This is a genomic window from Ligilactobacillus equi DSM 15833 = JCM 10991 (assembly GCF_001435735.1).
GTDB lineage: Bacteria > Bacillota > Bacilli > Lactobacillales > Lactobacillaceae > Ligilactobacillus > Ligilactobacillus equi.
Genome location: NZ_AZFH01000001.1, coordinates 57,672 through 115,342 on the forward strand (window position 1 = coordinate 57,672; position 57,671 = coordinate 115,342).

Below are 57,671 nucleotides of genomic sequence, written 5' to 3' on the forward strand. Positions count from 1 at the left end.
CAACTAATTGTTTGCATATTATCCTTCCTTTGGATTTAACCAAGCCGTTAAATCCTTAATAATTTTATTTTCATCTTCTGGGTGTAAGACCAGGTCATACCAGTTAACCTGCATCTTGTTTCTAAACCAAGTCAATTGTCGCTTGGCATAACGGCGAGAATTTTGTTTGATGTCCGCCTTGGCTTCTTCTAAGCTGATGTGACCTTCAAAATAAGGATACAGTTCCTTGTAGCCAATTCCCTTACCAGCAGGCAAGGCTAAGCCCCCCGCTTCGTAAAGTCTCCGAGCTTCTTCCAGGAGACCTGCTGCAAACATCTGATCCACTCTTTGATTGATGCGCTCATAAAGTAAGGCGCGATCAGTATTAAGTCCGATAATAAATGCCTCAAAGTGAGGATTGGGTTGGTCTGCTTGGTCTGAAAAGCGTTGCCCGGTCTTTTCATAGACTTCCAACGCCCGAATAATCCGACTGCGGTTGCGCACCGGTATCTTAGCGGCAGCTTGTGGATCGATTTCATCGAGTTTGTCCCAAAGAGCTTGACTGCCCTTTTCTTCAGCGAAAGCCTGCCATTTTTCACGATAAGCCAGGTCCGTTTGGTCGAATTTATCACCACCGAGTTGGTAACCATCTAGTAACGCCTGGAGATAAAAACCCGTCCCCCCAACTAAGAGAGGCAAGTCGCCGGCTTGACTAATTTGAGCCGTTAGTTCTTCTGTCGCTTGGATAAAATCGGCCACCGACCAACGTTGGTCAATCTCCTGACAGTCGATAAGATAGTGTTGGACCTGAGCTTGTTCGGCGGGAGTAGCCTTAGCTGTGCCAATATCTAAACCGCGGTAAACCTGCATGGAGTCGCCGGAAATAATTTGGCCAGAGAAATGCCTGGCCAATTTCAAAGATAAGGCCGTCTTCCCCACGGCGGTTGGGCCCACGATTAAAACAATTTTTTGTTTCAATTTTTCTTTCCTTTCTCAGTGGATATAATCGTTACTTATTGTAGCATTTTTCTAGCTTTTTGGGCAGAAATCTTTGGGAAAAATTAACGGTTTTCTCTAGCTATTCAAGGTGGAATCGTTTTATAATAAAAGTAATAACTCGAAGGAGGAAAAAAGTATGAAAAACTTTACTCGTGGTGCTCTTTTCGGTGTAGCAGCTACACTCGGGACTTTAGCTGGTTGCCTTTACGCATTCAAAAAGTCAGTGGTTGAACCAATTGAAGAAAGAGAAGAAATCTTAGACCAACACCGGCGGCGTGCCTTACGCAAGAGCCGCTCCGCTCACCAAGGTTAAAAAACTAGACAAAGCCAGACTCATTTGTGAAGTCTGGCTTTGTTTAATTACCAATGATAACCAAAAAAGCCAAGATAGGCTCATCCTGACTTTCAGTTTAGTATTTAGCTTTTTTGGTCTTGCCATCCCACTTGGCATAGCCACCTTTTAAAATGTAGATTTCATTGAAACCTTTTTTATAAAGACGCTTAGCAATTCGAACGCAAAGGGAGCGGTTTTGATCGTAAATATAAACCGGCTTATCCTTGCGTAAGGCATTTTCATAAAGGGCAAATTGGCTATACGGCATGCTGCGCGCCCCTAAAATATGACCAGCTTCAAAATCGGCACTTTCACGGATGTCGACAACTTGACCTTTGCGTAAACCCGCCTTGAACTCTTCGTTTTCTACCACTTTTGAAACTTTACGACCGACCAACCAATTGTAAATTTGGACTCCGATAATCCAAGCTAAAATTAACCATAAGACAATCGTTAGGGCCGTTATTGTTGAAATTGCTGCAAACACAATTCCACCTCCCTTTGCTTAATAAACTTTTTTACTTAAATTGTAAGGCTAATGAAGCGGCTCCAATAACCCCAGCATCATTTCCTAATTCAGCCAACTTCAAAGTTGTTGAAGTCCGTACCGTCGGGAAGGCAAATTCTTGGAAATACTTATCTACACGGTCTAATAAGAAACGACCTGCCGCAGATACCCCACCCCCGATAACAATGTATTGAGGGTTTAAGGTTGAACCTAAGTTAGCCGCAGCTAAACCTAAGTAGTAACATACACGGTCAACAACCATATCCGCTAACTTGTCTCCATCCTTAGCCAAATCGAAGACTAATTTTGAAGTTACTTCTTCACCGTTGTCGACAGCTTCTTTAAGGTGGGATTTACCAGCGAATTCTTCCGCCATCGCACGCGCTACCCGGACCACCCCGGTTGCGGAAGCATAAGTTTCTAAACAACCTTTGTTTCCACAAGTACATTCGAAACCACCTGGGTGAACATTAATGTGGCCGATTTCACCACCGGCACCCATCCCGTGGACTAATTTTCCGTCAGTGACAACCCCGCCACCAACACCAGTCCCTAAGGTTACAAAGACTACTTCTTTGGCATTGTCACCAGCACCCTTCCAGCTTTCACCTAAAGCAGCTGAGTTGGCATCGTTGTCAACCGCAAATTTAATGCCTGTGCCAGCTTCAATTTCGGCTTTAACATTTTGGAGGGTCTTCCAGTTCAAGTTGTAGGCCCCAACGACCGTCCCTTTTTCCACGTCAACCGTCCCGGGAGTCCCCATCCCGATTCCGATAAATTGGTCCTTGTCCATCTTGTAGAGGTCAAGGTGATGGTTAATGGAAGCTACGATATCAGGCACGATGTGGCTACCTTCATCTAAGATATTTGTTTCAACACTCCACTTTTGTTGAATGTCACCATTTTCTGTCAAAATGGCAAATTTAATAGTTGTCCCACCAAGGTCAACCCCAATTAACTTCTTATCCATCAGCTATTTACTCCTTATTATCTTTTACTTGCGTTTCTCACGCTGTTCTTCTTTGCGGTGTTCACGCGCCAAAATCATCTTGGCCGTCACAAAAGTTTGATCATCAATCACCTGAGAATCATGTAAGTGGTCGAGTTCTAAGGCAATCAATTCAATATCCCACATTCTTTTGCCAACATAAACAAAAATTCCAAAACTTTTCAGCAATTGCTGTACATCATACAAGTCCTTCATGAACACGTCACCTCTCAATTATACTGGATTTTCTCAATAATTTAAACCTTTGATGTACAAAAGTAGATAAATTATTATTAGTACAAGTCCGGCAAGTATACGCTGATTTTTAGGGGGACAATTACTTATCAAGTCAGGATATGATAAAACATAAGCCGTCAGGTATCCGGCCAATAAACCACCTAGATGGGCTTGCCAGTCGATATTGGCTCCGATGAAGATAAAGTTCAAGAGTATCAAAAGTCCAAACTGGCGGGTCAAAGACCATAGTGGTCCATTATCACGATGAAACTGACCATACATGAGAAAGGCCCCAAATAAGGCAAAAACCGCCCCGCTAGCCCCCACTGACACGGTCAACGGACTAAAAGACAAACTCGCAATGTTGCCGGCAATTCCGCCGATAAAATAAAGGGCTAACATTTTGATGTGTCCAAAGAAACGTTCGATATAGCCCCCCATAAAATAAAGGGTCAACATATTCATCAAGAGGTGTTCCAAATTTCCATGCAGGAAAACGGCAGTCACCAACCGCCACCATTGACCCTGGTAGATGGAAGGACCATACTTAGCTCCGGCGGTAATCAAAGCCAAAGTCGAAAGGTGAAAGTTAGAGAAAATCAAAACGGCTAAATAAACTAAAAGATTGAGAACAATCAAACTTTGGGTCACCCAAATTGTTTTACTAGGTCGCATTCTAATCACCTACTGTTAAAATTTTGTGAATCTGTATATCAGTGGTTTCTACCGGCCAGATAATTTGGTTTGTCAAACGTAAATCTTCAGCTAAAGCAATAGTATGACCGGGATAATCTTGGAGGTAGCGATCATAAAAGCCTCCTCCAAAACTAACTCGATCACCTTGTTTAGTAAATAAAAGCCCTGGTACAATAATTAAATCTAACTGATCTTTAGGAATAATCTGCCCGTCCTTAGGTTCGAGTACGCCAAATTTAGTGCGGATAATTTCCGTCGTCTTTTCTAAATAAATAAATTCCATCTGAAAATCAGGATAGGTTTTCGGCACACCGACCTTTTTGCCCTGGCTTTGCGCTGCTAAAATTAGCGGTTTAGTATCGATTTCGACTTTTTCACTTAAAACTAAACCGACACTTTGGGCCGCTTGCCATTCCGGCGTCTGTAGTAACTGTTGATATAAATCCAATTCCTGGGCAGTTTTAGCCCAAGAGTTAGCAGCTTGGCCTAGTTTTTGAAGTTGGACTTGCCGAATTTGCTTTTTTTCCATATAACCACCTCATTGTTATCAATAAAAAAAGCAGGACCAAAGCCTGCTGTTAATTATTTTGTTTCACGGTGTAAAGTAACCTTACGATCGCGTGGGCAGTACTTCTTAAGTTCTAAACGATCTGGGTTGTTACGTTTGTTCTTATTTGTAAGGTATGTTTGTTCGTGACATTCTGTACATTCTAAAGTAATGTTGTTACGCATCTGTTCTGACCTCCCTTATACTTACTAATTCGCACGAAGTAAAAACTTCGGCTCTAACATAAATACTATATCATTTTTTAATCTTTATTACCAGTATTTTTTTGTCTTTTTTACTTGGCGTAGTAACCATAACCGTAGGCACCATCACTACCATGCACATCATTTAAGATAGCACCAATAATGTGGCCTTGAACATGCTTGATAGATTCAACTGCTTTGCGCACTGCATCTTTTTCAGACCTTTCAGCGCGTGTCACCAAGATGGTTCCATCCACACAAGTGGAGAGAATTTGAGCATCCGTCACAGATAAGACTGGTGGGGCATCAAAAATAACCAAGTCTAGTTGATCAGCCAAAACCGCCACCAAGTGTTGCATCTTATTAGAACCAATCAATTCTGATGGATTAGGTGGAATAGGACCCGAAGGCATTACGAAAAGGTTATCCACAGATGTTTCATAGATAATATTATTAATATTAAAGTTTTGTTCCGTCAAGTAATTGGTTAAACCTTGGGGACTAGAAATCCCAAAGGTTGAGGCAATCGTCGGCCGACGTAAGTCTGCATCCACCAAGAGCACACGTAAACCTTGCTTAGCAAAGGAAGCCGCCACATTAGCCGAAACAGTAGACTTCCCTTCAGACATCAATGATGAGGTAATCATCAAGGTCTTGAAGGATTTATCTACGCTAGAGAATTGGATGTTAGTCCGAATGGTGTTAAATTGTTCCGTAATGACAGAGTTCGGTTCCGCCACGGTGATCAATTTAACCCCCTTTTCCATACTGGTATTATCGATTTTATCTTTATTTTTCTTAAAAAACGCCATCATAAACTCCTTTATACCCGACGATTAGAACTCGTGTATTCACTACCCTTAATTGAGGATACATTGAATAAGTTCCGTTCGCTATCCATATGGTAAACTGTCCCTAAATTAACTAATTCTAAATCATCTGTTAAGAAGTCAGAATCTTTAACCGTGGTATTAGTTAATTCCTTAATTACAGCAATGGCCATCCCGATTAAGGCCCCTATAACTAAACCTACCGCTGCAAAAAGCTTCTTATTAGGGAAAGTTGCGTTGGTATTAGCTTTAGCCTTGGTAACAATGGTTACATTGTCAACTTTCATCATCTTCTTAATTTTTTCCGTAAAGACATCTCCAATAGTGTTAGCAATATCAGCTGCCGTATAAGCATTCGTATCTTCTACTGTAACTGAAACCACTTGAGAGTTGGTCGTATTGGATACAGTCACTGAACTTTGTAAACTCCCAAGGTTCCCCTTGTAGTTATCGGTCTTGCGGACTTGTTTTAAAACGGGTGTTAAAATCACCGACTTTTTCAAAACATCTTGGTATGTATTGATAGCTTGCAAGTCAGCTTGTTGGGCCGTATATTGGGTCGCAGTGTTGTCGGCCTTTTGGTTAACTAACAAATCAATCGTAGCGCTATACTTAGGGGTAATAAAGAAAGTCACCACCACGATAGCGACTAAGAGTCCTGCCACCGCCCAGGCGATGATTTTGGCTAAATCATCTTTGAGGGCTTTAATAATTTGCGACAAGTCAATAACTGTTTCTTGACTAGTATTGTCTTTCATTAAAATTCTCTCCTAATTATTAATTTCACGTAGTAACTAACTATTCAATTTTAGCATAAATCTTCGCAAGTATCAAAAAAAGATAGACAATCTTGTCTATCTTTTTTAATCAAGATTCTTCGTATCTTGAACATCTTTCCAGTAAGCTTCATAAATTTGCTTAACCGTGGTGGTATTGATTCCGGAAGATTCAGCACTAATCCCCGGATAAGCAACTACTACGACGACTTGCGGATTCTCTGACGGTGCATAGGAAACTGCACTCAAAGTTGTTGTTTCATTTTGACCATAAAAAGTTTGAGCTGTCCCGGTTTTGGCCGAAACTTCCGGTTTAATATCTGCTAAAGCCCCACCTGTCCGATAAGTCAAACTAGAGTGCACAACTTGGTAGAGCCCACTTTTAACGACATCCCATTCATCCTTGCTAGCTGTATAAGAACCTAAGACATTGGGCCCGTGTTGGTAAACTGTGCGACCTAACTTCCCACTCTTGCTAGATTCACGGATGGCTTGAAGAATATGTGGTTGGATACGATAACCACCATTAGCAATCATGGCAACATATTGGGCTAATTGAATCGTAGTATAGGCATCATAGTTCCCAAAGGACATATCCAAAGCCTTCCCGATATTAGCTTTTCCGCCCGGTCCTTCGTAGCCCGAAGTTTCACCGGGAATATCTATTCCAGTCTTAATCCCCAAGCCAAACTGCTTAAAGTTTTGACGTAATTTTTGGAAAATCTTGGGACTCATTGTCAAAGCCGTTCCTGGTTGATAGTCAAAACCGGCTTCTAACATGGCTAACTTCATCATGTAAACGTTCGAGGATACCGCCAAGGCTTGGGAGGCAGTCAAAGGCATCGTAGCGGAACCAGACTTGTTAAACCAAGATGATTTCGCAGGGGTCCCCGCGATCTTAATCGGTGAATCAACTAAGGAACTATTATTAGGTGTGATAACTCCAGAGGTCAAGCCCCCCATCACCATAGCTCCCTTGACAACTGATCCCATAACAAATGATTTATTAATCGTCCCTAAAGCATCCTCAGTCACGGTCCCTTTTTTAATATTGTGGGTTGCGCCAGCTAAGGCCAAAATATTCCCGTTATAAGGATTCATAACTACGGCATAGCCCCCGTTCATATAAGGGTTGCCTCCCAAGTTATTTTTTACCTGCGTTTCAACAATATCTTGGACTTCCTTTTGGAACTTAGAGTTGATGGTCAAGACGATATCATCCCCCTTTTTTCCCCCGTATTGGGTAGTCTTTTTTAAGAGTTCCCCATTACGAGTTTCAGCCATGATAGTCTTTTTGGTTCCTTTTAAAACATTTTCGTACTTGGATTCAATGTAGGTTGAACCTACACTATCATTACGGGCATAACCTTGGGCTAGAAGCTGATTTAAGGAATTATCTGGTAAACCAGACTTTTCACTTGTCACCGTCCCAATCACAGATTGAACTGCCTTACCATTAGGATAGTTACGTTTCCAGCTAGTTCCAACGCTAATACCAGCCATTTCTGATTGGTGCTCACCAACCAAAGCCATTTCTTTGGAAGTCACACCAGACGTCTTCAAATAGACAGAAGATAAGGAGTAAGCGCCATTCATCTTTCCATACAAAAGGGCTACTTCTCTTTGCTTAGGACTGAGGTCATCAACTAGGTTGGCCTCACGAATATATTTACTTTGAGCCCGATATAAGTCACTAGCCTTCAAACTATCTGCCCTCGGAATATGCTTATTAACTTGTTTTTCGTGTTTCACTAAATAATAATCGACCTTGTAAGATTCAGACAAATCATCGGTATCCACAGTGATATACTTGGTTAAATCTGTGGCAATCGCATACAACTGCTCGGACGTCACGTGGGTGGGCTTAGTATAAACAATGGCGCGAGAGGACTTATTGCTAACTAAGACCCGCCCGGTGGCATCATAAATTTGCCCCCGTTGCACATTTTGTGTCTCTGTTTCTGTTGTCGCACTTGTTACCTCATTTTCAAACATGGCTCCATGGAGGATTTGGAGGTAGGCCAATTGCCCAATTAAGGCGGCAAATAACAAGAAGACAATTAAAAACAAAAAGTTAAGCCGGAAGGGAATGTGGGAACGGTTCGGATTTTGGCGTCTTCCGTCTTTGGGTTTGTTCGTAAAAAATTTCACGTTCTTTCTCCAATCTTTCTCAAAACATGTTTTGAGTCTTCTTACTCTCTACTATCCTACCACAAACCGCACCAGGTGTTATAGCTTTTGCCCTTAAAAAAACTCTAAAATTCTTAATTCGCTCTTACGAAATTCTTAGGACGCAAATAGTAAAGAATGTGCTATCCTTAAAGTAATAAATTTTTATGTTATGATTTTTTGAGGTGTTTTTATGTCGAAATTGCGTACATATTTTAGCCGGAATTACCCGCTCCTTTTGAGCTTTTGGGGGCCTTTGGTGCTTATGCTAGGCTATTTTGTTTACCGTCAAATGTATCCTTTTGGAAAAGAAAGTCTCTTAACTGTTGATTTAGGTCAACAATATGTCGACTTCTTCCAATATTATCGTCAAACCATCCTCCATGACCCCAGTGGTCTTTTCTACTCTTTTTCCAAAGCTATCGGAGGTGAGATGCTGGGCGAGTGGGCTTATTATATGTTGTCACCTTTCAACTTAGTCCTACTCTTTTTCCCAGACAAAAGCATTATGGCCGGAGTCATGGTCTTGACCTTACTCAAATACGCCACGGCTGGTTATACCTTTGGTCGCCTTTTAGTGCAAAGACAAATCCAAAGTGGTATCCTGGTACCGGTCTTTGCGACCTCTTATGCCTTGATGGGCTGGGGGATTGCCAACCAATTAAATCTCTTGTGGCTCGATGCGCTAGTCTTTTTACCTTTAATTATACTAGGCTTATTAAACTTACTAGACCGCGATCATGGGGTAGCCTATGCCTGGTGGTTAGCCTTAATGTTGGTTGCCAACTATTACATGGGCTACATGATTGCCATTTTCTTGGTGCTCTTCTTTATTTACTATGAAGTCGCGCATTTCCAAAATTTGAAAAATAGTTTCCGACAATTTTGGCTTTTTGCCAGTCGTTCCTTACTTGCAGGTGCCAGTGCGGCCTTGGTCTTGTTACCAACCTTCTTTTCACTCCAAGCCAGCAAGGGACAATACTCCCAGAGTGTTATCCACGCTAAAATTGAGTATAACCCCCTGAAAATTTTATCTAAGTTAACGCTAGGATCCTTTAACTTCAAACAGATGCCTTCTGGTTACCCCAATATTTTCGTCGGATCTTTGGTCCTCTTTTTATTTGTGACCTACTTTTTTAGCAAGCGTTTCAGTTATCGGGAAAGAATCTGTGCCTTTTTAATTTCTGTCTTCTTGGTGGTTTCTATGTTCTTTGAACCCTTAGACCTTTTTTGGCACGGAATGCAATTTCCAGTCTGGTACCCTTACCGCTTCAGCTATCTCTTATCCTTTTGGATGATTTACCTGGCGGCCAAGACTTTTGTTAAGCCAAACTTTGCGCCACATTACATGTTAATTTGGCTCGCCTTCTTTCTGGAAGCCGGTATTGTTCTTTACACCTGGGATCAACTCAAGAAGTTCTCCTATGCTACGACAACAACTTTGATTTTTTCGGCGCTCCTAGCTGTGATTGTTCTCTTAATTTTTTCAATTCAGCCAGAAAATCGGCGCGCTAGCCAGCAGCGTAATGCCTGCTTATATATCGTGGTGATCACGGAAATGATGCTTAACGCCGTCTTTTCTTTGAACAACCTCAGTTACCTCAGTGTTGCCGAATACAGCGTACCTAGCGCGGCCCTCCAAGCAGATAGTCGAAAACTCAAAGAACTTGATACCGGCCTATATCGCACGGGGCAAACCTATGCTCGAACGAAAAATGACGGACTGGCTCAAGGCTTCAACGGGGGAGCTTACTTCTCCTCGGCCTTAGAAAAAGCCATCCCCGACTTCTTCGGTCAAATCGGAAACCCTGACGGGGATAATTATGTAACTTACGCTAATGGCACCTTAATTAGCGATGGTTTGCTGGATATGAAATACTACTTCCACCAAAAAAATGATCGTAATCAAAGTAACGATAGTCATGTTGACCTCGACCCTTTGACTGAAAGTTACAATCTCAAAGATTATAAACCAGTCGCTGATTTAAATCAAACAGCCATCTATCAAAACCCTTATGCTACCTCGCTTGGTTACGGGGCTAATAAAGCCTTGAAGCAACTCAAACCTTTCTATAACGCCCCTATCACTTACCAAACGAGCTGGCTTAATGCTGTGACTGGAGCGTGGCCTACAACAGCCTACTTCCAAGCTCAGAACTTCTCGGAAGTTATCTTCCAAAACACTAACACTGCTACTACCCTAACCGGAGCGAAAATTTCACGACTGGACAAAAGCAAAAATGCCCAAATTATCTTCAAATTCATCCCTAAGAGTGACGATCCTTACTACTTAACCCTAGGTAACGGACTTAGTAGTGATTACGTTGACTTTTATCTAGGTAACCGCAAGCTCAACCATTACGAAACCTTCCGCCATGTAGTGGTTCTTAACGTGGGAAACCTTCAAAAAAATCAAGAAGTTACCATTACTGCTCGCCTCAAGAAGAATAATCTCTACTTGAACAACTTTGTCCTCTATTCTTTGGACAAACAAACCGTTACCGCCAAGCTTAAGCAAGTTCAAAAACAAGCTTGGCATATTAAGAAATACAACCAACGTTACCTCACCGGTTCAGTCAAAATTTTAGACAATGACCAAATTTTCACAACTACCATCCCTTACTCTAAAGGTTGGCAAGCCTATGTTGATGGTAAACAGGTTAACACTTACAAGGTTCAAGATACCTTTTTAGCCTTCGACATCGGCAAGGGGAAGCATACCGTTACTCTTAAATACTGGCCACCTTACCTCAACTTAGGCCTGGCCCTTAGCCTTTGTGCTTGGATGATACTTCTACTTTTAGCCCGACCTGTCCATAAATTCTAATTTAAAAAGCTATGTTGCCAATCTAGACAACATAGCTTTTTCTTTTACGACTCGAAGGAGTCTAATTTTAGTAGTGCATTAAACTTAGAACGTCGTAGCCTTCAAGCTTGTCACGACCGTTTAAGGCATCTAATTCGATTAAAAAGGCACAACCCACGACGATTCCCCCGAGGCTTTCTACTAAATCAATAGTGGCTTTAATAGTCCCACCTGTAGCCAAAAGGTCGTCGGTGATGAGCACTTTTTGACCCGGTTTCACGGCATCTTTGTGCATATGAAGTTCGGAAGTCCCGTACTCTAAAGCATATTCTGCCTTAACAGTTTCCCGTGGTAACTTACCCTTCTTACGAGCTGGCGCAAAACCAACACCTAAATCATACGCAACCGGACAACCCACGATAAAACCGCGCGCTTCAGGTCCCACAATCATTTCAACACCTTTGTCCCGTGCGAATTGAACGATTTGGTCAGTGGCTTGCTTGTAAGCTTGGCCATCAGCCATTAATGGGGATAAGTCCCGAAAAACAACACCTTTTTCGGGGTAATCAGGAATACTTGCGACATAATTGTGTAAATCTACTGCCATAGATTGAAATTTCTCCTTTATTTCGCCATCTGTGCCAAGACCCAATTTTCTAGGTCTTGACTAGTACTTGCTAGCAATTGTTGGTGGACTTTGATCCGTGCTAATTGCTGTTGATATACATTGGTCTGAATTAAATCTTTTTTGGTTTCACTAGGTTCAATCCAAAAAGAATTTCTGTCCTGTCTTATTTTAACAAATCCGGCGTCAAAAAACACGTTTAAGATGAAATTTAATCTTGAACGTGACATCTTCAACGCTCGGGCGTGTTGATTTAGACTTTGACGATAAATTTCGCCATGCCGGAGCAGGTACTTATACATCATACCAAATTCTGCGTGCTGTGGTAACTGATAATTGGCTAAATTATCCTTACTATAAAAAATTAGGTTAATTTGTTGACACTTTAACTGACCCAAAACCTCACTTAAGGTAGCTAAATCGGGCGGACAATCCACGAAAGTCACTCCTTTAGCCTCTGTTAGTTGAGCAATTTCACTGGGGCCCACCATAAAACTTTGGTTATTCGTTACGACCTGGCGAGAACGTTCCAGCAATTTAGTATCAAAAATCAAAAAATTACCTCCTGCTTGCAAAATTTCAAGTAAATCTTGCCCGGAAGCCATTCGGCCGTCTACGACGCGCACCCCAGTTTCTGATATGCTAGTATCTTCCTTGAGACTAATGGCCGTTTCTGTCGCAATTTGCCAATCAGTTGCTAACATTTGTAAACTGCGTCGCCCTTGCCATTCGTTGATTTCCAATTGACCGACAAATTCTAGTTGATCAACCTGACTGGTCATGGCTTCAATTTGGTCAGCCACCTTGAAGAACATGACATCCATTTGAGCAGGTTTAAGCGGATTTGCACTCGCCAATTGTAGCTTAAGGTGTTTTCCCTCACTTAACTGACGAGTACTTTGAACCTGATAATCTGTTAAGCCGAAATAGGGTTGTTCGTTACCTACTCCAAATGGTGCTAAAGCTTTGAGGCTATCCACCAATTCAAAATTCACACTAGCCAAGGGTAAAATTCCGGCTAGAGTTAATTCAGGCTTCCTAGCCTGCTCGAGGTTAACAGCTTGGGCCGCTTGATCTAAGATTTCTTGAAGTTTGGGCAAATTTTCTTCCTTAATTGTCAGGCCACAAGCCATGTGGTGCCCCCCAAATTTTTCCATGATGTCCCGATGTCCATCCAAAGCCTCAAAGAGGTTAAAGGCTGTCACCGACCGCCCCGAACCTTTGGCAATATCATCTTTAAGACTAAGAACTAGACTTGGTTTCCCCGTCTTTTCCACCAGGCGACTAGCCACAATGCCGACCACGCCTTCATTCCAGTCAGGACCAGCCACCAGGTTCACCAAATGACTATCTTCCAAATTTTGCAAAGCTTCAGCTTCAATTTGTTCCACGACTTCTTGCCGTTTAGTATTCAAGGCTTGCAGCTTCTTAGCTAGTTCTTGGGCTCTTTGATCATCTAAAGTCGTCAGAAATTCGACTCCTTCTTGAGCATTACCCATCCGCCCGAGAGCATTTAAGCGCGGACCCAAACCAAAGCCAATATCGCTTTCCGTCAGGTCCCCGAGGTGTTTACCCATTTCCGATACTAGATAAGCCAGTCCCGGTCTTTGCCCTAAGTTTAAAGCTTGAAGCCCAAAAGTTACCAAAAGTCGGTTTTCATCCTTAAGTTCCACCAAATCCGCGACAGTTCCTAAGGCCGCCAAGTCCAAGAAATCTTCCGGAATTTCATCTAAGAGGGCAGAAGCTAATTTGAAAGCCACCCCGGCCCCAGACAGGCCACCAAACGGATATTCACTTTCCGGATAACGAGGGTGTACCACAGCGTAAGCCTCAGGCAATTGGGCGGGTAATTCGTGGTGATCAGTCACAATCACATCAACGTTGCGACTTTTGGCATAGGCTACGGCTTGACTTCCCGTAATCCCGTTATCCACAGTGATAATTAGCTGGTTACCTTCATCAATCAGTCGCTCGTAAACTGCAAGGTTAGGTCCGTAACCATCTTGAAAACGGTCTGGAATGTAGTAAGAGACATCCATCCCCAACATTTCCTTGAGCACTTCATAAACAATGGCCGTACTGGTCAAACCATCAACATCGTAATCCCCATAGACAACAACCTTTTCGCCCTTTTCCGCAGCTATTTGAATCCGTTTTACAGCTTGATCCATGTCATGTAATAAGAATGGATCGTAAAAACCGTCCGGTGACGGCTTTAAAAAGGCCTGCGCACTAGCTACATCCTCGTAACCCCGCGCAACCAATAGTTGGGCAATAATAGGATCAAGCCCTAACTCACGGCTTAGTTCATTGGCTTGGTCTTGGTTAGCTGACATTATCTTCCACGTATATTTTGCTTCCACCCAAAGCATCCCCTCTCGTTATTTTTTATTAAAAACTCCCCCAGTTAAATGATCACCTATATGTGGGAAAACCTGGTAGAGATGATGTGCGACATTCATACTCTTAGGGAGGTTGATTTCACGCTTATTTGTCCCAATAGCTTTGACAATTTTGTGGGCCACCACTTGCGGGTCAAGTACATAACTCCCCAAACTTTTCAAGTAGTTACCAGAGCGATCAGCTCGGTCGAAAAAATGTGTCTTGATTGGTCCTGGATTTACGGTTAAAACGGAAATTCCTAAGGGTTTAAGTTCCAAGCGCAAAGCATTGGAATAACCTAAAACCGCAAACTTACTAGCGGAATAAACACTGGCCTTAGGAGTGGCAATTTTCCCAGCCATGGAGGCAATGTTGACAATTGCCCCACGCTGACGACTTGCCATCTGTAAGGCTGTGTATTTGGTCATATACATAAGACCTAAGACATTGACCCGAAACATTTCTTCTGCAATGCTCATGTCAAAATCTAAGGCAGTTTCCATCATTCCAAAGCCGGCATTATTAACCAAAACGTCAATTGGACCGACTTTAGCCTCCACCTTGGTCACCACGGATTCAATTTGTTCAGGATTACTTACATCTAATTGGTAAGCAAAAGCCAACTTTCCAGATAAGGCCTGGCAATTGGCAACTACATTTTCTAACTGTTCCATCCGGCGGGCACAGGCCACCACAATAGCGCCTCTTTGAGCTAATTCATAGGCAATTTGTTCGCCCAAGCCCCCTGAAGCTCCAGTGACCAACGCCACACGGTTGGTCAAATCTTTTAACTGTCGATATGTCATTGTCTTTCCTTTCTATTTGGGAAACGGCACCTGGTAAACATCAAAGTCACGTACCACCTTGGTATTAGCGAAGATCGCTTGAGCATCTTTTTCTAACCGATGCACCAAAGGCCCCACATACCGAGCAGAAATGTGCGTCAGTAACAACTGTTTGACGCCAGCCTTTTGGGCAACGGTTGCGGCTTGAACGGAAGTTGAGTGGTAGTAGTTACGCGCTAACTTACCCTCACCTTTTCCAAAAGTACTTTCATGCACCAAAATATCGGCATCTTGAGCCAAAGTTTCGATATTGGGTACTTGACGAGTATCACCTAAGATGGTAATAATTCGACCTTTCTTGTTTGCACCTAAGTAGTCCTTACCATCCAAAACACGGCCGTCTGGTAGAGTCACAGTCTTTCCTGCCTTCAATTGCCCGTAAAGCGGGCCGGCAGGAACTTGGTCGGCACGCAACTTATCAACTAAAAGTTCGCCAGGATAATCTTTTTCCACCACACGGTAACCGACACTTTGAATCCGATGTTCTAAATTCTTAAATTCCACGGTGAAACGGTCCGTATCTAAAATGACCCCTTCATCTTCTAATTCAACATAATTAATGGGGTAAGATAACTTACTTTGGGAAATGCGTAAACTCGTTTGCACAAACTCTTTGACCCCTTTAGGCCCATAAATCGTTAGTGGCCCCATTTGATCGCCACCTTGAAAGGAACGACTGCTTAAAAAGCCAGGCAAACCAAACAAGTGATCTCCATGTAAGTGCGTGATGAAAATTCGATCAACCTTTCGTGGCCGAATTGTTGTTTTTAAAATTTGGTGTTGGGTGCCCTCACCGACATCGAAGAGCCAAATTTCATTACTTTCATCTAGAAGTTTCAAAGCAATTGAAGTCACATTCCGAAATTTAGCGGGTGAGCCAGCCCCAGTTCCTAAAAATTCTAATTCCATTAGATATTCTCCTACACTTTCTAAAGGATTTCTCTACGCAAAACGCATCACATTATATTTTACCATTTTTCCCACGTAATATGCCAATTAAATTCTTTAACGAAATTTTATGGTTCTATAAATTTAATTTTTTAAATATAATTTAAAGGGGTTATTTTATGCATTTTTCTGGGTAAATTTCCCCTTTTTATCAATTCAAATATTTAAATGTATTAAAAAACAATCTAAGAATTTTGGCTTAATTCTTAGATTGATTAAACTTGACTAAAAATTGTCATTTAGGGGTTGACCACAGGATTCTACAATTAACCCATTACATTAAACTTCCATTCCCGATAGCTTGGCCTGCATGGCTTTAACAACCACGGAAGGCACTAATTCAGAAATATCACCCCCAAAACGGGCAATCTCCTTGAGCATCGAGGAAGATAAGGCCGTATACTTTTCATCTGCAAATAACAAGAGTGTTTCGATTTCAGGCGCTAATTTCTTATTTAAGTTAGCAATCGTTTGTTCGTACTCAAAATCCTGGTGATTGCGAACTCCACGTATAATCACTTGAGCCTCGACTTCGCGGGCCAAGTTTACGGTTAAGTCTGCCGGTAAAATTTGAATAGACACATTATCTAACCCTTGACAGGCTTCTTGTAACAAGACAAGTTTTTCTGTCGGACTAAACCACGCTTTTTTACTGGTATTATTGCCCACAACAACTAAAAGTTGATCATAAAGCTGACTTGCCCGTTTGATTAAATCTAAGTGGCCATTAGTTAAAGGATCAAAGCTTCCTGGAAAAATAGCTTTCACTAAACTTCACCACCTAAATACCGATAATAAGTTAAGTAGGTAATTCCATAATTAACCTGTTTGAAACATTCAAAACCGGTTAATTCACCTGGTAAATGAGCGTCTTCATCGGTTTCACAAACAATTATTGCATCCTCATTTAACAAGTTTAAGGTCACCAATTTTTCAATGGTGACTAGAATTTGCTGCTTCTTGTAAGGTGGATCTAAGAAGACCAAATCATAACTTTTTCCAGCCAAAGCCAAACGTTCCATGACCTTAAAAGCATCACCTTTAAACACCTGAAAGCAATCTTCTTCCTTGGTAACGGCGATATTTTCCTTAATCGTTTTAACAGCTTGGTATTGACGGTCAATCAGAGTTGCGTGGTCAATTCCGCGGGAAACAGCTTCGATTGACAAGCCACCAGAGCCGGCAAATAAGTCTAACGACTTCCCACCCGCAAAATAAGGTCCCATAATATTAAACATTGATTCTTTGACCTTATCGGTTGTGGGACGGGTTTGCATCCCCGGTACCGCCTTGAGGCGGCGTCCACCATATTTTCCAGCGATTACTCTCATGATTCTTTCTTCTCACCTTTATTTACAAATTTTTCTTGATCTTCTGCGGTTAATTTGAAGGTCCCAATCATTTTTTCAAAATCCGTCACCAACTCTGGACGTGGTGACAAAATGATATCCTTAACATAACGTAGCTTACGTAGTTGCGCTACGGTTTTCTCGACGTCTTCTTCATTTACATAAAGTAAGACATATTTCATCTTACGAGAAACATATTGAATAGCACCGAAACGACGCATCTGCTTACTTTGCTTGAGATGCTGTAAGTAAACAAAGATTCCCCGTCTTTTTTGGGCTACAAATTCTTCCAAAAGTTCCACATCCTAATCCTTTTGAACTTCCATTAAGAGGTCTTGGCTCGCCAACGTATCACCATTTTTAACATAAATCCGTTTTACTATCCCAGCAAATGGGGCTTTAATCGCCGTTTCCATCTTCATGGCTTCAGTAATAATTAATTCTTGGCCTAACTTGACCTTTTCACCTTCTTGAACTTGTACTTTCAAGACCGATCCACTTAAAGTAGCTGCGATTTGACTTTCATCACTCAAATCTGCCTTAGGAATCGCATTTTCAGTAACTTTTTGGCTTTGATCCTTCACCGTGGCTTGTAAGACTTGACCGTTAACAGAATAGAACATATTACGCATCCCTTTTTCGTCAGGTTCAGAAATTGAATCCAGAGTAATCAACATAGTCTTGCCTGGCCCCATTTCAAAGTGCATAGTTTCACCAACTCGCATTCCTTGATAAAAAGTGGTCGTATCTAGACGCTGGATTTGGCCAAAACGCCGCTTGTTGGTAATATAAGTCTTGAATACTTCAGGGTACAGAGCATAAGATAATACTTCTTCTTCGCTAGCTGGACGTTTCAAAAATTCTTCTAATTCTCGCTTACCTTCATCAAAATTGTAGGGTTGTGCTAGACTACCTGGCCGGACCGTAATTGGCTGTTTACCTTTTAAGACCAGTGCTTGCAGTTCGGTTGGAAAACCACCTACCGGTTGACCTAAATCACCGGCAAAGAAATCTACCACTGATTTAGGGAAATCTATTGTCTTCCCCTTCTCATAAATAGTTTCTTTATTTAGATCATTTTGTAACATAAATAAGGCTAGATCACCTACCACTTTGGAACTAGGGGTTACCTTAATAATATTACCGAGAAGCTCGTTAACTTCTTGATACTTCCTCTTTACAACTTCAAAGTTGTCAATCCCCAAGGATTTCGCTTGTTGTTGCAAATTAGAGTATTGTCCCCCCGGCATTTGAGTTTGGTAAATATCCGTTTGTGGTGCTGTCACATTATTAGAAAAATCTTTGTAAAGTGGCTTGATTTGTGACCAATATTGGTTAATCTTTTCGATATTGTCAATTGCTAGCTCTGGTTGCCTTACATTGCCTTCCATAGCATAGTAGAAGGACGCCATACTTGGTTGACTCGTGGTTCCTGCCAAGGCCGAAGAAGCAACGTCTACAATATCAGCACCAGCTTTGCTTGCTTCCACCAAAGTAGCTACCCCATTACCTGTCGTATCATGGGTGTGGACATGAACCGGCACATCCAAATCCGTCTTTAATTGTCCCACCAATTCAAAGGCTGCTTGTGGCTTCAAAAGACCAGCCATGTCTTTAATCGCTACAATTTGTGCCCCAGCATCAACTAGCTGCTTTGCTAAGTGACGGTAGTAATCCAAGGTGTACTTCGTTTCATTTGGCGATAAAAGATCACCAGTGTAACACATCGCCCCTTCAGCTATCTTACCTGTCTTCCGAGCAAACGCCAGTGGTTTTTCCATTTGATCAATCCAGTTTAAACTGTCAAAAATTCGGAAAACATCTACCCCATCAGCAGCAGCCTTCTCAATGAAGCGTTGCAAAACATTATCAGGATAGTTCATATATCCTACCCCGTTAGACCCCCGTAAAAGCATCTGTAGGAGTGTGTGTGGCATTTTTTTACGCATCGTCTTTAACCGTTTCCAAGGGTCTTCACTCAAGAAACGATAAGCCACGTCAAAGGTCGCACCTCCCCAAACTTCAGCCGAGAAAAGTTTAGGGAAAGCTTTTTCATAATTTTCAATTGCTGGCAACATATCTTTTGTTCGCATCCGTGTTGCAAAAAGACTTTGGTGAGCATCCCGCATAGTCGTGTCTGTTAGGAGCACTTTGTCTTGATTTTTAATCCAAGCTACCATGCTTTCAGCGCCTTCTTGGGCCAAGATATCCTTAGCTGTTGGTGTAGTATTTAACCTAACAAAATCCGTTTCAAAGTGGACTTCAGGAATTTCTAATTTTGGTCGTGCTTTAACACCTGGAAAGCCATTTACTGTAACATCACTGATATAATCAATGAATCTATCTTGTTCTTTTTCCTCTTCTTCCAACTCTGTAGCTTGAAAAAGCTCAGGAGTTTGGTCAATAAAGGTTGTAGTGGCTTTCCCGTTAATAAATTCAGAATTTTCTAACACTTTTTCCATAAAGGTAATGTTAGTTTTAACCCCCCGAATTTGAAATTCCTGTAGAACCCGACGCATTTTCGCCACAGTATCAGGAAAAGTCAACGCATGTACACAAGCCTTGACTAATAAGGAATCAAAGTAAGGCGTAATAACCGCTCCAGTGTAGGCATTTCCCCCATCTAACCGAACTCCAAAGCCACCTGGTGAACGGTAGGTTTCAATCGTTCCAGTATCTGGTAAAAAGTTATTCGCCGCGTCTTCAGTTGTAATCCGACATTGGATAGCTGCTCCTCGGTAACTCAAATCTACTTGGTGTGGTAAACCAATCTCAGTAAATAAATTTTTTCCTGCAGCAATTTGAATTTGGGCTTGAACAATGTCAATATCAGTAATCATTTCCGTTACCGTATGTTCAACTTGAATCCGAGGATTAACTTCTACAAAGTAAAAATCATCATCTGTAACTAAGAATTCAACCGTTCCCGCATTGTAATAACCCACACTTTTAGCTAAAGTTACAGCTGCTTGACAAATTTCTTGCCGACGTTTATCTGGTAAGACACTAGGAGCAAATTCAATCACTTTTTGGTTCCGTCTTTGCACCGAACAATCACGTTCAAAAAGGTGTAAGGTATTGCCATACCTATCAGCCAAGATTTGTACTTCAATGTGCTTAGGGTTAACCAAGTACTTTTCAATATAGAGTTCATCATCCCCAAATGATTGCATAGCTTCACTCCGAGCCCGATCATAGCTTTCCGCTAGTTCGGCCTCACTGTGAATAATTCGCATTCCTCGGCCCCCACCACCAAGAGCAGCTTTAATCATAATAGGGTAACCATGTTTTCTTCCAAAATCACGAACATCATTGACAGATTTAACCGGATCTTGACTTCCAGGAATAGTCTTTAATCCAGCTGCATGAGCTGCTTGCTTAGCAATTAATTTATCTCCAAAAATTTCGAGGTGTTTTAAATCAGGTCCAATAAAGGTAATATTATTAGCAACACATTTCTTTAAAAATTCCGCATTTTCAGATAAGAAACCATAGCCAGGGTGAATTGCATCCGCACCGGTTTGTTTCGCTACCCGAATAATTTCATCAATATCGAGATAGGCTTCTGTAGGTTTTTTCCCTTCCCCAATGAGATAAGCTTCGTCTGCTTTAAAACGGTGCATTCCGTACTCATCTTCCTTAGCATAAACCGCTACAGTTGGTAAACCTAGCTCTTGGCAGGCACGAATAATGCGGACCGCAATTTCGCCACGATTAGCAATTAAAATTTTTTTCATCGTTCACAGGGTTCTTACCAAAAAAATGATAAGTTACCCTACACCTCCTTTACAATTCAATTTATAAACTCATCTTCTTGTAGTCCTAGCAAAATAAATTCTCCTACTAAGAAGTATTTATTTCTAACGTCGTGTTGGTCCTTGACTCGGGTTAACCGGTCTTTGTGGCCGACGTTTTACTGACATTTGAGTACCTTGAGGGCGAAGCGATCTTAATATTTCTCTTTGTTCAAGCTCATCTTCACCTAATTTAGTTTGAATCGCAATCTTATTAACAATTCCAAGGCTCAACGTTAATACAAACAAACTCGACCCTCCGTAAGAAATAAAAGGTAACGTCACCCCAGTTAAAGGCAGCATTCCTAACATTCCACCGATATTAAAAACCGCTCCGGTAAAAATAAAGGTGGCTATCCCATAGCAAACTAGAGTATTATAGAGACTTCTGGTGCGTGAACCCAGAATAATAATGCGACAAATGAGTCCCGCAAGAAGTAATAAAATCAGACTTACCCCAATTACCCCCCATTCTTCACTGATAATAGACAAGATAAAATCAGTATATGGTTCGGGCAAATATCCTTGCTTTTCAATCGAATTGCCAATACCGACACCCGTCCAGCCACCATTGCTAATAGCATAATAGGAGTGAACTAACTGTCGACCTGAAGTTTGCACATAGTCAAAAGGATTAGTAAAATTTTTGATGCGCTCAGCTTGGTAAGCTGGGATAAATGGCACGAACTTTTTCACCGATGCAATATAAGTCGCAATATAAATCATTATAATCACCGGAATTACTCCCCACATAAAGCGCCAGCGAAAAATAATTTTAAGCGCAGCTATTAACATAACTAGATAAATCATCAAATTAATTGCCAATCCGCCTAAATCGGGGGCCGCTAAAATAGCAATCATTTGCATAACAAAAATCCCTAAGGTTAACCATTTCATATTTTTACTTTTACCTAGTAGAACTTCTGCAAAATAAATTACATTAATCAGTTTTAAAAATTCAGCAGGCTGAAAACTAATAGGTCCCAGGGCAACCCAACCAGCTGCCCCATTAATTCGTGGACCAATAAGATCCAACCCTAATTGTAAAGCCGTCAGACAAATAACTAAAAGAAAGTTAAGTGGAAAACGCCCACGAAAATTTTGAGGACGATACGAGGCAATAACAAAAATTACCAAAGACATTGCCATCCATCCTGCTTGTTTTCTTAAATAAGTTGTCGGTGATTCTTTCGCCAAAGCTAATTGACCCGAGCTGGCAGAATAAATCATCACCAGACCAATAAACATTAAAATGATCATCATTCCAATGAGCCAAAAATCACTATATTTAACACGTTTGAAATCCGGTTTAATTTGTTTCATAAATTTTAACACCTTACATTATCAATCTCTTTTACGTCAAATTAGACTCTTTTTTAAGTATATCATAAGCCAGTATCTTCCCACCACAAAAAAACCGCTCTCATATTGAGAACGGTTTTCTTTAAAAGTCTTAGCTATTAGCACGTTTAGCCGCCTTAGCTGCCTTTTCACGCGCGTTGGTCTCTAAGATACGCTTACGTAAACGGATGCTTTCTGGCGTAATTTCCAACAATTCGTCTTCATTTAAGAATTCCAAGGATTCTTCCAAAGTCAAGTGTGTTGGCTTCTTGATCGTGGCAGTTTGGTCCTTGTTAGAAGAACGGACGTTTGTCATGTTTTTACCCTTAGTAATATTAACGGAAATATCACGTTCTCGTGATGATTGTCCGACAATCATCCCTTCATAAACTTCTGTACCTGGATCAACGTAAATCACACCACGACCTTCAATCCCCATAATCGCGTAAGTCGTTGCTTTACCTTGGTTGATTGAAACTAAGGCACCATTACGACGACCTGGTTCCCAGTTGCGAATCACTGGCTTGTATTCTTCAAAAGTATGGTTCAAAATTCCATAACCACGTGTCATCGATAAGAATTGGTTGTCGTAACCAATCAAACCACGCGTTGGTGTTGAGAAAGTAATCCGTGTTTGACCGTTGTTACCAGTTTCCATGTTGGTCATTTCACCCTTACGTTGAGCCATGGAATCGATAATTGCCCCAGAGTATTCATCTGGTGTGTCAATAATTACACTTTCAAACGGTTCAGATAAAACCCCATCAATTTCTCGGTAGATAACCTTAGGGCGAGATACGGCTAACTCGAAGCCTTCACGCCGTAAAGTTTCAATTAAGATAGATAAGTGTAATTCCCCACGACCAGAAACCACCCAAGCATCTGGAGATTCTGTATCTTCAACACGTAAGGAAACATCTGTGTGCAATTGCATCTTCAAACGATCTTCTAACTTACGCGCTGTCACGTGATCACCTTCACGACCAACAAATGGACTAGTGTTAGTCATGAATGTCATTTGTAAAGTAGGTGGGTCAATCCGTAAAACTGGTAAAGCTTCTGGATTATCAACCGGACAAACAGTTTCCCCAACGAAGATGTCCTCCATTCCGGAAACGGCAATTAAGTCACCGGCCTTAGCTTCTTCAATTTCAACCCGTTGTAAACCAAAGAAACCAAAGAGTTTTGTAACCCGGAAGTTTTGTTGAGAACCGTCAAGTTTCATAACGGTAACTTGGTCCCCAACCTTAACCTTTCCACGGAAGACACGACCAATACCAACCCGACCAACGAATTCGTTATAATCGAGCATGGCCACTTGGAATTGCAATGGTTCGTCTGAGTTATCCACTGGAGCTGGAATTGTGTCCAAAATTGTGGTAAAGATTGGATCCATAGTATGTTCTTGGGTTGCCAAGTCAGAGTCAAGTGATGAAGTCCCATTCATTGCTGAAGCGTAAATCACTGGGAATTCTAATTGGTCTTCGTCAGCCCCTAATTCGATGAATAAGTCAAGTACTTCATCAACTACTTCATCAGGACGAGCACCCGGACGGTCAACCTTGTTAATAATTACAATTGGGGTTAAGTGTTGGTCTAAAGCCTTCTTTAACACAAAACGCGTTTGTGGCATGGTACCCTCAAAAGCATCGACAATCAATAACACTCCATCAACCATCTTCATAATCCGTTCCACTTCCCCACCGAAATCGGCGTGTCCTGGAGTATCTAAGATGTTGATTTGCTTACCTTGGTAACGAACCGCGGTGTTCTTGGAAAGGATAGTGATCCCACGTTCCTTTTCAATATCATTGGAGTCTAAGGCCCGATCGCCAATTTCCATGTGTTCATCTAAAGTATCTGATTGCTTCAACAATTCGTTAACCAAGGTTGTTTTACCGTGGTCAACGTGAGCGATAATCGCAACGTTGCGAATGTCATCACGTGTTTTCACTGTTTTTCTTCCTTTCAATATTCAGAACTTTTGGCTGCCTAACGTGCTTTCACTATTTTTTATAAAAATCCCCGCCGAATCACTTGAAAGCAAGTTCAGGCGGGCCTTGGTCTTTATGAAAGAAGCTGCAAAACTTCTTCACACACACGCTTTGGCGCCACTAATACATCATTTGATGATAACACATTTACCTCACTGCCGTCAATATTTACCACGCTTAAGCCCAAGCTTTCTGCTAAAATTTTTCCCGGTAAAAAATCCCAGGGACGTAAATGCGATAAATAACAAACACATTGACCTAAAATGACATGTAGATATTCAATGCCAGCACTACCGTAAATACGCAAACCACTACTCTGCTTAATGGCTGCTTGCACACCATGATAATTATTGATCACCATAGGCCACGATCCCCCAAATAAACCTTCACTTAACGGTAAATCTGCGGGCGCTGTAATCTTCTCACCATTACAAAAAACGCCACCTAAAGCCGGACCACCAGAAAGAAGCTTATCATTAACAATGTCATAAATGTAGGCCAATGCAGGCTGGCCTCCAGCATAAACCGCCACCATACTAGCATAGTGCTCTTTTTGTTTTACAAAATTCATAGTGCCATCAATAGGATCAATGACGAAAAATAACCCCGAATACTCTAACATTCCCTCTTGTCTGAGGCCTTCTTCCCCTAAAATTTTAGCAGCGGGAAAATGACGGTGAATTTCATTTTCATAAAACTTTTCAATCATTCGATCGATGTCAGTTACCAAATCTAAACGCGAGCTTTTAGTGGCTACATTCGGATTAGCTTGTTTAGCGAGGATTTTTTTTCGTCCTGCTTTCATCATGATAATAATTTGCGCATTAATTTTTTGAAAATCTTCTTTCATAAAAGTCGCTCTTTCTAACTTAACCGTAGAGTTTTCTTCGTATTACTTTGGGCTACCTTCGTCGCTTGATAGATACTAAAACCTGAATTTTCCAAAAATTCCCGATCTAGTTGCTTTTGATCCATGATTGCGGGGACGACTTGCCGGTAGGCTTGGTACTTAGTCATAAATTCTTCTTGATTAATGCCTTGTGTATAAGCTTTTTCTACTGCGGTATAAAAAGCGCTCACCGTAATAATTTCGGCGGTGGTCCACTCGGGACGCAAGGGATATGCAAAACTGTCTGTCATAAAAATCACTCCTTTAAATTACTTAAGTATATTTACTCACATTTTTTATGAAAATATGCTATGATTGAGAAGAAAAAACGGGAGGTAATTACTTTGATTACAATGGACAATATTATCCGCGAAGGTAACCCTACCTTGCGGGCACGGGCCGAAAAGCTAATTTTCCCACTCAGTGATGAGATTAAGCAAACCGCCCATGAAATGATGGAATTTCTTGAAAATAGCCAAGATGAAGAAATCGCGGCTAAATACCACTTACGTGCTGGCGTTGGTTTAGCCGCCCCTCAAATTGACAAATCAATCCGCATGACGGCGGTTTTGATTCCCGGAATTGAAGCCGGCGATGAACCAATTTTCAAAGACGTCTTAGTCAACCCAACCATCCTCAGTGAATCCGTCCAAATGGTGGCCTTAGGCGAAGGTGAAGGTTGCTTATCTGTCGACCGTGAAGTGCCGGGTTATGTACCCCGTCACGATCGTATTAAGGTGCGCTGGTACGACCTCGATGGCAATGAGCACATCGAACGTCTCCGCGATTACCCTGCTATTGTGTTACAACACGAAATTGACCACTTAAATGGAATTCTCTTCTACGATCACATTAACAAGGAAAATCCTTTGCAAGCACCTAAAGATATGTTAATTCTTGAATAAAGAAAAAGACTGCCGCTTTGGCGGTCTTTTTTCTTTACTCTAATCTACGCGTTTAACATCACGAATGTAGGCAGCAGTATCTTCATTTTTATTTTCGGCGACATCAAAATGTAACCTCCCGTCACGTAGCCAAATATCGGTTAAAGCAAAGCTCTTAAAAGCAGGTATGGCAACTTTTTGTGTTTTAAGTTGTGCTTCAAGAAGTTCGCTAAACTGCGTGAGATGTTTTTCAAAGTTTGGAGACACCTCACACTCAAATTCGAAGGCCAAAACCCGTAGCCCCCAGATCTTAGCAACATCTTGACTTTGAGCTAAAGAAGATAAAACGTCCCTTTCCATGTTGAGCTGAGCAATTGTCGCCACAAAAGCTTGCTCCACTGCGGGAATTGTTTCTTGTCTACTTTGAGCCTTAATGATTAATAAGGATTGCTTGCGTTTTTTTACTCGCCAGACGGTTATTAACCAAAAAACGAAGACACCCACCAAAACCAGCGCAATTACTGCTTGCATCTTTACCACCCCACATTTTCTTAATTTTATTATACTATCTTTTACAAGAGATGCCATCTTTTTAGCTAACTTCTATACTTAATAGCTAAACTGTGCTAAAATAAAAATTAACATTGTGGAGTCACTTGACTCGTGCGGACCTAGGCTTTTAGCCTAAAACCATATTTTTAAAGGAGTTTTTAACTAGACATGATTTTTAAAGTTTACTACCAACCAAGCAAACGGATTAATCCTCGCCGTGAAAATACTGAGGTTTTATATTTAGATACAGATAGCAAAGTCAACGCGCGCCTTTTAGTAGAATCTAAAACTGAATACAATGTGGAATTCATTGAAGGTTTAGACGAAGATACTTTAAATTACGAAAAGGAAAGCCCTAACTTCAAGATTACGGAGCTTTAATATGAAAAAGCTGAACGTAAAAAATAACGAAACCGCCGTTTTTGCTTTAGGTGGTTTGGGGGAAATCGGAAAAAATACTTACGCCATTCAATTCCAAGACGAAATTATCGTGGTAGATGCGGGAATTAAGTTTCCTGAAGATGACCTTTTGGGAATTGATTACGTAATTCCTGATTACCAATACCTCATCAATAATCAAAGCAAGATTAAAGCATTGGTGATTACGCACGGACATGAAGACCATATTGGTGGGATTCCCTATCTTTTAAAACAAGTTAACATGCCCATTTATGCTGGTCCCTTAGCTTTAGCTTTAATTAAAAGCAAGCTTGAGGAACACGGTTTATTGAGAACTACTGAACTTCATGAAATTAACGAAGATAGCGTCTTGAAGTTCCGTAAAACCAGTGTTTCATTTTTCCGCACGACACACTCCATCCCTGATACTTTAGGAGCGGCTATTAGGACTCCCTCTGGAACGATTGTTGCTACAGGAGACTACAAATTTGACTTAACACCTGTGACAAATCAACCACCTAATTTACAAAAAATGGCTAAGTTAGGAGCCGAAGGTGTCTTATGTTTACTATCTGACTCAACCAATGCCGAAGTACCAAACTTCACTAAGTCTGAACGTTGGGTAGGACGCTCTATTCGTCGCATTTTCGAAGAAGTTGAAGGTCGCATTATCTTTGCCACGTTTGCTTCTAATATTTCTCGAGTCCAACAAGCTACAGAAGCCGCTATCGCTAAAGGTCGCAAAATTGCCGTCTTTGGACGCTCCATGGAAGCTGCGATTGTTAATGGACGAGAATTAGGCTACCTTGATATTCCGGATGATTCCTTAGTGGATGCCCGCGAAATCAATAGTCTACCTGCGAACCAAGTCATGATTCTATGTACTGGTTCGCAAGGTGAACCAATGGCTGCTTTAAGTCGAATTGCTAACGGAACTCACCGTCAGGTTAACATTCAACCTGGTGATACGGTAGTCTTTTCTTCCTCACCAATTCCTGGGAATACTTTAAGTGTAAACAAGGTGATTAATGAATTGGAAGAAGCCGGTGCGACTGTTATCCACGGAAAAGTTAACAATATTCACGCTTCCGGTCACGGTGGTCAAGAAGAACAAAAGCTAATGCTTCGTTTAATGAAACCTAAATTTTTCATGCCTGTTCACGGAGAATACCGAATGCTAAAAATTCACACTGAATTAGCTGAAAAATGTGACGTACCAAAAGAAAATTCCTTCATTTTGGAAAATGGGGACGTTTTAGCCCTTACTAAGGACTCAGCTCGCGTAGCTGGGCACATCCAAGCCGGTGATGTCTATGTTGATGGTTCCGGAATCGGTGACATCGGTAATATCGTCTTACGCGACCGGCGTATACTTTCAGAAGAAGGCTTAGTGGTAGTCGTTGCAACCATTGATATGAAAAAACGCGAAATCTTAGCCGGACCAGATCTCCTCTCTCGTGGATTTATCTATATGCGTGAATCAGGGGAATTAATCAATCATGGACGACGTCGCTTATTTCGAACCATTAACCGAGTTTTAAAGGCCGATAGGGTTTCAGAAGCAATTTTAAAAGAAGCTATCATAAATGACTTACAGGCTTTCTTATTCGAACAAACCGAACGTCACCCCATGATTTTACCAATGTTGATTACTTTATAAATTTCAAAACCAGCCACGTTGCTGGTTTTTTCTAATTATTTCTAATAATTACTTCTTTTTTCATGTTTTTTCGCTATAATGTTAAAGGAAGTATTTACGCTAGAAAGGAGGAGTGGTATCACCTAGATACCTAACCACCCGTGAAATCATTTTTTATCATTGTTAACCCCCAGGCCAATCACGGTCTAGGTCAAAAAACTTGGGAAAAGATTGAACCCCTTTTACAAAGTGGCAATTACATGTATCAAGCGGTCTTATGTAACCATAATATTGATTTTTTAGTGCGCTCTTTCCTCAAAAAAACTGATTATCAACTTGAGCAAACGATTTGCTTGGTGATTGGGGGAAACGGCACCCTACATGATAGTCTTAACGCCCTGAAAAAACACAGTCAAAGACAATTGCCATTGGCCTTAATTCCGGCTGGTAAAAATAATTCCTTTGCTAAAAATATGGGAATTTCTCTCAACCCTTCAACTGCTTTCAAGCAAATTATAACTACCCAACAAGCTATCAACTATGATATCGGCAGTTATATAGAAACAACCCATAAAACTGAAGGTTATTTTTTAAGTAGCTACAACATCGGACTGGAAGCTTATTTTGCTAGTCTTAATGCCCAAGAAAATTTATTTTTTAACAAATTGCATCTCGGATTAATCGGTTATTTATATAATTTACTTAAGACTTATATGAACCAGGAAAGTTTCTCGGTTACTTTACGTATCAATGGTCAATACGAATTTTTCAAGAAAGCTTACCTGGTAAGTGTCCACACTCACCAACCTTGCTTTGATCCACGTACTCACCTACAGGTACCCTTGGGTCACGCTAACGATGGGCAGTTGGAGTTCTTAGTAGCTGAAAAGATGAATATCTTCAAATTTCTCTTTTTAGCACTAATGGCCCGTATGAACAAACATGTTAGATTACCTTCTCTCAAACAATTTACCAGTAAACGTGCACATCTCATCATTAACTCCCTTGAATTTGGAGAAATCGACGGACAAGAGGAATCCAATCGTTACTATGACCTAAATTTTGAAATTGATTACTACCCATTTTGGTTTTCCTCACAAAGTTAACCCACTCAATTGTAACTATGATATAATCTAAAATCTTTAAAAAATAACCTTGTTGCCGATAAAAATGCAACAAGGTTATTTTCTATTGATATGATAACTGTGAACAATACTTCTAAAGTTGAACTGATAAGTTGGCGTGTATGGAAATAACCAAAATAGTAAAAGCCTCATTTTAGTTAACAATTTTCCGGGGTTAAACCTTCCATCCCAATCATAGGGTCAATTTGTTCTGACATAGCCAACGCAGGCGTCAAACAATATTCTTCCGCTTGTAACTCAACTACAGGATCAACTCCCTCTTGAATAGGAGTAACCACTACTTTTTGAACCTGCTTTTGTCCTGTAGTCAGAGCCAATTCACCGTTAAAAATCTGCTGTAATTTAGCTATCAATCCGGTTTTTCTTTGACCAGTTGTTGTGGACACACTTCTTTGGTAAGCTGATAATTGTCCCATCATGACTAATTTATTCTTGGCACGCGTAATTCCGGTATAAAGGAGATTGCGATTTAGCATGCGACTAAACTCATCTACCATTACCAAAATTACAACCGGAAATTCACTTCCCTGCGCCTTATGAATCGATAAACAATATGCCAAAGTTAATTCAGAAAATTCATTAGGCTTGTACTCCACTTCATTTTGATCAAAGTCCACCGTAATCTGCTTAGCAGTTTGGTGATCTTCCGCCAGTTCAATTCCCACTACTTTACCAATATCGCCATTATAAACACCTTTTTCCGGTTGGTTAACCTTTTGTAAAACACGATCCCCAATCCGCAAGATAAAATTATTAATTTCCACTTCTTTTTTCAGCTGACCTTGTCCCGACGATTGACGCGGATTAATAATCTCTTGTAGCTCATGATTCAGATTATCAATTCCTGCCTCCGAACGATACATGGGCGCTAATACTTGAATATCATCTGCCTTTAGCTGACTTTGCAAAGCTCGTTCAATAACTTTCTTCAAACGTACAGGAATCAGCCCCGCACTATTAGCCAAAAAAGACCGGTCAACTTGCGTCTGAGTAAAATTCTCCGGTAACTTACCCGCTTGAATAGCTTGAGCTAACACCGGAATCGTTGATTCTTCTTTTTGACGGTAAATTTGACGTAGTTCAACTTTAGGAAAAATGTCACTGGCCAGTAAATCCGCAAAAACTTGTCCAGGACCGACTGAGGGTAATTGATCTTTGTCTCCCACAAATAAAAGTTGGGTTTTTTCACCAAGATTACTGGTCAAAGTCCGCATCAGGTGGGTGTCAATCATCGAGCTTTCATCAATAATCAAAAATGGTTCTGTCACTAAATTTTGTTCCTCTTCCTCCAAATCTTGTCGCTGGTTAGAGGTTAGACCCAACCCTAACAACCGGTGAATGGTGCTCGCCTTGTAACCGGTTGTTTCAGCCATCCGTTTAGCTGCCCGACCAGTTGGTGCTGCTAAAGCTAATTCAGCTTGAGGGTGGAGTTTTTGGTAACAATGGACAATCCCATTAATAATCGTCGTCTTTCCTGTTCCAGGACCACCAGTTAAAAGAAAGATTGGACTTGTTAAGGCTTGATAGATAGCTTGCTTTTGTTCATCACCATAAGCAAGCCCTTGTTCTGCTTCAAAATCAGCTACTAGGTCTGTAATTTCTTCTTGGCTAGGAAAATCAGTATCTTGGAGACGACGAACTTGTTCCTGTAGGTTTAGAGCTATTTCTTTTTCGCTAATATAATAAGTCTTAAGATATACTTTTTGATCTTCTGTCAAAACTACATCCCCAGCTTCTTGCATTTGTGCCAATTCCTGCGCTAACTTTGGATACATCTTTTCAGGTGGCATGGTTGTTGCTAATAATTCAGCCCCTTTATCTAGAAGTTCTTCAGCCATCAAATAAGTATCACCACTGGTATGGCACGTCTCAAACAAGGTTTGCAGTAACCCCCCACGTAAACGTACAGGGTCTGTTTCTTGAATTCCTTGAGCATAGGCAAGGTCATCGGCAGACTTAAAACCAAAACCTTTGATATCACGCACTAAGCGGTAAGGATCATCCTTTACCACACTAAGGCTTTCTGTATGATAGTGGTTATAGATTTTTTCAACCATCCGTGTAGAAACCCCTAAACCATTTAAGTACAATAAAATTTCACTAAAGCTATCGTCCAACTTATTAAGTCCCTCAGTTAACGCCTGTGCCTGAGCAGGAGAAATGTCAACTTGCGCCAAAACTTGATAGTCCTGACGAATTTTTTGAATAGCTTGCTCTCCAAGAACTGTAACGACTTTTTGCGCAGTCTTCCTCCCAATCCCTGGAAATTCATCACTACTTAAATAAGCTATGAGGCCATCCTTAGTTTTAGGGAGACTCTCTTCATAACCCTGAACCTGGAGTTGCAGGCCATAACGACCGTGTTCCACTAAAGCACCGTAAAAAACGTATTCTCTTTGGGCTTCGATTTCAGGAAAACTCCCTGTCACAGTAATTGTTGGCAGTGACCATTCAAAATTTACTTCTTTGATGTCTACAACTAATATCTTAAAAAAATTGTCCTTAGACTCAAAAATCATGCGACTAATTGTGCCGACAACTTGAGACTGCTTGGGTTCAGTTATTACCATTTTCTTTCCCCCTATAGCTGATTTTTTTGCATAACCTTTTCTAAATCTGCAAGACGACCTTCTTGCTTTTGATAATAAAGACCATCCAACTCCTTGGCCTTAGCAAAATACGCTTGTCCTGCTTGAATTTTTCCTTGCGTCACTAAAATCAAACCGAGATGAAAAGCTGCCGGTGCACTTTGGGAATTTAGGTTCCAAACTTTTTGGTAATACTCTTGAGCTTGATTTAATTGTCCTAGAGCTAATAAAGAATCTCCTAAAAGTAGTAAGGCCACTTCATTTTTAGGTGCTTGTTCACTAACCGTTAAAGCATAGGCAAAGGCTTGTTGGTAGTGCTTTTGGGCATAGAAACCTTGGGCTTGCATCAGTTGAGCATCTAATTTAAGTTTCTTATCTTGAATTTTAGCAAACTCTTGGTTAGCCTCCACATAAAATTCCGCCGCATACAAGACATTCCCAAGGCCATAAGTTAATAAATCACGGTCTTTAGCATCTGTAAAATGGCTTAACGCCCGGCGGAATAATTCTTCGGCTTGCGGAAAACTTTGCATTTCAACTAAAGCACTGCCTAAATTATAGTAATTTTGCGCGTTTTCTGGATCCGCGTCAATTTTACCAATTAGCTCATGCACTAAAGTTTCAGCTTTTTGCTGTTTTTCTTTTCTCACCATTAGACCTTATCATCCTTTCCTAACTGCCGACTTAAATAGTCTACCTTATCCCAGGCTAAACAAGTAAAACTTTGCCCGTCATGACTTTCTAAAATCGTAGTGCTAGTATTACTAAGTCCTCCTTTGTCCCGCAAATGTTCTAAAGAATAACCCAACAAGTGACGGATTTCAGCTCCTAAGGCCGCCCCATGGCTAACAATTAAGATATTAGCTTCAGGGTAACGGCGACAAATCTCTTGAATCTTGGGGGTCATGCGATTAAAAACATCTTGGAAACTTTCACCACCAACAACTTCAGCCCGATATTTACTAGGATCATGACGAAAGGCCTGGTATTCATGGGGAAATTCACGTTTAACATCACTAAACTTCATTCCTTCCATTTTTCCCAAGTTAAACTCTTTAAAAGCATCGTCAAGTTGTAACCGTGGTGGATTATTAAGATGCTTAAGGATTTCTTGAGCTGTAATCCGCGCACGCTTGATTGGACTTGCATAGACCTTAGTAAATTCAAACTGTTGCAGATATTGACTTAATTCTTTAATTTCTTGATAACTTTGGTCAAGCAAAGGAGAATCGCCCCGAGCGCCTTGATAGCGACGCTCAAGGTTCCATTCAGTTTTTCCATGCCGTACAAAAAATAGTTTTGTCACTATAAAGTCCCCTTCTAATTTTTAATTATTCTCTTTCATTATTACAAAAAAAAGGGCTAGCGACAAGCTAAAAACCATATAAAAAAGAGGCCAGATTGCTCCAACCTCGTTAAAGTATTAAACGTATTGACGTAATTCACCGTTCATGTAAGCATGGTCAATCGTACCAGAACCTAAACATTCTTGGCCATCGTAAAAGACCACTTCTTGACCAGGAGTGATAGCCCGCACTGGTTCATCAAAGACAACTTCCGCAACAGTCCGGTCATCGTTAAATTTCACCGTTACACCGCTATCAACTTGGCGGTAACGGAATTTAGCCGTACAGTGGAATTCTTGACCACGATTGGTAATATCGGTCACGAAACTCAACTTGCTAGCATCTAAGCTTGTGGCATAAAGGTGGTCATTATGGTAACCTTGCCCTACTAACAAAGTGTTAGTTTCAAGGTCCTTACCGACAACAAACCAGGGTTCGTTACTTTTAGCATCTCCCCCGATACCAAGACCTTTTCTTTGACCAATGGTGTAGTTCATCAAACCAAAGTGTTCACCTTTCTCTTCACCATCAACGGTCATCATTTTGCCAGGTTGGGCTGGTAAGAATTCGCTCAAGAACTTGGTAAAGTTTCTTTCACCAATAAAACAAATTCCAGTTGAGTCCTTTTTCTTAGCTGTAGCTAAACCGGTTTCTTCTGCAATGCGCCGTACCTCAGATTTTTCCATATTTCCAATAGGAAACATAGCTCTTTGGAGTTGTTCTTGAGACAATTGGCTCAAAAAGTAAGTTTGGTCCTTGTTGTTATCGGCTCCACGCATCAAGTGCACCGTACCATCTTCATCGCGCTTAACTTGAGCGTAGTGACCCATGGCGATGTAGTCAGCATCCAGTTCCATCGCATAATCTAAGAAGGCCTTAAACTTAACTTCTTTATTACACATTACATCAGGGTTAGGAGTGCGACCCGCGCGGTATTCATCCAAGAAGTAAGTGAACACCCGATCCCAGTATTCTTTTTCAAAGTTTACTGAGTAGTAAGGAATTCCTAACTGATTAGCCACCTTGGCTACATCTTGATAATCCTCGGTTACGGTACATACCCCGCTATCGTTTTGGTCGTCCCAATTTTTCATGAAAACGCCAACCACATCATAACCTTGTTGCTTGAGTAGATAGGCCGTCACACTAGAGTCGACCCCACCACTCATTCCGACAACAACACGCGTGTTGCTGTTATCTGTCATAAATATTCACCATCATTTCAATAAGATTCTGAAATCCACGATTTGAAGGTCGTTTATTCAGTACTTGATATTATACGTGCTTTTTATAAAGAGTGCAACCTTATTTACTTACTTTTAAGAAGCATTAGTTAACTTTCTCTAAAATCTTTCTATCTAATAATTCAGCTAAGATAAAGTTTAATTGTTTTTCACTTTCTTCACGCTCTTTAGACTTGTAGATATTAACTTCACGCATCCCATTGGCAGTCACGGTTGCCAGTTTAAAAGTTTGCATATCGGCAGCAATCACTACTTTTAACTTGTAACCTTGGTTATAAGGAGAAAAAGGATCTAAGGAACGTTCTAATTGGAACTTTCCCCCTTTACTTTGCATGAATCCCACATCTAACAAACTATATTTTTTGATATTATCACTTAGGCGATACTTATCTTGACTACCTAAGACACTTGCTTCTTTACCATATGCCATTATCTTCTTTCCTTTCTTTGCTTCAAACGCGTCGTTACCTTGACTAAGGCAGCAACCGCTTGTTCAACTTCTGCCACGGTATTTTGCGCTCCGAAGGAGAAGCGTAACGTTTCACCTACACGTGGACTATTTTTACCATACATGGCTGCTAAAACATGGGAAGGTTCGAGCGAACCAGCCGTACATGCAGAACCGGCAGCAGCAATCACCCCACCTAAATCGAGATTCGTTAAAAGTGAATCGCTTGGGCAATCCTTAAACCATAAACTGATGATTTGGGGTAACTCACCATTTTGGTAGTGACCGTTAATTTCAAAGTCCACTCCCGCTGTTTGCAAACCATCAACCAAGGTTTGTTTTAAGTTCCGGTAGTGAGCAATGTGAGCTTGTTTTTCAGTTTGGGCAATTTCAACCGCCTTGGCAAAGGCAACAATAGCCGGTACATTTTCTGTTCCTGCCCGCCGTTTTAATTCTTGGTCGCCCCCCTTGAGTAACGGTTTGAAGTTAATACCATCCCGCCGATAAAGGAAGCCTAAAAACTTAGGCCCTTGAATTTTATGTGCAGAAGTTGATAGCAAGTCAATGTGCATCGCTTGCACATCAATTTCTGACACCCCATAAGCTTGCACCGCATCGGTATGGAAGAGAGCGTTAGATTCCGCCACAATTTCCCCAATCGCTTGGATTGATTGCTGACTACCAACCTCGTTATTTCCCATCATAATTGTCACCAAAATAGTATCCGGCCGCAAAGCTTGCTTCAATTGTTCTAAAGAAATTACCCCGTTTTCATCCACAGGTAAGTAGGTTACTTCAAAGCCCTCCTCTTCCAAAGCTTCTAAGGGTTTGAGCACAGCCTCGTGCTCAATTTGACTGGTGATAATGTGCCGTCCCGCTGCCTTGCGTGCATGTGCCACTTGGGTAATGGCAGTATTATCGCTTTCCGTTCCCCCACTGGTAAAGACAATTTCAGTATCCTTTTGGGCGTTAATTGACTGAGCAATGGTGTGGCGACTTTGATCTAAAAGCCCCCGAGCCTGGCGACCGTAAAAGTTCACCGCCGAAGCATTGCCAAAATTTTCCGTCATTGCCTTGGTCATAGTTGCAATAACTTCCGGGTGCATAGGTGTCGTCCCGGCATTATCAAAATAAATGTGTTCCATTTTAAACTTCCTTACTAAGCTAAATTGCTGAAAGCCACGATTAAAGGTCGTTTATTCAGTGCCAATATTATAGCTAATTTCTTAATTTTGGGCAAGTAAAGCCAAAGTCATCTTGGCTGAACGCTTACCGGCATCAACAATAAATTCATCAAAACTTTGGCCCGCTTCCTCATCACCTACGTCTGACATCGCACGAATGATAGCAAAAGGCTTATGGTATTGGTAAGCAACTTGAGCCACTGCTGCTCCTTCCATTTCACAACTCAAAGCCTCAGGGTAGATATCCTTAATTTGGTCAATTTGATCTTGACTAGAAATAAATTGATCCCCAGTAACAATCAAACCTTCTTTAACCGTTAAACCCGTAGTTTGAGCCGCTTGGATAACCCGCGCGACTAAAACTTCATCGGCGGTAAAAATGCGTGGTTGTTGTGGTAATTGCCCCGGTTCGTAACCAAAGACCGTCGCCATGGCATCGTGATAGGCTGCCCCCGTTGAAACCACTAAGTCCCCGACGTGTAGGCCTTGGCCAATCCCACCGGCAGAACCCGAGTTAATCACACAGTCAACTCCAAACTCGACAATTAACAAGGCCGTGGTAACCCCGGCTTGAACCTTACCAATTCCCGCCCGAACTAAGACAATTTCTTGATTTTCAATTTGGCCCGTGTAAAATTCACTGCCACCAATGTCTTTGACTTGACTATTTTCAAGGTGCGCACACAGTTCTTTAATTTCTTCTTCCATGGCACAAATAATTCCGTATTTCACTTTTTCTTCCTCTATTTCTAAAAATTAATAAAGCGCATAAAGAGCCAAGTTAAGATGATGAGTAAACTCAAAATTCCAATTACAATATCAAGTTTCCGCTTTAAAATTTGGGTCTTTTCTTCTTCACTGCGCAATCTATTTTGACGCCGACTTTCGGTCCGATTAAGCGGCTCATTAATTTCCGCCTGTTCTTGGTAGCGACGCGTTCTTCTTTCTTCCATCCGCGTTACCTACTGTAAGCTTTGCCATAGCATCACAGCCATGATAGTCTTAGCATCACAGATTTCGCCCTTAGCAATCGCTACTTGGACTTCCTTAATATCTAACCATTCCAAGTTAAGAATTTCGCCCTCATCTTGAGGTAATTTCTCACTTACAGGGCTCAAGCCGCTAGCATGGTATAGCGTTAATTTTTCATTGGTAAAGCCTGGTGAAACATAAAAACTGGTTAGCTTTTCCACACTTTGAGCTTGGAGGCGGGCTTCTTCGTTTAATTCCCGTACCACGGCACTCGCTTCATTTTCACCGGGTTCCAACTTGCCCGCAATAATTTCCAAAGTTTCTTGCCGTAAAGGTGCCCGCCATTGTCGCACTAACAGCATCTTGTTGTCCTCAGAAACAATCACTACCCCTACCGCATTGGCATGGTAAGCAATTTCTCGGGTGGCTTTCTGGCCTTCAGGAGTCAGGACCGTTTCAACATCTAAATCCACGATGTGGCCATCAAAAATATGTTCCACGTCGATAACTTTTTCTTCAAATTCCATCTTATCCCTCCGTGACCTCTTTAACAAAAGCTTCATATTGGGCTTGTTCACCGGTGGCTTTCCATTTAGCCTGGCTAAAGTCACCCGCTAAGGCTGCGGCTAAATCTACTTCGACTTGGGCGACTTCAGTTGCATTACCTATCAAGGACATGTAGTAAGTCCCACTCTCCTTTTGGTGGACAATGGTGTTAACCATTCCCCCAGGATTTAACACGGTAATTCTTTCTTCTAATTGAACTTGTTCACCAAATAAGAGCACATACATCAAACTTGAAGCTGACATGGCCGTTCCACAGGCATTAGTGTAACCAACTCCCCGTTCATAAGTCCGGACAAAAATCTTTCCTGGAGCTAAAACTTCTACAAAGGAAACGTTGACTCCATCTGGAAAATAAGGGTTTTGACCATCATTGAGGTAAGAAGCCAATTCACCTAACTTATTACCTATGACTGTTTTATGGTCCACAAAGGCAATCAAGTGTGGATTAGGTACGGCCACTGCTGAAAAGCGTAGTTCTGGATCAAATTCGGGTACCACTTGATCAATTAACTTGTCCTGACCTAGGTGCATTCCTAAGTCTTCCGCCTTAAAGGAAACAGGCGAAATTTCGGCATCATAAGCGGGTACTCCAGGGTAAAATTCACCAGCTGCCTTGACGTCAAGGTCCGCATACATAGTTTGAATCTTGAATTCATCTTGTGCCTTCTTTTGAGCGAGGTAACGGGCAACGGTTCGTAAACCATTACCACACATGCTAGCTTCACTCCCATCAGCATTAATGACCCGCATGCGACCTTGAGTGCCAACGTGACCAGCGGTAATATCTAAAATTCCATCGGCCCCACCGTGTAAACCCGTTTGACGATCACAGATTTTTTGGGCCAATTGCCGTAATTTTTGGTCGCTGATTTTTTGACCAGGCAATTCTTCATCTAAGATAAAGAAGTCGTTATTCGAACCATGAACCTTTACAAATTCCATTATTTTCACCCTCAATTCTACTTATTTCAATGTTTTAATCATACCAAAAATAGCCTTAAATTGCGAATTTAACTCCTCAAAAAAATCCCACCCTCAAGGGTAGGATTTCTATAATTTTATTCTAAACCTTCAGCAACGGCTTCAGGGTAGTTTTCACGAACAATGTGAGCACAGTGGGCACAAAGCGTTGCTAAATCAGCATCTGAACCAACGTCAGTCTTAATCATCCGACAACGTGGACAAACCTCACCTTCCGCGTGTTCCACTAAAATTTTTACGTCTTCAAAGTCACTCGCTTCAGCTGGTGCTTGGTCTAATGGTAAGACATTTAAGCTAGACACAATTAAGGCTTGACGCACATCAGTATCTAAGGCTTCAAGTTCTGCCTTCACTTCGTCAGAAACGTAAAGGTTAAGAGAAGCTTCGAAAGACTTCCCGATTAACTTCGCATCGCGGGCTTCTTCTAAAGCCTTCATAGCGTTTGAACGTAATTCGAAGAACTTGGTCCAATTGGCTAAAATTTGGGCTTCTCCATCGTAGTGCTTAACTTCTGGCATTTCTGATAATTGCACGAATTCTTCGGCTTCCTTCAGGAATGGCCAAATTTCTTCAGTCGTGTGTGGTAAAACAGGGGTCATTAACTTATCTAAGTTAACCAAAACATCGTAAAGAACCGTTTGCATAGAGCGACGTTTCTTGGAATTTTCCGCTTCAATGTAAACCACGTCTTTAGCTACATCCAGGTAGAAAGCTGATAAATCAACGTTTAAGAAGTTCATCAAACGCTTGTAGATGGACATGAATTCGTAGTTTGCATAAGCATCCAAGATTTCCTTAGTAAATTGATTTAACTTAATGGTCATGTACTTGTCAACGGCTTCCATATCTTCGTAGGCTACCCGGTCAGTTTCAGGGTTGAAGTCGGTAGTATTACCTAACATGAACCGCATAGTGTTCCGGAATTTCCGGTAGCTTTCAGAAATTTGCGTAAAGCTATCCATTGAAACTCGTACGTCAGCAGAAGTATCAACAGATAAAATCCAGAGACGAATAATTTCGGCTCCCATCTTGTCAATAATTTCACTCGGTACGATGGTATTTCCTAAAGACTTGGACATCTTTCGACCTTGACCATCTAAAGTGAAACCTTGTGATAAGACTTGCTTATATGGCGCGTGATTAGTTACAGCCACGGAAGTAATCAAGGAAGAGTTGAACCAACCACGATATTGATCAGAACCTTCCAAGTACATATCAGCTGGATGTGTCAGATAATCACGTTGCGCTAAGACACCTTGGTGGGATGAACCAGAGTCAAACCACACATCCATAATGTCCATTTCCTTCGTAAAAATCCCATTTGGTGAGTGTTCATTGGTGTAACCTTCAGGCAAGAGGTCCTTAGCATCCTTTTCAAACCAAATGTTAGAACCATGTTTTTCCACCAAGTCAGCCACGTGAGCAATAACATCTTTATCTAAGATTGCTTCACCATCTTCAGCATAGAAGATTGGTAATGGCACACCCCAAACACGTTGTCTAGAGATAACCCAGTCGCCCCGGTCACGAATCATGTTGTGAAGACGCTTTTGACCCCAACCAGGGAAGAATTGTACTTCATCAATGGCATCTAAAATGTTTTGGCGAATCTTGTCCACCGAAGCAAACCATTGTGGGGTTGCTCGGAAGATAATTGGTTTCTTAGTCCGCCAGTCACATGGGTAGGAGTGCACTAAGTCTTCTTGTAAAATTAAAAGACCAGCGTCTTCAAGCTTCTTTAGAGCCACTTGGTTGGCATCTTCGTAGAAGACCCCTTCAAAATCTGCTCCAGCTTCCTTAGTTAAGTAACCCTTATTATCAACTGGTGCAAAGATTGGTAAGTCGTACTTCATCCCAACATTGTAGTCATCTTCCCCATAACCTGGCGCCGTATGAACCAAACCAGTCCCAGAGTCAGTAGTCACAAAATCACCTAACATCACCAAGAGTTTCACGTCAGGGTTGAATGGGTGTTGGGCGGTCATGTATTCCATATCGCGCCCCTTAACGGTTTGCACTACTTCAAAGTTTTCCCAACCAAATTTTTCAGCACAAGCATCCACTAATTCGGAAGCAAAGACAAACTTCTTGTCCATACCGGCTGGTTTAACTACAACATAGTCGAAATCAGCATCAACCGTAATCCCTTCAGAAGCAGGGATGGTCCATGGAGTCGTTGTCCACACTGTAAAGTAAGTATTTTCGTCAAAAAGACCCTTACCATCTACGACTTGTTCCCCGTAGAAAGCAGTTGGGGAGGAAAGGTCTTGATATTCAACTTCGGCTTCGGCTAAAGCTGATTCAGATGACCATGACCAGTAAACTGGCTTAAGCCCCTTGTAGATCAAACCCTTTTCCGCCATCTTACCGAAAGTCCGAATTTGTTGTGCTTCAAACTCAGGATTCAAGGTCAAGTATGGGTTATCCCATTCACCGGCTACCCCTAAACGTTTAAAGTCTTTTCTTTGCTTGTCGACTTGTTCTAAAGCATACTTACGACATAATTCACGGAATTCGTTAACAGACATTGACTTGCGGTCAACCCCTGATTTTTGTAATTGTTGTTCGATTGGTAAACCGTGAGTATCCCAACCAGGAACGTATGGCGAGCGGAAGCCCATCATTGATTTAGAACGGACAATGATATCTTTGGAAATCTTGTTCATGGCGTGACCCATGTGAATGTTACCATTGGCGTATGGAGGGCCATCATGTAAGACGAAAGTTGGTTTGCCTTCGTTTAATTTTTGTCTTTGTTCGTAGACTTTGTTTTCTTCCCAAAGGTTTTCGCGTTCTAATTCCTTAACCGGAAGATTACCACGCATTGGGAACTTAGTTTTACCCAAGTTAAGGGTTTCTTTGATTTTCATCAATTTTCCTTCTTTCTTTTAAATTTGGATTTCCAGCTAAAACTAAAAAAATCTCCTCCCCATACAGGGACGAGATTTTCGTGGTACCACCCAAATTCAAAGCTTTCTCAGTTACCTAACAAAGCTTCCTTTGCAATTGTTAACGCCAATTAATCGTTTGAACTTACTTCGGTTCAGTCCAGCAGTTTCACTATGATGATAAAAATCACACAGGGAATTGCCAGTCTTTCACCCTCACCAGCTCGCTTGAATTATGCGTTTCATTTCGCGTTCATAGTACCGTTTATTTTTTAGTTTTTAACGATGACGTCCTCGTCGGCAAAGCCGGTATCGACTTGGTCATCACTGCCTTCTGGAAAGACGACGACAGTTTCATTGTCTGCTGCTTCAGGGGCAAAATCATCGCCACTGTTAACCACAACATCACTTGCCATTGATTTTACCGCGTCTTCATCTAAGTTGTCAAGACTTTCATCGTTACGAATTGCTTCCCGAATTTCTTGGTAATTACTGGTATCACCTTGCTTGAGAATTTCGTCCCATTCGCTACCTTTCACCACTTCTAATTGTGATTCCATCATGACTTGTAACTTTTGACGGAAGATGCGGGCTTGCTTACGTAAGTCATCAGTTTCAACAGCTAACTTCTTAGCTTTAGTTGAAGCTTCATCAACAATTTGGCGAGCTTTTTCATTGGCTTCGTCAATAATATCTTGCCCTTGCTTTTGAGCTTCACGGTTAATGATTTCCGCTTCTCTTTGAGAGTTAGCCTTAACCTTATCAGCAGCTTCTTGTGCCACGATAATTGATTGATTCAAGGAATCCTTCAAATCATTGAAGTACTTCAATTTTTCTTGGTTTTGCTTTAAACTTTCTGTTAAACGGTCATTTTCCTTTAAAGTTAATTCATAATCCTTGATGATTTGATCTAAGAAATCATTAACTTCGTCTTGATCGTAACCACGTAATTTAACATGAAACTCTTTATTATGAATATCTAAGGGAGTAAGTGCCATTCCCTAACACCTCCATCGTATTTAAACTTTTTTACTTTTTCTTTTTTAAAATTGAAATTGCTAAGCGTTGCTTAGCTTTTTTGGTAGGTCCCATTAGTTGATCGAGACGAATCCGACCAAAGCCACGAACTGAAATAATATCGGCCTGCGCTAGAACATAGTCCGGTTTTTCTACCATCATCCAGTTAACTTGAACTTTTTTTTGCTTAATCATTTCCTTCGCCACCTGACGACTAAAATGATATGCATGCGAAATTACTGCGTCTAAACGAATTGTCGTCACGGTCATTGTTTCAGCCTGCCACTCGTCCAGAGCAGTTACCAAGGTTTCTAGAGCAACTTCCTTAAGACGTACTTTAACCTTTCCAATAGCTTGGACCTGATTACAAAAGTAACTAGCCAAATTTGCTTGAGTTACAAATTGATAACGTAAACCATCTGTGATGATATCCCCCAGAACCTGACGTTCTAATCCAATGTTAACTAAGCTACCTAAAACTTGACCGTGACTCAGTTGTGCAAATTTAGTTGGATAATCCACCTCAATTAACGCCAATTCAAAGTCGGAAACTACTGGTTGATAATATTCCGGATATAGCAAAGCTCGTTTCCGTTCCGCCTCCGGATATCCTCCTGCATAAGCTACCTTAACATCGCTAAAACGCCCTTTTAGTTGCTCCAATATGAACCGCTCCCGCGGATTAAGGAAACGTGTCAAAATAGGGCGGTATTCATCCTGTGCCCGTTTGAGTTGTTCACTTAACTCCTCAAGCAATGGTTCCTCTTCTTTTCGATAATGTTGCTTAACTGCTATTTCCATTTATCTTGCCTTTAATGCTACAGTCCAAATCCTGTCAAAAGTCCAACTGCTCCCATTTGCACAAACTGCAAAGCTATCAAGGCCACCCAGGGTGAAAAATCTAAACCAAGGATTGGTGGAATAAACCGAAAAATACTCAAATATGGTTCACACAACTTGGTTAAAATTCGTCCAAAGGTGGTTTGATATGCGCCGGGAAACCAAGATAAAAGCACATAAGCAACAATTGCAAGTTCATAAAAACGGAAAAAATATGCCACTAATAATAGTATCAACGTATTCCTCCATTTGCTCTCAACTCACGAATATGTCTTTGCGTTTCACGATTCATATCACCTTCAACCATATAGTTGCTTGGTGTACATAGGAAAATTTCATCATTCAGACGCGTTACCTTCCCATCAATCGCAAATACCGCGCCATTCAAAAAATCTAGAAGACGGTGTGCTACTGGCGCATCAACTTTTCGTACACTAACAATTGCAGCTTGACCTTTAATAACGTAGTTAGCAACGCCTTTTATGTCTTCAAAGACCCTTGGTTCAAATAATTTAATATTTTGCATTACTTTTTTATTGTTTTCTTTACTATGAATCATCATGCGACTTTCACTATGATTCACCTTAAGGTCGGGTTGATTAGTAAAAATTGGTGTAGGATCTGCAGCCTCCACTTCTTCAAATTGGTCATACCCATCATCATAGTTGTTACTTCCTGACATCCAGTTACTAACTCTATTCCATATACTAGCCATCTTATCGCATCCTTTCTAGCACCACCAGTTTAGCGGTGGTTGAAGAATGGTGGTGTATCAACGTCATCACCTTGCGTTGCTTCATCTTCTTGAGAAGAACTAGTACCAAAAACATTGAATTGTTGCTTTTCAATGTTTTGGAAATCAGCGTCTCTTTGAGGACGGTTAGAGGCTTGGTTGTTAACACGACTTAAATCCCAATCACTCAATGGGTCTTGGCTAGCTTGAGCTTGACTTGGACGCGGACGTCTTACCGGTACTTCTTTTTTAACTGGTTTTTTATGTTCCTTGTCAATTCCTGTAGCAATCACCGTTACAATCACACCATCGCCCAAGTCTTCATTAATGGAAGTCCCGAAGATAATGTTAACGTCACTAGTTGCAGCTTGTGAAACAATGGATGAAGCCGTTTGAACTTCAATTAAGGAGAAGTCTGAGCCCCCTGTGATGTTTAAGAGGACTTGTTCCGCACCATCGATAGAAACTTCCAATAATGGTGAAGAAATGGCCTTCTTAGTGGCATCTTCTACCCGATTTTCACCTTCACCGTGGCCAATCCCCATCAAGGCTGAACCTTGGTTTTCCATCACAGTCTTTACGTCAGCAAAGTCTAAGTTAACGTAACCTGGAGAAGTAATCAAGTCAGAAATTCCTTGTACCCCTTGACGTAAGACATTGTCGGCTTCTTTGAAGGCTTCCAACATTGGTGTATTCTTATCCACGATTTCTAACAAGCGGTCGTTAGCGATAATCACTAAGGTATCCACATGTTCTTTCATTTGGGCCACACCTTCAGCAGCAAAGCGCGCACGCTTAGGACCCTCAAACATAAATGGACGCGTTACGACCCCAACCGTTAACGCCCCTTGTTCTTTAGCAATTTTAGCGATCACTGGTGCCGCCCCGGTCCCAGTACCACCACCCATACCGGCAGTTACGAAAATCATGTCGGCACCAGCTAAAGCTTCGGCTAAAGCTTCTTCACTTTCTTGGGCAGCTTTTTGTCCAACTTCAGGATTTGAACCCGCTCCTAAACCGCGAGTTAATTTAGGTCCAAGTTGAATTTTTACTTCAGCGTTAGAATTTTTTAAAGCTTGTACGTCAGTGTTAGCAGCAATAAACTCGACTCCTTGTACGTTATCTGCAATCATCCGATTTACGGCGTTACCGCCAGCACCGCCGACCCCAATAACTTTAATAACTGCTTGATTTTCTTCATTTGCATCTAATGTGTATTCAAAACCTTCCATACCCATCAATTTACCTCCTTGATTTATTTAAATAATTCTGAGAACCATTTGAAGAACTTCCAATCACGGATACCCTTCTTGGCTAGATTGTCATCATCTATTGCTTGAAATTCTTCGTCAGCAGGTGAAGCTATATAGTCAACTTCTGGTTCTTCTTGGTAATGAACTAACTCCTGATTACTATCATCCACCGGCTCTGATTTGATGTTTGGTCTGTAGGAAGTGTTATGCACCACACTTCTTACCAGATGGTTAATTTCACTTTGGCGAACACCATATTCAATCAAACCAATAACCTGTGTGAAAGTTGGTGTACGTAAGCCCATTTCTTCAGGACGGTAAATTTTCACCCTGACACCAAAAATTTCTTCAGCTAATTCCTTAATTCCCCAAATATCAGCACCACCACCGGTCAGCACAATTCCCCCTGGCATTGATAAGGCATTAATTCCATCTAAAGCTTGGTAAATTTTACCAAAAATTTGCCGTAAACGAGCCTCAATAATTTGTGCTAGATATTCTTCTGTAATCATTTCAGGTTCTTGCTGACCCACAACTTGGACAGAAAAAGATTCTTCTGTTTCTGCCATCGAAGCCAAAGCATAACCATAAGTTGTTTTTAATCTTTCCGCATTAGCAGGAGAAGTATTTAAAACCACGGAAATATCACGGGTAATATAATTACCGCCTTCTTGATCAACATAAGTATACTTCAACTTATGATCATGAATCACTGCTGCGGTGGTCTGCCCACTTCCTAAGTCAATTAAAATGGACCCGAAATTACGCTCATCTTCTGATAAAGCAACTTGGGCACTAGCTATTGGTGCCACAACAATTTCATTAATCCGTACTCCCGCTTTTTCGACTGACTTCCGAATGTTATGAATAATAGTTGCTGAACCAGTGTACAAGACACCTTTCATTTCCAGGCGCATCCCCTGCATCTCGCGGGGGTCAGTTACACTGTAATCATCAATGATAAATTCATCCGGAACCACATCAATTACTGCCCTTTCAGGTGGAAGGCTTTGCGTCATAGCAGCTTGTACCACTGCGCGCACATCATCTTCCGTGATTTCACGTGACCGATTATTGTTATCGCTTAAGGTAATCATTCCACGACATTGCTCAATTTGAAGCATATTAGCTGGAATCCCAACAATTACTTCATCAATAGAAACATTAGCCTTTTCTTCGGCGTCTTTGATTGCTTCTTTCATCGCCCCAACAACTTGGTCGATATCGACAATTACCCCTCGACTCAGCCCCTTAGAGCGAACATTGCCATAACTAATCACATTAAGTTGACCTTTAACGTCTTCAGCAACAATGACCTTAATCGAAGTAGTCCCGATATCCAACCCTACGTACATATTAGTATTACTCACTAACTCGGCCTCCTACTCGAATAAAAGTTTTTTTCATAAATTTTTATTTTCAATAATTAGCATAATCCTAATACTTAGATTTTACCACATTTACTGGTTATTTTACCAATTTTTATCAATTTGCAAAGCTAAAATCTTACTTATTTTATACAATTTTAATGATAAGAATAAGAGTATGCCCCAACTTGAAAATTAATTACCCCAGCTTGATCCATCTGGCTAGCAATTTTAGCATAATATTTCATTTTTTGAGCCATGGTTTTGCGAGTCGCTACCACTTGATTACCATCACTCATGTAAAGTTTCAAACGATCTGGATCAGATTTAGTCGGACTAGCATGTACTTCAGAAACTAAATTTAAAATATTGGGCTTGAATTTTTGCACCTCTAGCACCACTTTTTGTAATGCAATTTCCTTTTTAAAACCATAATACATTGGTAAGGAGGCCGGCTGATCTGGTAAAGCCTTAGAAGCAACTATCCCCTTCTCAACTATTGGATATAATTTACTAGCTTTAACCATATAACCAACGGTCTTTTTTTCTTTCAAAACAACCTGCACTTGTCCTAACCCTATAGTTAGATTAGCTGTCTCAATGGTTGGAAAGGCCTGCTTGAGATTGCTAGCAATCTTACCTTCTCTGAACAACACTTCAAATAATGACATTTTCGGAATTAGCTGAGCCTCTTTTATTACCATTGCATCAGACTGCATAGTATTTCCCTTAACCGTTACTTTTTCCACTCGAAAAATTGGTAAAATATATAATAGGGCTAATAGCGTTAAAGAAAGAAACAAAATTAATAAACGCTTACTTCCCTCTTTTAGACGTCTCTCCTTTAGTGCCCCAAATTTAGGTAAATGGAACTCCGCTAGCTGTGGTGAAGAAATTTTGTAATGCTTTTTTCTCGTAACTTTCTGCAATGACTCTTTTTCTGCATGGGATAATCGCGCCTTTTCCCAGGGAGACAAATCATCTTCGCTACGCAACAAGTCATCATCCTTATTTTTTTTTCGCACCTCAGTTATTCTCCCCTTTTTACTTTTTAATTGACGTTAAGACTTGTAAAACTCGGTCACTAGCATCCCTTACACCAACTTGGTAAGCATTTTGCGCCATTTGCTTTCTTTGTTTTTCATCTTGTAAGAGTCGGTCAATTGTTTGCGCAAGGGTTTCACCATTCAAGTCATCTTCACGAATCATTAAAGCTGCCTGTTTATTAACTAAGCTTTGCGCATTTTTGGTTTGGTGATCCGCCGTTACATACGGACTTGGAATTAAAATTGACGGTAAACCTAAAGCCGTAATTTCAGCTAAACTTGTAGCCCCGGCACGCCCCACAATCAAGGATAATTCAGGTAAGATAGCTGGCATATCTGCAATATAAGGTACAATGAAGACATTCGCTGGTAAATCTTGAGTCCGATTATCAGCCATAATCTGATCATAGCGTTTCTGACCCGTGACAAACAGTACTTGATATTCTTTATCGGCAAAGTACTCTAACGCTTGCAAGCTTGCTTCATTAATTTTAGGCGCTCCTTGTGATCCGCCAAAAATTAAGACGGTCTTTTTATTAGCAGCTAAGCCATATTCACTGACTAACCGACCTGTCGCCTGCATTTGTGCTACTTGTTGTGCTCGGGGGTTACCAGTCATAACCACCTTAGTTGCCGGAAAAGCTTTTTTAGCATCATCAAAACAAATCCCAACTTTGTCAACAAAATGGCTCAAGAATTTATTAGTCACCCCAGCCACACTATTTTGCTCATGAATCATTGTAGGAATTTTAAGTTTGGCAGCAGCATAGACTACTGCCCCACAAACATACCCTCCAGTACCAATAACAGCATCAGGTCTAAATTCTTTGATAATTTTTTTGGACTCACGCACACTCTTTAAAAAGAGGTAAATGGTCTTAAGGTTGTCTACGGACAAGGAACGCTTGAAACCTTGAATGTGTAGAGTTTTGAGTTTAATTCCCGCAGCAGGCACAATTTTAGTTTCTAAACCACGGTCAGTCCCGACATACAGGACCTCCGCATCTGGATCTTGTTTTTTTAAATCCTCAATTAATGCAAGGGCTGGGTAAATGTGACCTCCCGTTCCCCCACCGGATACTAACAAACGCATTTATTTTTCGCTCTCTTTCTTTATCAGTTCTTCAACCGCCTCAATATAACGATCACCACGGACCTCAAAAGTAGGCCATTGATCCCAACTAGCACAAGCCGGTGATAATAAGATTACATCACCAGGTTGACTCATTTGGTAAGCCAGAGGTACTGCTGTCACCGCATTTTCCGTTTTCACAATATTTAAAACTCCGGCATCTTGGGCTGCTTCTTCCAAAAGGTCAGCAGTTTCACCAAATAAAACAATCCCTCGTAAATTTTTGAAATATGGTTCTAAAGCTTCAAAGCTAAAGCCTCGGTCTAAACCACCTGCTAATAAAACAACTGGTTGTTTGAAGCCGGATAAAGCTTTTTCAGTGGCCTCCATATTGGTTGCCTTAGAATCATTGTAAAACTTTCGCTCTTTAAATGTTGCCACATATTGTGTTCGGTGCCTTACCCCACCAAAATTCATTAAGACTTGGCGAATTGCTTGAGCACTAACCCCCATTAACTTCGCCACGGCTGTTGCTGCTAAAGCATTTTCAAGATTATGTTCACCTGGTAATTTCACATCCGTTACTGGCATAATGGCCTCATCACGAAAATAGATGGTTCCATCTTTGACATAAGCTCCCGCTTGACTGAGATTTTGCCGCGAAAATGGCACGACTTGCGCCGAAGATGCTTGGCTTAAAGTTCGCCATTCTTCCTGATCCCAGTTAACCACAAAATAGTCATCAGCAGTTTGATTCATGGTAATCCGCATCTTAGCCTTCACGTATTCCTCGCGACTACCATGGTAATCAGTATGAGCTTCGTACAGGTTATTTAACACCGCAATATGCGGGTGTAAATCAGTAATCCCCAATAATTGAAAACTGGAAAGTTCCGTTACCATCACATCATCCGCTCCAATTTCTTGAGCAACTTGACTAGCGGCAATCCCAATGTTTCCAGCTTTAAAGGCGTGGTTAGGACGCGCTTGATTCAACATTTCGGTAATCATGGTTGTCGTAGTAGTTTTACCGTTGGTCCCCGTAATGGCAACTAATTGACCTTCTAAAATATCCGCAGCCAATTGGGGTTCAGTCAAAATCGGTAGACCCTGTGCTTGAGCAGCTGCCACTAACTCGTTGCGATAAGGAATCCCAGGGTTTTTAACAATTAAGTCACAGCCATCTAATAAACTCAAGGGATGACTACCAGTCACGACTCTAACCCCCATTTGAGTTAGCTGAGTTTGCACTTCCGGACTAGCTTCCTTCTTATCGTTAACGGTTACCTGAGCTCCTAAACGTAAGAGTAACTTAGCTGCATTTAAACCACTTTTACCCAAGCCGATAACTAGTACTTTTTTATCTTGATATTTTGTTACTTTTTTCATTTCCAAAAACTTCTTTCTACTGCACCTAGTGCAAGATAATCCAATCAGTAATTAAGGCAAAAAGCAAACCTACGGCCCAGAAAGTTAAATCAATACGCCATTCGCTCCAGCCACATAATTCAAAGTGGTGGTGAATCGGACTCATCTTAAAGAGACGCTTACCACCCGTCAATTTAAAGTAGCTCACTTGTAACATAACGCTAGCTGTTTCGCACACAAAGATAATCCCAATAAAAAGTAGAGATAATTCTTGATGTAAAAGAATCGAAACTGCTGCCAAAGCCCCCCCTAAAGCTAAAGACCCCATATCACCCATGAAAACTTTAGCTGGTTTATGGTTAAAAATTAGGAAGGCTAACAATGCTCCAATCACTGTCACACAGAAGAGTAAGACGTCATATTGCGCTTGGAAGTAAGCAATCACTCCGTAAGCAGCAAAAGCAATACTTGCTTGTCCAGCCACCAGACCATCTAAGCCGTCCGTCAAGTTTACAGCATTAGAAAAGCCAACTAGCCAAAATAAAACAAAGATTCCATAAAAAATACCTAAAGGTAATTCAAAACCAAAGAAATTTAAGGAAAATGGTAGATTCTCATGCCAGTAAACCACTAAAAAAATGAGACCCCCAATAATTTGACCAAGTAATTTTTGCCAAGGTTTAAAACCTTCGTTTTGCTTTTTCCAAAGTTTAATGGAATCATCCCAAAAACCAATAAAACCATACATCAAGAGAATAAAATCCAAAATTAATAATTGACTACTCAATTGGTGAAAAATCATTGGTACCACAATAGCAGTCATAAAGATTACCAGGTTAAAAACAAAACCTCCCATGGTTGGTGTCCCTGATTTTTGAGCATGCCACTTGGGACCTTCGTCTCGAATCATTTGTCCTTGTTTTTTACGATGTGCATAATTAATAAAAATTGGTAAAAATATGGCCGTTAAAATAAAACTTACTAGTAACGGCACGACAATTTGTGTCAAAGTCATTTTGTTCTCCTTTATCCCTAATCATTATTTAAGTTTACGACTAACTCATCTTTACTATTAATTTCAGTTCCTTCTGAGATATTTTGTTCATTCACATACCCACTACCATAGTAAGTAACTTTAAGTTTCAAAATCTTAGCTAAAGTTGCTACATCTTTACGTGACCACCCTTTCAAGTCCGGCATGGTTTTGGGACCATTCGTAACTAAAATTACCCGGCCATTTTTTACTAAATTAGTTTCAGCAGCTACTGATTGACTCACAATATGGCGTCCTTGACCAACTACAGAAACTGTCAGACCTTGCGTAGTCAGCGCCTTTTGAGCCTGACTAGTATTTAAGCCTCGAACATCTTTTACCGCCACAGTGGCCTCTTGATTAATGGTTTTTGTCTTACCAATTGCTTGAGACATTAGCGGATTAAAAATAGATGCTAACATGTTAGTTGCCCCTTTACCCGCAAAAGTTTGCGGTTGTTTCATGGCAACATACAAGACATAACGTGGATTGTCGATGGGTGCCATTCCTGCTACGGAGAAAACATAATTTAAATCCCCACTTAAATACCCCGTCCCACTTGAGGCAGGAATTTGGGCTGTCCCAGTTTTAACTCCAACTTGGAAATCTTCAGATGCGTAAGCTTGCCCCGTACCATTTTTGTCAGTCACGACTTGGGCCATTAAATTCCTGACCTCTTTAGCGGTTGTCTTGGTAATCGGACGTCCATAAATCGTCTTTTTACCAATTTGCGTGACCTTTTTGGTATTAGGGTTAACCATTTTTTCAAGCATATAAGGTTCTAATTCCACCCCATTATTGGAAATAGCTGTTAACGCTCGCATAATTTGAATAGGAGTTACATTAATCGCCTGTCCATAGGAGGTACTTGCTTGATCAAATCCATACTTATAAGCAATGGAACCACTACTTTGAGTCCCCATCTTAAAGTCAGTTTGCTTTAAAAAGCCAAACTTCTTAATGTATTTCAACCATAAACTCTTACCCATGGCTTTTTCTAGCATGGCCATCCCGACATTCGACGAACGAATAAAAGCTTGATCATAAGTAATTGCTCCCCAACCAACGCGATTCCAGTCGTAAACTCGTGAATTACCAATCTGTAGAGTACCTGAATTATAATAAGCATTACCATTATAATTTCCACTATTAATCGCTGCAGCCGTGGTAAAAATTTTCATGACTGAACCAGGTTCATAAGTATCATTTAAAATTAAATTCCGCCACATCTCACTTAAGCCGACTTTAGTTTGGGCATTAAAAGATGGTCGTTGAGAAACTGCGACGATTTTCCCGGTCTTAGCTTCCATTAATATTGCCACCATTTGCTTAGGTTGATACTTCTTTTGTGCCTTAGTCATAAGATTTTCCAAGCTAGTTTGTAGCTGAGTATCTAAGGTTGTGTAAACATCCGAGCCATCTTGGGCCACCTTTGACTTATTTTTAGCTTGTTTATCATTTACACTATTAGAGAATTTAATCCCATTAGTTCCACTTAGTTCCTTATCAAAAATCTTTTCAATTCCCATCGTACCAGTAATAGTTTCATCAATCGTGGTCGTATAACCGATCATATGTGACGCAAAAATACCGTTCGGATAAAGGCGAGACTGTTGGGCATCAAAGCTAATCCCCGTTAAACCGGCAGCTTCAATTTTTTTCTTGGTTTTTTGCGTTAAATTTTTTCCGGCATTTCCAAACTCCACCTGGTAGATATTCTTATTTTTTGGATTTAAGAGCTTATAAACACGCTTATAAGGCAAATCAATATAGCGTGAAATCACTTTTGCGGCTTCTTTCTTCTTACTTTGAGGTAAATAGAAAATCTTATTACCTTCTTTAGCCTTGTGGGATAAAACGACGTATAAAGAGTAAGTTGTCGTAGCTTGGGCAATCGGATTACCATTGGCATCATAAATTGTTCCCCGCTTAGCCTGGAGATCTTCTTTGGAGGTGTAGAGTTGTCTTGTTTCTGTCGTTAAATTATGTCGGTTTACCTTATGTGTGGTAGCAATATAAAAAAAACGACAGATAAAAATCAAAAAAACTACTAACACACACAAGAGAAGCACAATTCCTACGGATACTTTTTGTGTTTTGGTTTGTTCGATTTCAACTGTTCGCTTCATTTTCTTATTCATTTAGTCACGTTCCTCGTACTATTTTCTTTCATCGATAAGCCCGCTTTTTTGGCAATCTTTTCGAGTCGAGCACGACTAGATAGTTCACTGACCGTTTGACTCGTCGTTACATTTTTTTCATGTAACTGAATCGTTTTTTGTGTAACTGCTTGTAAACTACTTTGGGCACTAGTCAATTGAGCACTTAAACATACTGTCCAAATCGCTAATGCCACACTTACCGCTAGTACAGTTACAAAAAGGAACGTATTCGGAACTAGATAGCGTGATACGATTGTTTCTCCTTTAATATGTTTTTTCTGAAATTTAACGTTCGCTGATTGCTGTGGCTGCTGATTTAACTTCCTTGCCGCTTGCTGTGACATAGTTTTCCCTCTCCTTACTTCACCTTAACTCGTTGAATAACGCGTAACTTAGCTGAATGTGCCCGATGATTGGCAGCTAATTCTTCTTTACTTGGTACGATTGGCTTACGCGTGATTAATTTATATTCAGGTTGATACTCCTCAGGAATTACCGGCAAACCACTAGGTAAATCTGGTAAAGACGACTTTTCTTTAAACATCGATTTAACTAAACGATCTTCCAAAGACTGAAAAGTAATCACCGAAATCCGCCCATCCAAGGCTAAAATATCTAAAGCCTGTGCCAAAGACTCCTCAAGAACCCCTAATTCATTATTAACTGCAATCCGCAAAGCCTGGAAGACCCGTTTAGCAGGATGTCCTCCCTTACGCCGTGCTTTTGCAGGAATCCCAGCTTTAATTAATTCCACTAATTGCCCGGTAGTCACAATTTCTTCGTTTTGACGGGCTTGTTCAATTCGACGAGCGATTGATTTGGCAAACTTTTCTTCTCCATAACGGAAGAAAATTCGCACCAACTCTTCATATGACCATTGATTGACAATTTCCTTAGCAGTTAAAGCTTGCTCTTGGTTCATTCGCATGTCCAAGACCGCATCATATTTATAAGAAAAACCTCGGTCGGCAACATCAAATTGTGGTGATGAAACTCCTAAATCATAGATAATCCCATCAACTTGACTAATCCCCTGCAAAGCTAACTGCGCTTGTAAGTCTTTAAAATTACTTTTGACCAAGGTCAAACGTCCACTAGCAATCTCATCAGCTAATTGAATTTGATTGTAATCCAAGGCAGTTTGATCCTGGTCAAAAGAAAACAAGCGTCCCTTTGGTCCCAGTTGACTTAAGATTCTTTGAGTGTGGCCCCCGCCTCCTAAGGTACAGTCCACATATACACCGGCTGGCTTAATTTTTAAATTATCGACTGTTTCTGCTAATAGTACAGTTATGTGTTCAAAATCTGCCATTTCTACTCCTTATAGATTAAATTCCATATTTTCTGCCAGCTCATCAAAACTAGCTGCAGTCTGCCGGTTAAATTCGTCCCATCTTGATTTAGACCATATTTCTAAATGATTGAACATTCCCACGACAATACATTCTTTTTCCAGGCCGGCATAAGTCCTTAAGGCCTGGGAAATAATGACTCGGCCCTGCTTATCAAACTCGCTTTCTACTGCGGCTGCATAAAAAAAGCGGACAAAGGCTCGATTTTGTTTAGATGTTAGCGGAAGCTCTGCCAGCTGTTGAGATAATTTTTCCCATTCACTAGCAGGGTAACCATACAAGCAACCATCCATGCCACGAGTCAAAACAACCTGTGTCCCCACTTCCTGGCGGATAATTGCCGGGATAATTAACCGGCCCTTTTGATCCATGTTATGTTGAAATTCACCCATCATAGCCGGTCTTCCCCTTATAAACTAAAATTAATATCTAAATCTTACCACATTTCCCCACTTTTAACCACCGCATTTCCCCAAAAACATTCCGCTGTTACACTTTTTTTACTAAAATGCAAAAAATCACTGACTCAAACATCAGTGATTTCTTAACATTTAGAAATTATAAATAAAAAAGAATTGCTTTCGTGATAATCATGACTAACGCATTAATTAACAAAAGTAACGACATAGTTCGCCAATAAGCAAACCAAAAACGATGATAAATAACATCCCCTTGACTAAGAGCTGTAAAGAGGGTCAAAAAAATCCCCCACACACTCGCTGCCAATACTAAAATTGCATGGGCTAAAAAGCCAAAAAAAGTCGGTGCCAATATAAAATAGATAATGAGGCTCGCTGCCCCTAAGCTATCCAACGGTTGTAACCACCGCGGCCAGAATCTAAAATTAGGCAAGACCAGCTTGGTCAAAAGATACGCAATAATTAAACTAAGAGCACTCAAATACCAATCAATAATCATGCTTCCACCAAGAATGAATCATGAAGGGCATTAACCGCTGCCACCAGTTGATCTTCGTGGACTAGGACCCAAATCGTTGTGTAACTATCCGTCGTTTGTAAAATTTTTACTCGATTTTGTGCTAAAGCTTGGACCATCTTAGCCGTAATCCCCGGAGTCCCCATAATCCCGGCTCCAATAATCGAAACTTTGGCACAGTGTTCTGTATAAGTTGCTTCAATATTTGCTTGGGTAAATAAATCGATGGCTTTTTGCGCTTCTTTTTCCGTTAAATTAAAGACAATGCCATCTAAATTAATATTGATAAAATCCACGCTTAAGTGGTTATCCGCCAAAAGCTTAAAAATTTCTTGACTCGTGTGTGCTTGAGTCGAAACTTTAAATTGCGTTAAACCAGTTTGATGGGCTACCCCAGTAACCGAACGGTAATGCTGAATTCCGAGACTGTGATCAGAAATTAAAGTCCCCATTTCATCAACAGCATCCCAAGTCGAACGTATGGTTAACGGTAAATGTCCCTGCTGGGCGACTTGAACAGCCCGCGGGTGGATAACTTTAGCCCCTTCATGAGCCATGTTAACCACTTCGTCATAAGAAACTTCCTTAAGATAACGAGCTCTTTCCACAATTCGGGGGTCTCCGGTCATCATTCCCGAAACATCCGTAAAGATATCACAACGCTTAGCTTGCAAAGCCACACCTAATAAAGCTGCTGACGTATCCGACCCCCCACGCCCCAAGGTTGTCACATGTCCTTCATTGGAAAGCCCCTGGAAACCAGCAATCACTACTACATCATGATCCTCGAACGCTTCCATGACGTTTTGAACTTCAACATTTAGCACCTTAGCGTTTTGGTAATCATTATTCGTACGAATTCCCGCTTCCGAACCAGTTAAAGCCGTCGCTTTAAATCCGCTCTTTTTCACCAATTGGGTGAAAACTGCTGCGGAAATAACTTCACCAATCGAAACCACCATGTCCAATTCTCGATTATCTAACTTGGTGGCCTTACCGCCGACTAATTGCAGTAAAGAATCCGTCGCATAAGGCGCACCTTGTCGTCCAATTGCTGAAACAACAACGGCAACTTTATAACCCTCATCCACAGCATAAGCCACATGTTTTAGGGCTTGCTTGCGCGCCTCATCATCTTGAACTGAAGTACCACCAAATTTTTTGACAATAATCTTCATCTGCCATCCCTCTTCTCTGCTTAAATTAAAATCTCATTAATACGAAATAATTTTCTCATTACTAGCCTATCGCTGTCAATAGTTCACCTATTAATCCAGACTATTTTTTGAATTTTTTTCTTTCTATGTTATACTAAAAACAATCTAAATCTACGATTGGGGACAGCACCGTGAAAAAAAAGAAGAAATCTACTTTTCAAAAAATTACTATGGTTTTCGTGTGGGTAATGATTTTAAT

At 40.9% G+C, this 57,671-nt stretch carries 58 protein-coding genes (2 of these 58 cut by a window edge); 7 read left to right on the forward strand and 51 right to left on the reverse strand.

Going from position 1 to position 57,671, the window contains the following annotated elements:
- On the reverse strand, nt 1-17 hold the 5' portion of the coding sequence (locus FC36_RS00300) for a methionine gamma-lyase family protein (RefSeq protein WP_056986644.1). The gene continues 1,255 nt to the left of window position 1, outside the view; 17 of the gene's 1,272 nt are visible here — the first part of the coding sequence; the start codon lies at nt 15-17; its stop codon lies off the left edge, out of view.
- Nucleotide 18: 1 nt separating this feature from the next.
- Nucleotides 19-957 carry a tRNA (adenosine(37)-N6)-dimethylallyltransferase MiaA gene (gene miaA / locus FC36_RS00305; RefSeq protein ID WP_025020255.1) on the reverse strand — a complete coding sequence of 313 codons (939 nt, stop codon included), beginning with the start codon at nt 955-957 and terminating at the stop codon, nt 19-21.
- A 157-nt stretch (nt 958-1,114) separates the two neighbouring features.
- Here miaA and FC36_RS11460 point away from each other — a divergent pair, with 157 nt between their 5' ends.
- Nucleotides 1,115-1,291 (forward strand): DUF3042 family protein, encoded by a 177-nt coding sequence (locus FC36_RS11460; protein WP_023858905.1) that lies wholly within the window; start codon nt 1,115-1,117, stop codon nt 1,289-1,291.
- Between the two features lie 97 nt (nt 1,292-1,388).
- Here the strand turns inward: FC36_RS11460 and FC36_RS00310 are convergent, their stop codons facing one another.
- The 9 genes from FC36_RS00310 to FC36_RS00350 all read right to left on the reverse strand — a co-directional run bounded on the left by FC36_RS00310 (nt 1,389) and on the right by FC36_RS00350 (nt 8,248).
- Complete coding sequence (locus FC36_RS00310; protein ID WP_156409487.1) at nt 1,389-1,799, reverse strand: rhodanese-like domain-containing protein; 411 nt, start codon at nt 1,797-1,799, stop codon at nt 1,389-1,391.
- Between the two features lie 31 nt (nt 1,800-1,830).
- Nucleotides 1,831-2,790, reverse strand: coding sequence for an ROK family glucokinase (locus tag FC36_RS00315; protein ID WP_023858907.1), 960 nt, complete (start codon nt 2,788-2,790; stop codon nt 1,831-1,833).
- Between the two features lie 24 nt (nt 2,791-2,814).
- Nucleotides 2,815-3,024, reverse strand: a complete 210-nt coding sequence (locus FC36_RS00320; protein WP_023858908.1) for a YqgQ family protein — start codon at nt 3,022-3,024, stop codon at nt 2,815-2,817.
- A gap of 33 nt (nt 3,025-3,057) precedes the next feature.
- Nucleotides 3,058-3,720 carry a rhomboid family intramembrane serine protease gene (locus FC36_RS00325; RefSeq protein WP_035187699.1) on the reverse strand — a complete coding sequence of 221 codons (663 nt, stop codon included), beginning with the start codon at nt 3,718-3,720 and terminating at the stop codon, nt 3,058-3,060.
- A 1-nt stretch (nt 3,721) separates the two neighbouring features.
- On the reverse strand, nt 3,722-4,270 hold the full coding sequence (locus FC36_RS00330) for a 5-formyltetrahydrofolate cyclo-ligase (protein WP_023858910.1): 549 nt from the start codon (nt 4,268-4,270) through the stop codon (nt 3,722-3,724).
- 53 nt (nt 4,271-4,323) lie between these two features.
- The gene (rpmG, locus tag FC36_RS00335) at nt 4,324-4,473 is read right to left on the reverse strand and encodes a 50S ribosomal protein L33 (protein ID WP_023858911.1); all 150 of its coding nucleotides are present in this window, start codon (nt 4,471-4,473) and stop codon (nt 4,324-4,326) included.
- Between the two features lie 110 nt (nt 4,474-4,583).
- Nucleotides 4,584-5,303, reverse strand: a complete 720-nt coding sequence (locus FC36_RS00340; protein WP_035187695.1) for a CpsD/CapB family tyrosine-protein kinase — start codon at nt 5,301-5,303, stop codon at nt 4,584-4,586.
- Between the two features lie 11 nt (nt 5,304-5,314).
- Complete coding sequence (locus FC36_RS00345) at nt 5,315-6,079, reverse strand: YveK family protein (RefSeq protein WP_035187692.1); 765 nt, start codon at nt 6,077-6,079, stop codon at nt 5,315-5,317.
- A gap of 105 nt (nt 6,080-6,184) precedes the next feature.
- Nucleotides 6,185-8,248 carry a peptidoglycan D,D-transpeptidase FtsI family protein gene (locus tag FC36_RS00350; protein WP_056986646.1) on the reverse strand — a complete coding sequence of 688 codons (2,064 nt, stop codon included), beginning with the start codon at nt 8,246-8,248 and terminating at the stop codon, nt 6,185-6,187.
- Nucleotides 8,249-8,459: 211 nt separating this feature from the next.
- Between FC36_RS00350 and FC36_RS00355 the strand changes: the two genes are divergently transcribed.
- Nucleotides 8,460-11,093, forward strand: a complete 2,634-nt coding sequence (locus FC36_RS00355; RefSeq protein WP_056986647.1) for a YfhO family protein — start codon at nt 8,460-8,462, stop codon at nt 11,091-11,093.
- Nucleotides 11,094-11,160: 67 nt separating this feature from the next.
- Here the strand turns inward: FC36_RS00355 and FC36_RS00360 are convergent, their stop codons facing one another.
- The 12 genes from FC36_RS00360 to FC36_RS00415 form a co-directional block, all read right to left on the reverse strand.
- Nucleotides 11,161-11,679, reverse strand: a complete 519-nt coding sequence (locus tag FC36_RS00360) for an adenine phosphoribosyltransferase (RefSeq protein WP_023858916.1) — start codon at nt 11,677-11,679, stop codon at nt 11,161-11,163.
- A 17-nt stretch (nt 11,680-11,696) separates the two neighbouring features.
- Entirely contained in the window at nt 11,697-14,060 is a 2,364-nt protein-coding gene (recJ, locus tag FC36_RS00365; protein ID WP_025020252.1) for a single-stranded-DNA-specific exonuclease RecJ, read from the reverse strand.
- Between the two features lie 18 nt (nt 14,061-14,078).
- Nucleotides 14,079-14,885 (reverse strand): SDR family NAD(P)-dependent oxidoreductase, encoded by an 807-nt coding sequence (locus tag FC36_RS00370; RefSeq protein WP_023858918.1) that lies wholly within the window; start codon nt 14,883-14,885, stop codon nt 14,079-14,081.
- A 12-nt stretch (nt 14,886-14,897) separates the two neighbouring features.
- On the reverse strand, nt 14,898-15,833 hold the full coding sequence (gene rnz / locus FC36_RS00375) for a ribonuclease Z (RefSeq protein ID WP_023858919.1): 936 nt from the start codon (nt 15,831-15,833) through the stop codon (nt 14,898-14,900).
- 318 nt (nt 15,834-16,151) lie between these two features.
- Nucleotides 16,152-16,640 carry a pantetheine-phosphate adenylyltransferase gene (coaD, locus tag FC36_RS00380; RefSeq protein WP_023858920.1) on the reverse strand — a complete coding sequence of 163 codons (489 nt, stop codon included), beginning with the start codon at nt 16,638-16,640 and terminating at the stop codon, nt 16,152-16,154.
- Nucleotides 16,640-17,203 carry a 16S rRNA (guanine(966)-N(2))-methyltransferase RsmD gene (gene rsmD, locus FC36_RS00385; protein WP_023858921.1) on the reverse strand — a complete coding sequence of 188 codons (564 nt, stop codon included), beginning with the start codon at nt 17,201-17,203 and terminating at the stop codon, nt 16,640-16,642. Before rsmD ends, coaD begins: the two co-directional genes overlap by 1 nt.
- Nucleotides 17,200-17,523 (reverse strand): YlbG family protein, encoded by a 324-nt coding sequence (locus tag FC36_RS00390; protein WP_025020251.1) that lies wholly within the window; start codon nt 17,521-17,523, stop codon nt 17,200-17,202. Before FC36_RS00390 ends, rsmD begins: the two co-directional genes overlap by 4 nt.
- 3 nt (nt 17,524-17,526) lie before the next feature.
- Nucleotides 17,527-20,958, reverse strand: a complete 3,432-nt coding sequence (locus tag FC36_RS00395; RefSeq protein ID WP_056986648.1) for a pyruvate carboxylase — start codon at nt 20,956-20,958, stop codon at nt 17,527-17,529.
- Nucleotides 20,959-21,081: 123 nt separating this feature from the next.
- Nucleotides 21,082-22,338 carry an FtsW/RodA/SpoVE family cell cycle protein gene (locus FC36_RS00400; RefSeq protein ID WP_051527925.1) on the reverse strand — a complete coding sequence of 419 codons (1,257 nt, stop codon included), beginning with the start codon at nt 22,336-22,338 and terminating at the stop codon, nt 21,082-21,084.
- 130 nt (nt 22,339-22,468) lie between these two features.
- Nucleotides 22,469-24,310, reverse strand: coding sequence for a translational GTPase TypA (gene typA / locus FC36_RS00405; protein WP_025020249.1), 1,842 nt, complete (start codon nt 24,308-24,310; stop codon nt 22,469-22,471).
- 113 nt (nt 24,311-24,423) lie between these two features.
- On the reverse strand, nt 24,424-25,200 hold the full coding sequence (locus FC36_RS00410) for an inositol monophosphatase family protein (protein WP_025020248.1): 777 nt from the start codon (nt 25,198-25,200) through the stop codon (nt 24,424-24,426).
- Nucleotides 25,201-25,214: 14 nt separating this feature from the next.
- Nucleotides 25,215-25,490: a UPF0223 family protein gene (locus FC36_RS00415; protein WP_025020247.1), complete on the reverse strand. Its 276-nt coding sequence runs from the start codon at nt 25,488-25,490 to the stop codon at nt 25,215-25,217.
- Nucleotides 25,491-25,583: 93 nt separating this feature from the next.
- On the opposite strand from FC36_RS00415, the gene def reads away from it, so the two are divergent.
- The gene (gene def / locus FC36_RS00420; protein ID WP_025020246.1) at nt 25,584-26,144 is read left to right on the forward strand and encodes a peptide deformylase; all 561 of its coding nucleotides are present in this window, start codon (nt 25,584-25,586) and stop codon (nt 26,142-26,144) included.
- A gap of 39 nt (nt 26,145-26,183) precedes the next feature.
- Here def and FC36_RS00425 read toward each other — a convergent pair whose 3' ends face one another.
- Complete coding sequence (locus FC36_RS00425) at nt 26,184-26,654, reverse strand: hypothetical protein (protein WP_025020245.1); 471 nt, start codon at nt 26,652-26,654, stop codon at nt 26,184-26,186.
- Between the two features lie 189 nt (nt 26,655-26,843).
- On the opposite strand from FC36_RS00425, the gene FC36_RS00430 reads away from it, so the two are divergent.
- From FC36_RS00430 to FC36_RS00440, 3 genes are all read left to right on the forward strand, one after another.
- The gene (locus tag FC36_RS00430; protein WP_023858930.1) at nt 26,844-27,056 is read left to right on the forward strand and encodes a DNA-directed RNA polymerase subunit epsilon; all 213 of its coding nucleotides are present in this window, start codon (nt 26,844-26,846) and stop codon (nt 27,054-27,056) included.
- Nucleotide 27,057: 1 nt separating this feature from the next.
- A complete protein-coding gene (gene rnjA, locus FC36_RS00435; protein ID WP_025020244.1) occupies nt 27,058-28,734 on the forward strand; it encodes a ribonuclease J1 in 1,677 nt (558 codons plus the stop codon).
- A gap of 140 nt (nt 28,735-28,874) precedes the next feature.
- Entirely contained in the window at nt 28,875-29,819 is a 945-nt protein-coding gene (locus FC36_RS00440; protein WP_025020243.1) for a diacylglycerol/lipid kinase family protein, read from the forward strand.
- A gap of 176 nt (nt 29,820-29,995) precedes the next feature.
- Here FC36_RS00440 and recD2 read toward each other — a convergent pair whose 3' ends face one another.
- The 27 genes from recD2 to dapG form a co-directional block, all read right to left on the reverse strand.
- On the reverse strand, nt 29,996-32,428 hold the full coding sequence (recD2, locus tag FC36_RS00445; RefSeq protein ID WP_023858933.1) for an SF1B family DNA helicase RecD2: 2,433 nt from the start codon (nt 32,426-32,428) through the stop codon (nt 29,996-29,998).
- 11 nt (nt 32,429-32,439) lie between these two features.
- Complete coding sequence (locus tag FC36_RS00450; RefSeq protein WP_023858934.1) at nt 32,440-33,099, reverse strand: tetratricopeptide repeat protein; 660 nt, start codon at nt 33,097-33,099, stop codon at nt 32,440-32,442.
- Nucleotides 33,099-33,752 (reverse strand): histidine phosphatase family protein, encoded by a 654-nt coding sequence (locus tag FC36_RS00455; RefSeq protein WP_025020242.1) that lies wholly within the window; start codon nt 33,750-33,752, stop codon nt 33,099-33,101. Before FC36_RS00455 ends, FC36_RS00450 begins: the two co-directional genes overlap by 1 nt.
- Nucleotides 33,753-33,869: 117 nt before the next feature.
- On the reverse strand, nt 33,870-34,997 hold the full coding sequence (mnmA, locus tag FC36_RS00460) for a tRNA 2-thiouridine(34) synthase MnmA (RefSeq protein ID WP_025020241.1): 1,128 nt from the start codon (nt 34,995-34,997) through the stop codon (nt 33,870-33,872).
- Between the two features lie 124 nt (nt 34,998-35,121).
- Entirely contained in the window at nt 35,122-35,466 is a 345-nt protein-coding gene (locus FC36_RS00465; protein WP_023858937.1) for a DUF1831 domain-containing protein, read from the reverse strand.
- A complete protein-coding gene (locus FC36_RS00470) occupies nt 35,466-36,629 on the reverse strand; it encodes a cysteine desulfurase family protein (RefSeq protein WP_025020240.1) in 1,164 nt (387 codons plus the stop codon). Before FC36_RS00470 ends, FC36_RS00465 begins: the two co-directional genes overlap by 1 nt.
- 81 nt (nt 36,630-36,710) lie before the next feature.
- Nucleotides 36,711-37,400: a 5'-methylthioadenosine/adenosylhomocysteine nucleosidase gene (locus tag FC36_RS00475; RefSeq protein WP_025020239.1), complete on the reverse strand. Its 690-nt coding sequence runs from the start codon at nt 37,398-37,400 to the stop codon at nt 36,711-36,713.
- Nucleotides 37,401-37,417: 17 nt separating this feature from the next.
- On the reverse strand, nt 37,418-37,621 hold the full coding sequence (locus FC36_RS00480) for a hypothetical protein (RefSeq protein WP_025020238.1): 204 nt from the start codon (nt 37,619-37,621) through the stop codon (nt 37,418-37,420).
- A gap of 9 nt (nt 37,622-37,630) precedes the next feature.
- The gene (locus FC36_RS00485; RefSeq protein ID WP_056986649.1) at nt 37,631-38,167 is read right to left on the reverse strand and encodes an NUDIX hydrolase; all 537 of its coding nucleotides are present in this window, start codon (nt 38,165-38,167) and stop codon (nt 37,631-37,633) included.
- 1 nt (nt 38,168) lies between these two features.
- Nucleotides 38,169-39,149, reverse strand: coding sequence for a diaminopimelate epimerase (dapF, locus tag FC36_RS00490; RefSeq protein ID WP_023858942.1), 981 nt, complete (start codon nt 39,147-39,149; stop codon nt 38,169-38,171).
- 116 nt (nt 39,150-39,265) lie between these two features.
- Nucleotides 39,266-42,058, reverse strand: a complete 2,793-nt coding sequence (ileS, locus tag FC36_RS00495) for an isoleucine--tRNA ligase (RefSeq protein WP_056986650.1) — start codon at nt 42,056-42,058, stop codon at nt 39,266-39,268.
- Between the two features lie 290 nt (nt 42,059-42,348).
- Nucleotides 42,349-43,074, reverse strand: a complete 726-nt coding sequence (locus FC36_RS00500) for a DivIVA domain-containing protein (protein ID WP_023858944.1) — start codon at nt 43,072-43,074, stop codon at nt 42,349-42,351.
- Nucleotides 43,075-43,105: 31 nt separating this feature from the next.
- Nucleotides 43,106-43,894, reverse strand: a complete 789-nt coding sequence (locus FC36_RS00505; RefSeq protein WP_023858945.1) for a YlmH family RNA-binding protein — start codon at nt 43,892-43,894, stop codon at nt 43,106-43,108.
- Between the two features lie 17 nt (nt 43,895-43,911).
- Nucleotides 43,912-44,169 (reverse strand): YggT family protein, encoded by a 258-nt coding sequence (locus FC36_RS00510; RefSeq protein WP_025020237.1) that lies wholly within the window; start codon nt 44,167-44,169, stop codon nt 43,912-43,914.
- Nucleotides 44,166-44,648 (reverse strand): cell division protein SepF, encoded by a 483-nt coding sequence (locus FC36_RS00515; RefSeq protein ID WP_023858946.1) that lies wholly within the window; start codon nt 44,646-44,648, stop codon nt 44,166-44,168. The genes FC36_RS00510 and FC36_RS00515 overlap by 4 nt, the downstream gene beginning before the upstream one ends.
- 29 nt (nt 44,649-44,677) lie before the next feature.
- Entirely contained in the window at nt 44,678-45,904 is a 1,227-nt protein-coding gene (gene ftsZ / locus FC36_RS00520; RefSeq protein ID WP_023858947.1) for a cell division protein FtsZ, read from the reverse strand.
- Between the two features lie 17 nt (nt 45,905-45,921).
- The gene (gene ftsA, locus FC36_RS00525; RefSeq protein WP_025020236.1) at nt 45,922-47,289 is read right to left on the reverse strand and encodes a cell division protein FtsA; all 1,368 of its coding nucleotides are present in this window, start codon (nt 47,287-47,289) and stop codon (nt 45,922-45,924) included.
- Nucleotides 47,290-47,444: 155 nt separating this feature from the next.
- The gene (locus FC36_RS00530) at nt 47,445-48,311 is read right to left on the reverse strand and encodes a cell division protein FtsQ/DivIB (protein WP_025020235.1); all 867 of its coding nucleotides are present in this window, start codon (nt 48,309-48,311) and stop codon (nt 47,445-47,447) included.
- 19 nt (nt 48,312-48,330) lie between these two features.
- Nucleotides 48,331-49,425, reverse strand: a complete 1,095-nt coding sequence (murG, locus tag FC36_RS00535) for an undecaprenyldiphospho-muramoylpentapeptide beta-N-acetylglucosaminyltransferase (RefSeq protein ID WP_023858950.1) — start codon at nt 49,423-49,425, stop codon at nt 48,331-48,333.
- Nucleotides 49,426-50,793 (reverse strand): UDP-N-acetylmuramoyl-L-alanine--D-glutamate ligase, encoded by a 1,368-nt coding sequence (gene murD, locus FC36_RS00540; RefSeq protein WP_023858951.1) that lies wholly within the window; start codon nt 50,791-50,793, stop codon nt 49,426-49,428.
- 25 nt (nt 50,794-50,818) lie between these two features.
- Complete coding sequence (gene mraY / locus FC36_RS00545) at nt 50,819-51,787, reverse strand: phospho-N-acetylmuramoyl-pentapeptide-transferase (protein ID WP_023858952.1); 969 nt, start codon at nt 51,785-51,787, stop codon at nt 50,819-50,821.
- 17 nt (nt 51,788-51,804) lie between these two features.
- Nucleotides 51,805-53,946 carry a penicillin-binding protein gene (locus FC36_RS00550; RefSeq protein ID WP_025020234.1) on the reverse strand — a complete coding sequence of 714 codons (2,142 nt, stop codon included), beginning with the start codon at nt 53,944-53,946 and terminating at the stop codon, nt 51,805-51,807.
- Nucleotides 53,943-54,311: a hypothetical protein gene (locus FC36_RS00555; RefSeq protein ID WP_025020233.1), complete on the reverse strand. Its 369-nt coding sequence runs from the start codon at nt 54,309-54,311 to the stop codon at nt 53,943-53,945. Before FC36_RS00555 ends, FC36_RS00550 begins: the two co-directional genes overlap by 4 nt.
- A gap of 14 nt (nt 54,312-54,325) precedes the next feature.
- The gene (gene rsmH / locus FC36_RS00560) at nt 54,326-55,279 is read right to left on the reverse strand and encodes a 16S rRNA (cytosine(1402)-N(4))-methyltransferase RsmH (RefSeq protein WP_023858955.1); all 954 of its coding nucleotides are present in this window, start codon (nt 55,277-55,279) and stop codon (nt 54,326-54,328) included.
- A gap of 9 nt (nt 55,280-55,288) precedes the next feature.
- Nucleotides 55,289-55,714 carry a division/cell wall cluster transcriptional repressor MraZ gene (gene mraZ / locus FC36_RS00565; protein WP_023858956.1) on the reverse strand — a complete coding sequence of 142 codons (426 nt, stop codon included), beginning with the start codon at nt 55,712-55,714 and terminating at the stop codon, nt 55,289-55,291.
- A 163-nt stretch (nt 55,715-55,877) separates the two neighbouring features.
- A complete protein-coding gene (locus tag FC36_RS00570) occupies nt 55,878-56,237 on the reverse strand; it encodes a hypothetical protein (RefSeq protein WP_025020232.1) in 360 nt (119 codons plus the stop codon).
- The gene (gene dapG, locus FC36_RS00575) at nt 56,234-57,433 is read right to left on the reverse strand and encodes an aspartate kinase (RefSeq protein ID WP_056986651.1); all 1,200 of its coding nucleotides are present in this window, start codon (nt 57,431-57,433) and stop codon (nt 56,234-56,236) included. The genes FC36_RS00570 and dapG overlap by 4 nt, the downstream gene beginning before the upstream one ends.
- A 209-nt stretch (nt 57,434-57,642) precedes the next feature.
- Here dapG and FC36_RS11465 point away from each other — a divergent pair, with 209 nt between their 5' ends.
- Nucleotides 57,643-57,671: the 5' portion of a hypothetical protein gene (locus FC36_RS11465; RefSeq protein ID WP_420323915.1), read on the forward strand. Its footprint extends 49 nt past the window's final position; the window shows 29 of its 78 coding nt (coding positions 1-29); the start codon lies at nt 57,643-57,645; its stop codon lies off the right edge, out of view.

Coding starts and splice junctions, on each gene's coding strand:
- FC36_RS00320 (WP_023858908.1), bottom strand. CDS start 3,024: ATGAAGGACTTGTATGATGTACAGCAATTGCTGAAAAGTTTTGGAATT.
- FC36_RS00555 (WP_025020233.1), bottom strand. CDS start 54,311: ATGTCACAGCAAGCGGCAAGGAAGTTAAATCAGCAGCCACAGCAATCA.
- FC36_RS00550 (WP_025020234.1), bottom strand. CDS start 53,946: ATGAATAAGAAAATGAAGCGAACAGTTGAAATCGAACAAACCAAAACA.
- FC36_RS00430 (WP_023858930.1), top strand. CDS start 26,844: ATGATTTTTAAAGTTTACTACCAACCAAGCAAACGGATTAATCCTCGC.
- FC36_RS00345 (WP_035187692.1), bottom strand. CDS start 6,079: ATGAAAGACAATACTAGTCAAGAAACAGTTATTGACTTGTCGCAAATT.
- FC36_RS00480 (WP_025020238.1), bottom strand. CDS start 37,621: ATGGAAGAAAGAAGAACGCGTCGCTACCAAGAACAGGCGGAAATTAAT.
- dapG (WP_056986651.1), bottom strand. CDS start 57,433: ATGAAGATTATTGTCAAAAAATTTGGTGGTACTTCAGTTCAAGATGAT.
- mraZ (WP_023858956.1), bottom strand. CDS start 55,714: ATGATGGGTGAATTTCAACATAACATGGATCAAAAGGGCCGGTTAATT.
- FC36_RS00570 (WP_025020232.1), bottom strand. CDS start 56,237: ATGATTATTGATTGGTATTTGAGTGCTCTTAGTTTAATTATTGCGTAT.
- rpmG (WP_023858911.1), bottom strand. CDS start 4,473: ATGCGTAACAACATTACTTTAGAATGTACAGAATGTCACGAACAAACA.
- FC36_RS00410 (WP_025020248.1), bottom strand. CDS start 25,200: ATGAAAGAAGATTTTCAAAAAATTAATGCGCAAATTATTATCATGATG.
- FC36_RS00330 (WP_023858910.1), bottom strand. CDS start 4,270: ATGGAAAAAAAGCAAATTCGGCAAGTCCAACTTCAAAAACTAGGCCAA.
- mnmA (WP_025020241.1), bottom strand. CDS start 34,997: ATGACAGATAACAGCAACACGCGTGTTGTTGTCGGAATGAGTGGTGGG.
- ileS (WP_056986650.1), bottom strand. CDS start 42,058: ATGAAAATCAAAGAAACCCTTAACTTGGGTAAAACTAAGTTCCCAATG.
- FC36_RS00400 (WP_051527925.1), bottom strand. CDS start 22,338: ATGAAACAAATTAAACCGGATTTCAAACGTGTTAAATATAGTGATTTT.
- rnz (WP_023858919.1), bottom strand. CDS start 15,833: ATGGAATTAGAATTTTTAGGAACTGGGGCTGGCTCACCCGCTAAATTT.
- murG (WP_023858950.1), bottom strand. CDS start 49,425: ATGCGTTTGTTAGTATCCGGTGGGGGAACGGGAGGTCACATTTACCCA.
- FC36_RS00515 (WP_023858946.1), bottom strand. CDS start 44,648: ATGGCTAGTATATGGAATAGAGTTAGTAACTGGATGTCAGGAAGTAAC.
- FC36_RS00325 (WP_035187699.1), bottom strand. CDS start 3,720: ATGCGACCTAGTAAAACAATTTGGGTGACCCAAAGTTTGATTGTTCTC.
- ftsZ (WP_023858947.1), bottom strand. CDS start 45,904: ATGGGTATGGAAGGTTTTGAATACACATTAGATGCAAATGAAGAAAAT.
- FC36_RS00465 (WP_023858937.1), bottom strand. CDS start 35,466: ATGGCATATGGTAAAGAAGCAAGTGTCTTAGGTAGTCAAGATAAGTAT.
- FC36_RS00355 (WP_056986647.1), top strand. CDS start 8,460: ATGTCGAAATTGCGTACATATTTTAGCCGGAATTACCCGCTCCTTTTG.
- FC36_RS00425 (WP_025020245.1), bottom strand. CDS start 26,654: ATGCAAGCAGTAATTGCGCTGGTTTTGGTGGGTGTCTTCGTTTTTTGG.
- FC36_RS00500 (WP_023858944.1), bottom strand. CDS start 43,074: ATGGCACTTACTCCCTTAGATATTCATAATAAAGAGTTTCATGTTAAA.
- FC36_RS11460 (WP_023858905.1), top strand. CDS start 1,115: ATGAAAAACTTTACTCGTGGTGCTCTTTTCGGTGTAGCAGCTACACTC.
- FC36_RS00450 (WP_023858934.1), bottom strand. CDS start 33,099: ATGGTGAGAAAAGAAAAACAGCAAAAAGCTGAAACTTTAGTGCATGAG.
- rsmD (WP_023858921.1), bottom strand. CDS start 17,203: ATGAGAGTAATCGCTGGAAAATATGGTGGACGCCGCCTCAAGGCGGTA.
- rnjA (WP_025020244.1), top strand. CDS start 27,058: ATGAAAAAGCTGAACGTAAAAAATAACGAAACCGCCGTTTTTGCTTTA.
- rsmH (WP_023858955.1), bottom strand. CDS start 55,279: ATGGCAGATTTTGAACACATAACTGTACTATTAGCAGAAACAGTCGAT.
- murD (WP_023858951.1), bottom strand. CDS start 50,793: ATGAAAAAAGTAACAAAATATCAAGATAAAAAAGTACTAGTTATCGGC.
- FC36_RS00370 (WP_023858918.1), bottom strand. CDS start 14,885: ATGACATATCGACAGTTAAAAGATTTGACCAACCGTGTGGCGTTGGTC.
- mraY (WP_023858952.1), bottom strand. CDS start 51,787: ATGACTTTGACACAAATTGTCGTGCCGTTACTAGTAAGTTTTATTTTA.
- FC36_RS00360 (WP_023858916.1), bottom strand. CDS start 11,679: ATGGCAGTAGATTTACACAATTATGTCGCAAGTATTCCTGATTACCCC.
- FC36_RS00485 (WP_056986649.1), bottom strand. CDS start 38,167: ATGGAATTTGAAGAAAAAGTTATCGACGTGGAACATATTTTTGATGGC.
- FC36_RS00340 (WP_035187695.1), bottom strand. CDS start 5,303: ATGGCGTTTTTTAAGAAAAATAAAGATAAAATCGATAATACCAGTATG.
- FC36_RS00505 (WP_023858945.1), bottom strand. CDS start 43,894: ATGGAAATAGCAGTTAAGCAACATTATCGAAAAGAAGAGGAACCATTG.
- FC36_RS00315 (WP_023858907.1), bottom strand. CDS start 2,790: ATGGATAAGAAGTTAATTGGGGTTGACCTTGGTGGGACAACTATTAAA.
- dapF (WP_023858942.1), bottom strand. CDS start 39,149: ATGGAATTTGTAAAGGTTCATGGTTCGAATAACGACTTCTTTATCTTA.
- FC36_RS00415 (WP_025020247.1), bottom strand. CDS start 25,490: ATGACAGACAGTTTTGCATATCCCTTGCGTCCCGAGTGGACCACCGCC.
- recD2 (WP_023858933.1), bottom strand. CDS start 32,428: ATGGTAATAACTGAACCCAAGCAGTCTCAAGTTGTCGGCACAATTAGT.
- FC36_RS00395 (WP_056986648.1), bottom strand. CDS start 20,958: ATGAAAAAAATTTTAATTGCTAATCGTGGCGAAATTGCGGTCCGCATT.
- FC36_RS00470 (WP_025020240.1), bottom strand. CDS start 36,629: ATGGAACACATTTATTTTGATAATGCCGGGACGACACCTATGCACCCG.